Below are 55,712 nucleotides of genomic sequence, written 5' to 3'. Positions count from 1 at the left end.
TCTTGCCCTGTTCCTCAGGCAGATCCTTGAAGAACAGGTCGTAGAGGATGAAGCCCAGATAGGACTTGCCGGCGCCATGGTCCACCAGCGAGACGGCGCCGCGCGCGTCCGCCACCTCGCGCAGCAGCGGCTCGATGAACTGGAACAGGTGGTAGACCTGCTTGAGCTTGCGGCGGCTGTCCTGGTTCATCTTGCCGTCGCGCGTCAGGATGTGGAGTGCCTTGAGCAGCTCGATGGACTGGCCGGGACGGACTTCGTAACTATTGGACATGGAGGGCAAAACCTGCGGCGGGGGACATCGGAGGGCGACAGTTTACCGAAATCCCGCCGCCCGGCCCGTCATCGCCCGATTTCCGGGGGGCTCAGCAGGAGTGATACCCCACTTTTGTGGGCTAAAGTTCACTCCGCCCGCTGCCGTTGATCAAAGATCGACGACAAGCAGAGTTGGCGGCAGCAAACGGCGATCCTTGCGGAAGGATCGGGGCCACGGCCCGGCCGGACTGCCATCGCCTGCCACACAGAAGCGGGGACACATGACAGCCGACGCCGGACTACGCCTGGAACTGAGCCAGCCAGGGGACCACGTACGCGCGTGCTTTGCACCGGAGCCGGGACGCCTGCCGCCCGACCGCGCCACCCTCGAAGCCAGCCTCGAGGAACATGGCTGGCGCGGCGCGCGGCTCGACCAGGGCGCGGTGAACGCCTTCCTGACCCAGTGCCAACTGGCTGACGGCGAGGTCGACGGCGTGATCGGCAGCCTGCTCGACGGGGCCTTCGAACTCGAAATCACTGCTGACAAGCTGTCCCTGCTGCTGACGCTGATGCCGCCCGAGGGCGGCCGGGCGATCAATATCGAGGACATTGCCGCCGCGGCGACCTCGATGAACGTGGTGGCGCTGCTCGACAAGGCGGCCATCGAAGTGGCGCTGGAGGCCGGCAGCTGCGAAGGGCGCGAAATCGCGCGCGGTGTGGCGCCGGTGCAGGGCCAGGCAGCGCGCTTCGACAGCCTGGTGCAGCCGCGCAAGCCCGCGCAGACCGAGAACGAGGACGACCGCTTCGACCTGCGCGACCTGGGCAGCCTGCTGCTGGTGAACCCCGGCACGGCGCTGATGCGGCGCACCCCGGCCCGCCCGGGCCAGGACGGCATGGACATCCTGGGCAAGCCGATCCCGGCCGACCCGATGATCGATACGCCGTTCGCCGCGGACCTGACCGGCGTGGCCATCGACCCCAACGACCCGCTGCTGCTGCTGGCCGTGATCGCCGGATCGCCGCGCGTCCTGCCGAGTGGCGTGATCGTGAGCCCCGTAGTGGACGTGGAGGCGGTGGACCTGCACTCCGGCAACGTCACGTTCGACGGCTCGCTGCGCGTGTCGGGCGACATTCGCACCGGCATGTCGGTCCGCGTGACCGGCGACGTGGTGGTCAGCGGCACGATCGAGGCGGCGCACGTGGAAGCCGGCGGCGACGTCATCGTCAAGGGCGGCATCATCGGCAAGGCCGAGACCGCGCACGGCGCCGATTCCGGCGAGATTGCGAGTGTGCGCAGCAAGGGCGCGGTGCATGCGCGCTATATCCAGAATGCGATTGTCGAGGCGGCCACCGAGGTCGTGGTGGAAAGCGGCATCCGCCAGAGCGACGTCTCCGCGGGCGAGCGCGTGACCGTGGGCAGCCCGACCGGCCAGGGCAGCATCAGCGGCGGCCGCACACGCGCGCTGGCCAGCGTCAGCACCGCCATGCTAGGCGCGCCAGCCGGCACGGCCACGACGGTGCAGGTGGGCCTCAACCCGTTTGCCGACCAGCAGAAGGCGGAGTTGGAGGAGCAACGGCGCAAGATCCTGGAGGAGCAGGCCAAGCTCCAGCAACTGGCCGCGTTTTTCGCGAAACATCCAGAGCGCGCCGTCGGCGACATCCGCGAAAAAGCGCGCGCGACGATGTACAAGATCAATCGCGACCTGTTCGAACTGGACGCCGAGATCGCCAAGCTGACCGAGCAGATGAAGCCATCCGACGAGGCGGTGATCGCCGTGGGACGGCGCATTCATGGCGGCGTGACGATGCAGGTGGGCCACAAGATCCTCAAGGTGATGGAGGACAAGACCGGTGGCCAGGTGCGCGTGGTGGACGACCGGATCTCGGTGACCTGACCGGCGTGGTGTTACGGCGGATTGGGCGGACGTTACGGCTGTCGTAACATCTGTACGGCGCCGCCGGCGCGCTTTCCCGGCGGCGGTCTTCCCTTGTCCGGCAAGGGTTTGCGGGCCGATCGGCTTGCCCTTCTTCCTTTGGCATGGCCCTTGCGGATGGCTCCCCGGCAAGACCAACGGGGAGACAGCCATGCGCGCGATCATCATCGACAGCCAGCCGCTGGTGCGGGTCGGCATCCTGCGGATGCTGGAGCACCTGCCGGACATCGGTCCCGTCCTCAGCATCGACCCGGAGGCCGTGGGGACGCTGGCGGTGGCCGACGAGCGGGTGCTGGTGGTGTACGGCATGTCGAGCGAGTCCACCGACAATTGGGCGCTGCTGCGCCGGCTGCATCGCAGGATGCCGCAGGCGCGCATCCTGCTGCTCTCCGACAACATCTGGCTGCACGTGCCGTCATCGCTACAGGTCTGCGGGGTGATGGCGCACGCGCCGAAATCGGCCTCGATCGAACGGCTGGAGGCAAGCATCCGGCACCTGCTGGGCGACACGGGCGCCATGCCCCAGCCGGCACCCCGCTCGGAAGCCTGGCAGCCGCTGCATCCACCCCACGCCATCGTCGTCCCGGCGGCGCGCCGAGCATGCTGAACGACGCCCGCTGAACCACGCTCACCATGGCGGGAAATCTGGACTAAGCTGGAAGCGTGTCCTGGGGTGCCGCAGGATCCGCGACAGCTAGTTCCGGGCAGCGAATGAAGACGCGGTCCAGCACACTGCGAAGGCGTTACGCGGAACCGGATCACGAGGCACTGGAATCAGAAAAGCCAACCTGCTAGCGGGTTGGCTTTTCTTTTTGGCGGGTCGCGAACGTGGCGATTGAGAGGAATCTTTGCGTTACGTAACCCTAGGGGTTACACTCTCCGCCGACGATTGCCGTCTCACCATGATTCGCTCATTTGCGCACAAGGGTCTCGAACGCTTCTTCACCACAGGCAGCACGGCGGCGATTCCCGCGATGCACGCCAAGCGGTTGCGGCTGATCCTGGCGCTGCTGGACGGGGCAGCCTCGGCGCGCGATATGGATGCGCCCGGCTTGCGACTGCACGCGCTCAAGGGCGACCGCGCGGAGCTTTGGGCCGACGGTGCAGGCGAACTGGCGGGTGACCTTCCGGTTCGAGAACGGGGACGCGCACATCGTCAACTACATTGACTATCACTAGTGAGAGGGGCGCCATGCGCATGCACAATCCACCGCATCCGGGCGAGTTGCTTGCGGAGCTTTGGCTCGAGCCGCTGCGGCTGACGATTACCGATACCGCCGCGGCGCTCGATGTTTCGCGGAAGACGGTTTCCGAGATCGTGAATGGCCGGGCTGGCATCACGCCGGAGATGGCGGTTCGGCTTGAACTGGCGTTCGGCAAGAGCGCCGAGTCTTGGCTCGCGCATCAGGCCGCGTACGACCTGTGGCAGGTGGACCAGTACCGCAGCGAGCTGCGCGTGCGCTCGCTCCAGCCCGCGACCTGAGCTTCGCCCCAAGTGCGCCGCCCATGAAAAAACCCGCAGCGCTTGCGCGGTGCGGGTTTTTGAAGGCGACGCGGAAAAACTGGCGTCGCCGGTAATGCTGTTGGTGCCGAAGAGAGGAATCGAACCCCCGACCTTCTCATTACGAATGAGCTGCTCTACCGACTGAGCTACTTCGGCAACACCGTTGAGTGTTTGCAGCGCCTTGCGTTGCTTGCGAAACAATCGAACTGAGCCCGCAATCTTAGCGGTGAGTTTTGGGTTTGGCAAGACCCCTGTGCAGATTTTTTGCGCGATTCTTGCTGTGGCAACGCCGCCGGAACAACACGGAAAGCCGGCGGCGCGCCACAGGCGTCACATCAGAACTTGTGGCGCAGGCCCGCCATCACGCCAACCCGGCTGCCGTGGCCGTAGAAGGGGGTCTGGAAGGTGGACTGGCCGCCCAGCGTGCGCCAGGCGTCGGTCAGGTTCGTGTAGTCGGCTTCGAGGTACACGTCCGTGCGCTTGCTGAACGCGTAGTCGAGCATCAGGGCGCCGGTGAAGCGGTTGCCGGAGTCGTCGCCGTGCTTCAGGTGGTCGTAGGTGCCGGTCGCGATCACGGACCACGCGTTGGTGAACGCGTATTGCAGGCCCAGGTAGCCGGCTTGGTTCTTGTAGCCGGCGTTGTCGACGTTGCTGTTGGTGTAGCCGAGGTAGACCGTGGCCGGGCCGACCTTGTAGGTGCCGCCGAGCGTCCAGACCTTCTGGTCGCTTACGGGTACGGCCACGCCGTAGTACGCCGCCGTGTCGCGCATGATCTGGTAGCCGCCGCCGACCATGAACGGGCCCGAGGCGTAGCTCACGCTGGCGCCCGTGGAGGACGAATTCGAGAAGCTGCCCGCCACCTCGCCGAAGGCGTGCTGCGCCGCGATCGAGAACCCGCCGAACCGGCCCGAGTACTTGATCATGTTGTCCTGGCGCACGCCGCCGGTGTAGTTGCCGCCCTGGAAGCCGACGATGGCGAGGTTGGCCAGCGCCATCGCGTCGTAGCTGGCGATGACTTCGTGGATCACGGTGAACTGGCGGCCCAACGTGACCGTGCCGAAGTCGCCCTGCAGGCCGACGTATGCCTTGCGGCCGAACAGGCGGTTGCCTTGCAGGCTCTGGCCGGCGTCGGGCGAGAAGCCCGATTCGAGCACGAACAGCGCCTGGTAGCCGCGGCCCAGGTCTTCCAGGCCGTACATGCCCCAGCGGCTGCCGGTAAGCACGCCGTCGGTCATCTGGACCTTGCCGTTGCCGGCGGCGGATTCGTTCGAGGTGTAGCGGATCGTGGTATCGACAATGCCGTACAGCGTGACATTGGATTGCGCGTGGGCGGGCGCCGTGGCGCCCAGTGCGGCGGCGCCGAGTGCTGCGGTAGTGAAGAAGGGCGCGAGGGCTCGCTTCATGGTTTGCGTCTCCATCCTGGCTCGTTATCGGTTGTTGTTGCGGAATGGCCGGTGCCTGTTTCTTTGTGGACTTCTGCGACGTCCTTGGCTCAGGCGTTGACCTGCACCGGCGTGGCGTGAAGGCAGCCCCGGACTGGCTATCCGGGGCGCCGGGACCGCTGATTTCCGGGGTTGGGAAAGGCAACCCAAGTCGTCAGATGTCCTATGACATCGTACCTTACAGAAAAATAACATCGCAAGACATAGGACGAGACATTAGTCAGCGCGCAACACTAGAGCCGCCTGTCAGTTTTGCGGGAGGATGGTCGGATGGCAGACATTTCGGCATCTCCGTCGAGATGCCGTCGTCGATGCAGGGACGATGCACGAAAGCCTGGACGCTGCCGATGGATTTGAGCCAACCCATATGGATGGCCGATCTCCGGTCGATGGGTCTCGCCGGCCCCTGTCAAAAGACACCGTTTTCAAAGCACCAAAATCATCCTAAACCCCAATACGCGCCAATCCGTTTCAGTTGTCTGCAAACTAAAACTTCTAGGGAATTCACTGACGTTGCACCGCCTTGACCGCAGGTTGACGGACGATTAGATTCCAGTCACGTTGTATGACGACAGATCAATCAACCTATCCACATATCCCGCGAGGCCCTTGGCGGGGCCACGCCAGCGCATCCCGAACCTATGTCCCTCGCCCCCAAAGATCCGCTCGACGGTGTCGTCACCCGTTGCCATCGCATCCTGCTGACCGGCGCGGCCGGCAACCTCGGCAAGGTCCTGCGTGACCGCCTGAAGCGCTATGCCGATGTGGTGCGTATCTCCGATATCGCCGACCTCGGCCCGGCAGGCGCGCAGGAAGAAGTCGTGCCCTGCGATTTGTCTGATCCCAAGGCCGTCCACGCGCTGGTGGCGGGCGTCGATGCCATCGTCCATCTGGGTGGCGTGTCGGTGGAGCGTCCGTTCGAGGAGATCCTGCCGGCCAATATCCAGGGCACCTACCACCTCTACGAGGCGGCGCGGCGCCATGGCGTGCGGCGCATCGTGTTCGCCAGCTCCAATCACGTGATTGGCTTCTACAAGCAGGGCGAGGTGCTCGACGCCGATTCGCCGCCGCGCCCGGACGGCTATTACGGCGTGAGCAAGGCGTTCGGCGAGCAGCTGGGCAGCTTCTATTTCGACCGCTACGGCATCGAGACCGTGGCGCTGCGCATCGGCTCGTCGTTCCCGGAGGCGAAGGACCGCCGCATGCTGGTCACCTGGCTCGGCTACGACGATCTGGAGCAGCTGATCAAGCGCGCGGTCTTCGTGCCGGAAGTGGGCTTCACGATCGTCTACGGCGCCTCGGCCAACCGCGATAGCTGGTGGGACAACAGCAAGGCGGCGCGGCTCGGTTTCCGGCCGGTGGAGTCGTCGGAGCAGTTCCGGGCCAAGGTGGAATCGGTGCCGCCGCTGCCGGCGGATGATTCGGCGGGCTGGTACCAGGGCGGCGCCTTCGTCAAGGCCGGCCCGTTCGGGGACTGACGCCGTGAGCGACCAAGTTTCGCAAGTCACCCCGATCGAACGCATCGGCAACATGCGCTGCGGCGTGGGCGAAAGCCCCGTCTGGCACGCCGCCGAGGCCGCGCTGTACTGGACCGATATTCCCGGCCGCACGCTGTGGCGATACGACCCGGCCAGCGGGCAGACCGACCACTGGAGCCTGCCCGAGATGGCCGGCTGCATGGCGATGACGCCGGACGGCGGCTGGCTGCTGGCGATGGAGACCGGGCTGTTCCGTGTGGCCCGGCTGGTGCCGGGGCAGGCCACACCGTCGCTGCAACGCGTGGCCACGGTCGACCATGCGCGCGCCGGCATGCGTTTCAACGATGGCCGCTGTGACCGCCAAGGCCGCTTCTGGGCCGGCACGATGGTCATGGACATGTCGCTGGCCGCGCCCGACGGCAAGCTCTATCGCCATGACCCCGCCACCGGCGCACTGGACGTCATGCGTGACGAATTGATCACCCCCAACGGGCTCGCCTTCAGCCCCGATGGCCGCACCATGTATCTGTCCGATTCGCACCCCGCGCGGCAGGCCGTGTGGGCGTACGACTACGACACCGACACCGGCACGCCGACCAACCCGCGCCTGTTCATCGACATGAACCGCTACCCGGGCCGCCCCGACGGCGCCGCCGTGGATGCCGAGGGCGGCTACTGGATCTGCGGCAACGACGCCGGGCAGGTCCACCGTTTCACGCCCGATGGCCGGCTGGACCAGTCGCTGGCGGTGCCCGTGGCCAAGCCGGCGATGTGCGCGTTCGGCGGCGCCGGGCTGGACACCCTCTATGTCACGTCGATCCGCACCGATGACACCGATCCGCTCTCGGGCGCGGTGTTCGCGCTGCAACCGGGCGTGCGCGGCCTCGAGGAGCCCACGCTGCGCGCCTGACACCCGTATTGCCGTATCACCGCATTGCTTGCCCGCAAGCCCCAAGTCTTGAAGTCTTGATCGAAAAACTACAAATCCGGAGGCACTTCATGTTTTCTACCCAACTCCCGCGCGCCCGCCTGGGCGCCCTGATGGCCGCCATGGCCGCCGCTGCTGCCACCTTGGCCACCGTGGCGATGCCGATGGCCGCGCAGGCCGCGGACATGCGCTCGGCTGACATCCACCCCGAGGACTACCCGACCGTGCAGGCCGTGCGCCACATGGGCGAGTTGCTCAAGCAGCGTTCCAATGGCCGGCTGACGGTCAAGGTGTTCGCGCAGGGTTCGCTTGGCAGCGAGAAGGATGCGATCGAGCAGACCAAGATCGGCGCGCTCTCGATGGTCCGCGTGAACTCGGCGGCCATGAACAACATCTGCGAGGCGACCATCGTCCCGACGATGCCGTTCCTGTTCCGCTCTACCGACCACATGCGCCACGTGCTGGACGGCCCGATCGGCGACGACATCCTGAAGTCGTGCGAGAAGAACGGCTTTATCGGCCTGGCCTGGTATGACAGCGGCTCGCGCTCGATGTACACCACCAAGCGCCCGATCCGCACGCTGGCCGATGCCAAGGGCATGAAGATCCGCGTGCAGCAGTCGGACCTCTGGGTCTCGCTGTTGGAGGCGATGCACGCCAACGCCACGCCGATGCCGTGGGGCGAGGTCTACACCGCGCTGAAGACCGGCCTGGTCGATGGCGCCGAGAACAACTGGCCCAGCTACGAAAGCTCGCGCCAGTTCGAGGTGGCCAAGTACTACTCGCTGACCGAGCACTCGATGGCGCCCGAAATGCTGCTGTTCTCGAAGGTGATGTGGGACCGCATGTCCAAGGATGACCAGGCGATGGTCCGCCAGGCCGCCAAGGACTCGGTGCCGTACATGCGCAAGCTGTGGGACGAGCGCGAGCTGAAGTCGCGCAAGATGGTGGAGGCCGCCGGCGTGCAGATCATCAGCGTCGACAAGACCTCGTTCCAGACCGCGATGAAGCCCGTCTATGACCGCTTCATCACCAGCGCCCAGATGAAGGACCTCGTGCGCCGCGCGCAGGATACGAAGTAAGGGCCCCATCATGCTTTCGTCTTCCCCTACCCCGGCCACGCCGGTGGACGGCACGCCGGGGCCCGCTCCGGCGCCTGTCACCAGCCCCGCTGGCCCCGCCGGCGTCAACTTCTACACCCGCTTCTGCGCCACGCTGGCCCGCGCCTGCATGGCGCTGGGCGTGACCGGGCTCGTGCTGCTGGTCCTTGCCGTGCTTACGCAGGTGTTCGGCCGCTACGTGCTGAACGACACGCCCACCTGGGCCGAAACCATCGCCATGCTGCTCGTGCTCTACGTGACGATGCTCGGTACGGCCGTGGGCGTGCGCGACGCCGGCCACATCGGCCTGGAGTCCCTGCTGGTGCTGCTGCCCGAACGCATCCGTACCAAGATCGAGCTGCTGATCCACGTGCTGGTCGGCACCTTCGGCGCGGTCATGGCCTACAACTGCGCGCTGCTGGCGCTGTCCGTGGCGGACTACAAGCTGCCCACCCTCGGCATCTCCGAGGGCTGGCGCTATCTGCCGCCGGTGATCGCCGGCGCGCTGATCGTGCTGTTTTCGATCGAACACATCATTGCGGTGCTGAAAGGCACGGAAGTGGAGCCGGCATGGCACTGATCATTCTCTCCATCAGCTTCTTCGGCCTGCTGGTCCTTGGCGTGCCGGTGGCGTTCTCGATCGGCCTGTCGGCGGTCATCACCATCCTGTACGAGGGCCTGCCGCTGGCCGTGGTGTTCCAGCAGATGACCTCGGGCATGAACGCGTTCTCGTTCCTGGCCATCCCGTTCTTCATCTTCGCCGGCGAGCTGATGCTGTACGGCGGCATCGCGGACCGCATCGTCAACTTCGCCAAGTCGATGGCCGGCCATGTGCGCGGCGGGCTGGGCATGTCGAACGTGCTGGCGTGCACGCTGTTCGGGGGCGTCTCCGGCTCGCCGGTGGCCGATGTGTCGGCCATGGGCGCGGTGATGATCCCGATGATGAAGCGCGAGGGCTACCACGCCGACTACGCGGTCAACGTGACCACGCACGCGGCGCTGGTCGGCGCGCTGATGCCGACCAGCCACAACATGATCATCTACACGCTGGCGGCGGGCGGGAAGGTGTCGATTGCCGCGCTGATCCTGGCCGGCGTGCTGCCGGCGCTGATCCTGACGATCTGCAACCTGGCCGCCGCCTACTTCGTGGCGCGCAGCCGGGGCTATCCGGCGGGCAAGTTCCCGGGCTGGGACATCGTCGGCCACTCGCTGGCGGCGGCGCTGCCCGGGCTGTTCGTGGTGGTGCTGATCCTGGTGGGCATCCTGTCGGGCGTGTTCACGGCGACGGAGTCGGCGGCGGTGGCGGTGCTCTACGCGCTGGCGCTGACTGTGCTGGTCTACCGCTCGCTGACGCGCGAGCAGTTCGTCAAGGCCGCGGCCAAGGCGGTCAAGACCACCGGCGTGGTGCTGCTGCTCATCGGCATTTCCGGCACCTTCGGCTACCTGATCAGCCTCTATGGCGTGGCCGAGCTGACCGGGCAGTTCCTGAGTTCGCTGTCCACCAGTCCGTGGATGATCTTCCTGATGGTGAACGTGATGCTGTTCATCCTCGGCACCTTCCTGGACATGGCCGCGACCATCCTGATCTGCACGCCGATCTTCCTGCCCATCTGCCAGCACTTCGGCATGGGTCCGGTGCAGTTCGGCATGATGATGCTGATCAACTGCGCGCTGGGGCTGAACACGCCGCCGGTTGGCACGACGCAGTTCGTCGGCTGCGCCATCGGCGGGGTGTCGGTGGGGCAGGTGATGAAGACGATCTGGCCGTTCTACGGGGCGCTGCTGGCGGCCCTGCTGATGGTCACCTACGTGCCGGCGTTCTCGATGTGGCTGCCGGACCTGCTGCTGAAGTGAGCGGCTGGCTGACCCCCGGCGCACTGCACACCGTGCGCGCGGGCGCCCACGTCCTGACCGTGGCGCCCGCCGCCGGTGGCCGCATGGCCGCGCTGACCACCATGCGCGCCGATGGCACCGCCATCGACTGGCTCGCACCCATGCCGGCCGAGGCGCTGCGCGAGGGCTTCGAGGCCCGCGCCTGGCCCAAGGCCGGCAGCTATCCGCTGCTGCCGTATTCGAACCGCATCCGCGATGGCCGCTTCCGCTGGCAGGGGCGCGAGGTCCAGTTGCCGCCGCATCCGGGCCAGCCGCACGCGATGCATGGCTTCGGGCACGTCCGGCCGTGGCAGGTGGTGGAATCTCAGGAAAATGCGATCACGCTGGCGCTCCAGCATCCGCCCGGCACCGACTGGCCCTGGGCCGTGCTGGCGCGGCAGTCGCTGGTGCTGGACGAGGCGGGCCTCGCCGCCGCGCTCGACATCCGAAACGTGGGGGATACGCCGATGCCGGTGGGCGGCGGCTTCCATCCGTTCTTCGCCCGGCCGCCCGGTCTGCGTATCCAGTTCGATGCGGCCCACGTCTGGCCGGCGGACGGCGGCGGGGTGGCCACGGGCCGTGCGGCCATCGGGCGGCGCGAGGCCTTCCTGCGCGAGCGTCATCTGCCCGATGCGGATCTCTCCGTCTACTACAGCGGCTGGAAGCGCCAGGCCACACTGCGACGCGCGGACGGCGCCACGCTGACCCTGCGCGCCGCCGAGCCGCTCGAGCATCTGATCCTCCATGCGCCCGGCGGGTGCGACTTCGTCTGCCTGGAGCCGGTCTCGCACGTGGCTGACGCCGTCAACCTGTGCGCCCGGGGCTGGGAGGGCACCGGCCTGCGCGCGCTGGCGCCCGGGGAGTCGGTCACGTTCCGCATGCAGTGGCTCATCGAGGTGCCGCGCTGATATGCAAACAGGGCGCCGGAGCGCCCTGTCTTGTCCTGCATCCCCCTATATATAGAGAGGGACTGGCTTACGCCTTGCCTTCGGCTTCCCGGTGGGCGCGCGTGATGCGGTCCACCTCGTTCTTCGAGCCGAGCACCACCGACACGCGCTGGTGCAGCTGCGTCGGCTGCACGTCCAGGATGCGGTCGTGGCCGTTCGTGGCCGCGCCGCCGGCCTGTTCGACCAGGAACGCCATCGGGTTGGCCTCGTACATCAGACGCAGCTTGCCCGGCTTCTCCGGCTCGCGCTTGTCCCACGGATAGAGGAACACGCCGCCGCGGGTCAGGATGCGGTGCACATCGGCCACCATCGACGCCACCCAGCGCATATTGAAGTTCTTGCCGCGCGGGCCTTCCTCGCCGGCCAGGCATTCGTCGATGTACTCGCGCACGGGCGGGGCCCAGTGACGCATGTTCGACATATTGATCGCAAATTCCTTGGTGTCTTCGGGAATCTGCACGTCCGACTGGGTCAGCACGAAGCTGCCAGCCTCGCGGTCCAGCGTGAACATGTGCACGCCGTTGCCGACCGTCAGCACCAGCGTCGTCTGCGGGCCGTACACGGCATAGCCGGCCGCCACCTGATGCGTGCCTGGCTGCAGGAAGTCCTGCTCGGTCACGGTCTGGCCCGGCTTGGGCATGTGCAGTACCGAGAAGATCGTGCCGATCGACACGTTCACGTCGATATTCGACGAGCCGTCGAGCGGATCGAACAGCAGCAGGTACTCACCCTTCGGATAGCGGTTCGGGATCTCGTAGAACGAGTCCATTTCCTCCGAGGCCATCGCCGCCAGGTGGCCGCCCCACTCGTTGGCGTCGAGCAGCACTTCATTGGCGATGACGTCCAGCTTCTGCTGGGTCTCGCCCTGCACGTTGCCGGTGCCGGCCGAGCCGAGCACGCCCGCGAGGGCGCCCTTGCTCACGGCGTTGGAAATGGCCTTGCAGGCGCGCGCCACCACCTCGATCAGCAGCCGGAGCTCCGGCTGGATCGTGTTGTGCTTGCGCTGCTCCTCGACCAGATAGCGGGTGAGGCTGATGCGTGTCATGTGGTTCTCCTTCGATGGCCGCAATTCTACATGTCTGCCGCTACGGACATGGCAGTTTTACGAATGGTTGCCGCTCCGTCCTCACCCCCGGGGTCAGGCAGCCAGCGACTTGCCGACGATCTCCCGCACGTCGCGCGAGAGCGTCTGGCACGCCGCCACGCGCTCCAGCGCGGCGCGCATGCGGTCCCGCAGCGGCAGCGCGTATTTCTGCCAGCGATCCATCACCCGCGCCAGCCGGGCGGCCACCTGCGGGTTGATGGCGTCCAGCGCCAGCACCTGATCGGCCCAGAATTCGTAGCCGGAGCCGTCCTCGGCATGGAACTGCGCCGGGTTACCCGAGCAGAAGCTGAAGATCAGCGAGCGCGCCCGATTCGGGTTGCGCAGGTTGAAGGCGGGATGGTCCATCAGCGCGCGCACGGTGTCGATGGTGCGCTTGCCGGCGTGCGGGCCCACGTCGCCACGCTGCATGCCCTGGAGCGAGAACCATTTGTCGATGACCAGCGCATCCTGCTCGAAGCGCTGGTAGAAGTCCGCCAGCGCGTGCTCGCGGCCCGGCGCGAAGCTGTTGACCAGCGCCGAGAGCGCCGCGGCGCGGTCGGTCATGTTGTCGGCCTGCTGGTAGTGGGTGTCGGCCAGCGCCTGCATGGCGGCGTCGCCGCTGTCGGCCAGATAGCCAAGCGCGAGGTTGCGCAGCGCGCGGCGGGCCATCGCGTCCGCATCGGGGCTGTACGGCCCCGGAGTGGCGTTGGCTTCATATGCGGCCAGCCACTCGCGTTGCAGCGCGCTGGCCAGGCCTTCGCGCATGAACAGGCGGGCATGGTGGATCGCGGCCGGGTCGGCCACGCCCATCCGCTCGGCCAGATAGGCTTCGGCGGGCAGCATCAGCGCCTGCTCGCGGAACGCCGGGCTCAGCGAGCCGTCCGTCAGCACAGCGCGGAAGGCGGCCACCAGCGCCGGATCGAGCTTCAGTTCGCGGCCGGCCTGCACCTCGCCCACCAGTTTCAGCAGCGCGCGCGTGGCCAGGCGCTGGCCGGCTTCCCAGCGGTTGAAGGCGTCGCTGTCGTGGGCCAGCAGGAAGGTCAGTTCGGCATCGGAATATTCATAGTCGACGATGACCGGCGCCGAGAAGTCGCGCAGCAGCGAGGGCAGGGGCGCCTTGTCGCCGCGCGGCAGCCCGGTGAAGCGGAAGGTCTGCTCGGCCTGCGTGAAGTCGAGCACGCGGGTGGTGCCACGCGGGGTGGCTTCCCCGGCGGACTCGCCTTCGAGGTGCAGCGGCAGGTCGGCGCCATCGGCCCCGATCAGGCCCACCGCGAACGGGACGTGGAACGGCTGCTTCTCGGGCGTGCCCGCGCGGGTCTCGATGCCGACCTTGGGGCAGCGCTGGGTCAGCGTCAGCGCCAGCGTGCCGGCGGCGCCGTCCCACGCGGTCTTCACGCTGACCACCGGCGTGCCGGCCTGGCTGTACCAGAGCCCGAACTGGGTCAGGTCGCGACCGTTGGCGTCGGCCATGGCGGCGCGGAAGTCGTCGCAGGCCACGGCCTGGCCGTCATGGCGCTGGAAGTACAGGTCCATGCCCTTGCGGAAGCCGTCGCGGCCCAGCAGGGTCTGGTACATCCGCACGACTTCGGCGCCTTTCTCGTAGACCGTGACGGTGTAGAAGTTGTTGATTTCCTCGTAGCTGTCCGGGCGCACCGGGTGGGCCATCGGGCCGGCATCCTCGGGGAACTGCACCTGGCGCAGCACGCGGACGTCCTCGATCCGCTTCACCGCGCGGCCGGATTCGGAGCCCATCATGTCCGCCGAGAACTCCTGGTCGCGGAACACCGTCAACCCTTCCTTGAGCGAGAGCTGGAACCAGTCGCGGCAGGTCACGCGGTTGCCGGTCCAGTTGTGGAAGTACTCGTGCCCCACCACCGACTCGATATTGGCGAAGTCCACGTCCGTGGCCGTCTGCGCATTGGCGAGCACGTACTTCGTATTGAAGATGTTCAGGCCCTTGTTCTCCATCGCGCCCATGTTGAAGTCGCTCACGGCGACGATCATGAAGCGGTCGAGATCGAGTTCCAGGCCGAAGCGGCGCTCGTCCCAGCGGATGGCATGGATCAGGGAGTCCATGGCGTGGCGGGTCTTGTCGAGGTCCTGCGGCTCCACCCAGACCTGCAGCAGCTTTTCCTTGCCCGATGCGGAGGTGATGCGTTCCTCGATGCAGGCCAGCTTGCCGGCCACCAGCGCGAACAGGTAGGACGGCTTGCGGAACGGGTCTTCCCAGACGGCCTCGTGCCGGCCATCGGGCAAGGCGCGCTCGGACAGCAGGTTGCCGTTGGAGAGCAGCACCGGACTGGCGGCGCGGTCGGCGCGCAGCGTGACGCGGTAGGTCGCCATCACGTCGGGGCGATCGAGGAAATAGGTGATGCGGCGGAAGCCTTCGGCTTCGCACTGGGTGAAGAAGTTGCCGTTGGAGACGTAGAGGCCGGACAGCGTGGTGTTCGCCGCCGGATTGCAGGCAGTGGTAATGACGAGCGTGCCTTGCGCCGGCAGGCCGGTCAGCGTGAGCGTGCCGGCGTCTTCCTTCGTGCTGGCGAACGGCTGGCCGTCGAGGGTCACGCCGAGCAGTTCCAGCGCTTCGCCGACCATGACCAGCGGGGCGTCGCCGGCCGCGCCGGGCGCGCGCTGGAAGGTCAGCGTGCTGGCGACGACGGTGCGTTGCGGGTCCAGCTCCAGCACCAGGTCGACGTGGTCGATGGCGAAGGCGGGCGGAGTATAGTCCTTGCGATAGACGGTAACGGGCGTATCGGTGCGCAGCATGGGGAATCCTGTCTTCGGAGTGACCGGGGGCGGGCGCCACGGCGGGTGGCGGTGCGGAGGTTCCGCGGAAGTCCCCATTGTAGCCAAGGGCGGCGGGGAATTCCGGGAGAGCGCCCGTGTCTGAAGTCTGGTAGGACGAACGAACAAGAACGAGGTATCGCGATGTGGAATGCCGTGGCAGGGATGGGTCGACGGGCCGTGGTGGCGCTTGGAGCGCTGGGGGTATTGGGTTTGGCTGGCTGCGCCAGCACGGTGACCACCGAGGTCACCGCCTTCCGGCAGGCCGGGTGGCAAAACGACGCGCCGCGCACCTACGCCTTCGAGCGTGCGCCGATGCCGGCGCCGGCAGGGCAGGCCGGGCAACCCGCCGCCCAGCAGCCGCAGGCCCAGCAGTTCTCCGCGCAGGACTCCCAGCTCGAATATGAGACCTACCAGGCGTGGCTGGCCGACGCGCTGGCCGGCGTGGGCTTCGAGCAGAAGCCGCCGGCGCAGGCGCGCTACCTCGTCAGCATGGACTACGGCGCCGTGCCCGGCATGGTGCGCGTGGCCGAAACCTACTATTCCGATCCTTGGTACGGCCCGTGGGGACCGTACTGGGGGCCGTACGGCGGCTACTACCGGCCCTATGGCCCGTGGGGATGGGGGCCGGGTTATCCGGGCTACTGGCCGCCGCAGACCGTGGTGCGCGACGTGCCGGTGACGTTCTCCAGCCTGCGCATCTTCTTCAAGGACGCCGCGAGCGGCAAGCGCGTGTACCAGATCACGGCGCGCAACACCACCGAGGGCGGCAGCCTGGCGGGCGTGATGCCGTACATGATCCGCAGCGCGCTGACCGAATTCCCGTCCGAGAGCGGCCGGCCCCGGCGCGTGACGCTGGAAGTCGACAAGGACAAGAAGTAATCCCCGGCGCGGCGCATGGGACGCGCGCTGGTTCATCCATAAGACAAGGCGATTGCCTACCGTGCGGTAAAAGGAGTTTTGCGCGTGAATCGCGCAAAAACCCCCGCCAGCACGCGGCAAAGCGCAACCAGCCGCGAAATGGCTGGGCTAGAATGGCTCCTCGATTTTTTCCGGTACGAGCAAATGAGCAGCAAGACAAGCGGTGATGCACCGCAACATGCCCCCAATAGCCCTGAAGCGCAGTTGCGTCTCGCCGCGCTGGAATATCACCGCAGCCCGACCAAGGGCAAGATCCAGGTAACCGCCACCAAGGCGCTGTCCAACCAGCGCGACCTGTCGCTGGCCTACTCGCCGGGCGTGGCCTACGCCTGCGAGGAGATCGCCAAGGATCCGTCGATGGCCGCCGAGTACACCTCGCGCGCCAACCTCGTGGCCGTGATCACCAACGGTACCGCCGTGCTGGGCCTGGGCGACATCGGCCCGCTGGCCGGCAAGCCGGTGATGGAAGGCAAGGGCTGCCTGTTCAAGAAGTTCGCCGGCATCGACGTGTTCGACATCGAACTCGATGCCCGCGACCCGGACAAGATCGTCGAGATCGTCGCCGCGCTGGAGCCCACGCTCGGCGGTGTGAACCTCGAGGACATCAAGGCGCCCGAGTGCTTCTATATCGAGAAGAAGCTGCGCGAGCGCATGAACATCCCCGTCTTCCACGACGACCAGCACGGTACGGCCATCATCTCGGCCGCGGCGCTGCTGAACGGCCTGAAGGTGGTGGGCAAGGAAATCGGCAGCGTGAAGGTGGCCGTGTCGGGCGCCGGCGCCGCTGCCATCGCCTGCCTGGACACCATGGTGAGCCTGGGCCTGAAGCGCGAGAACATCTCCGTGGTGGACTCGAAGGGCGTGATCTATGTGGGCCGCGACGCCAACATGGAAGTCAACAAGGCCCGCTACGCGCAGGACACGTCCAACCGCACGCTGGCCGACATCGTCAACAACGCCGATGTGTTCCTGGGCTGCTCCACCGCCGGCGTGCTGACCGGCGAGATGGTCAAGACCATGGCCAACAAGCCCATCATCCTGGCGCTGGCGAACCCGGAACCGGAAATCCGCCCGGAAGTGGCCAAGGCCGCGCGCCCGGACTGCATTATCGCGACGGGCCGGTCGGACTATCCGAACCAGGTCAACAACGTGCTGTGCTTCCCGTACATCTTCCGTGGCGCGCTGGACTGCGGCGCGACGAAGATCACCGAGGAAATGAAGCTGGCCTGCGTAAAGGCGATTGCCGAGCTGGCCGAAGCCGAGCTGAACGACGCCGTGGCCGCCGCCTACGGTGGCCGTGAGCTGAAGTTCGGCCCGGACTACATCATCCCGACGCCGTTCGACCAGCGCCTGATCGAGAAGATCGCGCCGGCCGTGGCGAAGGCCGCCGAGGAATCGGGCGTGGCCACGCGTCCGATCCAGGACCTGGAAGCCTATCGCCAGCAACTGACGCACTACGTCTACCACACCGGCCTGATCATGAAGCCGGTGTTCTCGGCCGCCAAGGCTGCGCCGAAGCGCGTGGCCTACGCCGAGGGCGAGGAAGAGCGCGTGCTGCGCGCCGTGCAGGGCGTGGTGGACGAGGGCCTGGCCAAGCCGATCCTGATCGGCCGTCCGCACGTGATCCAGATGCGCATCGAGAAGGCCGGCCTGCGCCTGCGCCCGGGCGTGGACTTCGAGCTGATCAACCCCGAGGATGATCCGCGCTACCGCGCCTATCACGAGGCCTACCACACGCTGCGCGGCCGCGATGGCGTGACGCCGGACATGGCCAAGGTGGCGCTGCGCCGCTCGAACACGCTGATCGGCACCATGCTGATGCATATGGGCGATGCCGATGCACTGCTGTGCGGCACCGTGGGCCGCTTCGAAGCCCACCTGGAGCACGTGCGCGACGTGATCGGCCTGGCGCCGGGCGCCAAGGTGTTCGCCGCGATGAACGCGCTGATGCTCGAGAAGTACACGCTGTTCATCACCGACACGTTCGTGAACGACGACCCGAGCGCCGAGGAACTGGCCGCCATCACGCAACTGGCCGCCGAGGAAATCCAGCGTTTCGGCCTGCACCCGAAGGTGGCGATGATGTCGCACTCGATGTTCGGCTCGTCGAACCGCCCGTCGGCACGCAAGATGCGCGACGCCGCCGCGATCCTGGCCAAGGTGGCGCCGCAACTGGAAGTGGAAGGCGAGATGCAGGGTGATGCCGCCCTGGTCGAGGACGTGCGCCGTCACTTCCTGCCGAACACCAAGCTGGCCGGCAGCGCCAACCTGCTGGTCATGCCGACGCTGGATGCCGCCAACATCGCCTTCAACCTGCTCAAGATCACGGGCGGACAGGGCGTGACGGTGGGCCCGATCCTGCTGGGCGCGGCCAAGCCGGTGCACATCCTGAACCCGCAGGCCACCACGCGGCGTATCATCAACATGACGGCCGTGGCCGTCGCGGAGTCGAGCGCGGTGCGCTAAGCCGCGCTACCTGCCGAAACCGCCGGTACCAAAGAAAAACCGGGCCTGAGGAAACTCAGGCCCGGTTTTTTCATGTCGGTGCGCTGGCAGCGTCTGCCGGGGTTGCCAGCGCGTCGGCGGGGCGATTGCACTATTGCAGCACGTTGTACTGCTCCCGCATTACCACGATGATCGAGCGTGCCGCTGCCATGCGATGGGACAGGTCGTCGAAGGTATCCTCGCGAAAATCAACCTCAGCGCTCCAGTTGCAACCCGTATGGTCCGGCTGGTGCACGCGCATCGCGTGAAGTTCCGCCTCGCCGCATTCAGGGTTGTTGTCCAGGCACTGGCTCAGGATAGCCATCAATTCCGACCGGGTCTTCGCATAGCGCCTCATGAGTCACCTCTTTGGTTCGCCGCGGGATTCGCGCTGGTTCGTGGTCCGGCCCACAGTCCGGACAATTAATCTATGCAGCGGGCGGGGCAGTCGCCAATTGAATCCGCCTATGGAGCGCCGGCTTCCGATCCTGGCATCTATCCCGCAGCGCAGCAATCGCCGCCGTCCTGGCCATCCGCTGCGCTAGAACGCGATCCCCATCGACACCACCACCACCTGCGCCGACGAAGCAGGATTGAACCAGTACACGCCCGCGGTGACCCGCTTGAACGTCACCTGCGCAAACGGACCGCGTTGAATGTCGCGATCCGACTGATAGGCGCGCGTCCGCTGCACCGCCAGGCCGAGCCGGAGCCAGTCCGCCGGCCGATAGGCGAGTTCGCTCCACGCGTAGACGTAGCTCGATTCGCGCTCGCGCTGGTCATGCACGTATTCGATCTCGATGTAGTAATCGAACTTCCGCCAGGCAAGACTGGCCTCCAGGCCGCCGATCGGGCCTCGGACGTCGCCGCCGACCCAGCCCACGATCGGCGTAGCGGAGTAGGTGAGGGCTTCGCCGCCGGCGAACGTCCACCCGACGAAGGCCGACATTGCGCGTCGCGCCTCGTAGTTGACCCGCGTCTCCAGACGCAGCGCGCCAACATTCGCGCCGACGATGCCGGTCACATACTGCTCGCCATGACGCGGTATGTTCCAGTAGGCCGTGGCGGCGAGGCTTTTCTCCGGGCCGCCGGCTTCCTTCTCGTTTTCCCCCGCTTCGGCATGCGCGTCCTGGCAGGCCATGGCGATTGCCATTGCCATGCCGACGCCGCCGACGCCGCCGACTATCGCCCGGCATCGGGGGCCCATGTCAGCCACCCAGTGCGATGACCGCCATGGTCAGCGCCAGACCCAACGCCAGCATGCCGATGCCAGCGCGTATGGCGCCAAAGCCTGCATAGTGCCCGAGCGCCATGCCACCCACGAACAGCATGATCATCGAGAGCGCGCGTGAGATCAGCAGCGCAAGCGGCACGTGGTCGATCAGAACGAATGGCAGTGCCACCGGGAACGTCGACAGCACGACGATGAAGAAAATGCGCACCGCGCCAAGCCAGTCGGCGGCGTCGAGGGCGGGGCGCGACGGCAGGGTGGTCGCGCCGGCCAGCCGGGTGCGGATGGCTTCGAGTTCGGCGTCGTCGACCAGCGTCCTCATCACCGGCGGCAGCGTGTCGCGGATGATCCGCACGGCTTCCGCGGGATCGGCGGCGTGCTGCACCGCCAGCGCCAGCTTGATCCGCTGGCCGCGGTTGGCCAGCGTCCGCACGAGGAACATGACCGCGTCGACGAGCCCCCAGGCAAGGTTGCAGCCCAAGGCCGCGCGTAGCATCAGGTGCCCTGCGTCTGGACCGACCGAAGTGGAGACGGCGCCCACAAACGTCAGGGCCATGAACAGTCCAAACAACATCTCTGACACGCGATCGACGACATCGAGCACGGGCTCGCGTGTTTCCGCTGCGTTCTCGATGGCGATCTGATTCGGATTCATGAGGCGTCGTTCCTCGCAAAGTGCCGCCAGCCTGACCTATTTATAGGCGGATTTTTGCAAGGATTCGCTTGGCCGAAAGGCCCGATCGCGCCAATCGCCGCTGGTAGCCGGAATGAGGACGCGATGGGGCGTGCATCATGATGCACCGTCCGTGTGCGGCCCAAAAAAAATGCCGTCCAGCACCTGGCTGGACGGCATCGCCGCCGAAACGGCCTCTTACTGACCGGTGACCCGGATCAGAACTTGTGGCGCATGCCCACGCCAAAGGTATCGCCGTGCTCGAGGCCGGTGATCTTGTCGTAGAAATACGCTGCGTACACGTCGGTGCGCTTCGACAGGTTGTAGTCGTAGGCCACCGCGAACGTGTTGCGCTTGAAGCTGGCCACTTCGTTCAGCGTCTTCACGTAGCCGTACGACGCCAGCACGTTACCCGCGCCCACCGGCACCGAGACGCCGGCCTGGCCGTCCATGTGCTTGATGTCGCCGTTGACGTTGGCGTTGACGTCGCTCTTGATGTACTGGCCCTGCGCGAACACCTTCACGACCTTGAAGTCGTACGACAGGCCGACCTGCACGGCGTTCTGCTTGTCGAAGCCCTGGATGTACGGGCTGTTGGGGCTGCCGGTGGAGCCGGTCAGGTCGCCCGGCGTGCTGTCGAACTTGACCTGCTGGTAGGCCACCGTCGCGGCGAAGTTGCCGGCGAAGTACGTCAGGTTGGCGCCGAACTTGTTCTTGCTGTTGTTGCCGGCCGACTCACCCAGGCTGTAGATGAAGTTGGCGGTCAGGCCGCCGAACGTCGGCGTGGAGTAGACGATCGAGTTGTTCCAGCCCGAATCGCCGATGATGCCCGGATCGTACAGCCGGCCGTTGTTGACCGTGAAGTACGTGTGGAAGATCTGCGGCGAGAACACATACGAGTCGACGAGCGGGTTGAACAGGATCGTCGAGACGAAGTACGGCGTGGTGTTGCGGCCGAGCTTGACCGAGCCGTAGGTGTTGTTCTGCAGGCCGACGTAGGCATTGCGGCTGAACATCGAGTCGCCGTTGAAGCGGCCCATCGAACCGGTGTCGGTGCGGAAGAAGCCGTTCAGGTCGAAGATGGCCTTGGTACCCATGCCCAGGTCCTCGACACCCTTGATCCCCCAGTACGACGTCTGCATGCCGCCCGAATTGGCCACAAAGGCCCGGTCGCCGTTGCCCGGGCTCTTGACGCCACCGACGAACATGTCGGCCTGGCCGTACAGCGTGACGCTGGACTGGGCCATGGCCGCGCCGGAAAAGAGCATGGCGGCGACGGCCGCCAGCTTGATCGCCGGCTTGGACGCCGGCTTGTAGTTGTACTGCTTCTGCATGGTAAAGACCTCCGTGGTTGTGATGCCTGCTCAGAACGTTTCTTGTGTGTGCCGGAACCCTTCTGGGTCTCTCTGGTGTGCCGAACGTTGCTGCCTATCTTTCTCTCTCTCTTCTCCAGTTGCCGCGCGATGGGTGACGCGGCGACTAAGTCGCGGATACTAAGTCGTTCAGCCGGAACTGCGCAATGCGATGAATCTGATTGATGCAACTTTGCAACTCCACCTCGGGCGGGTTTTCGAGGCGGCTTGCAAAAGCGTCGATGATGCCGTGGCGGTCATAGCCGCGAACGGCCAGGATGAACGGGAAGCCGAATTTCTGGTTGTAGGCGGCGTTGAGCGCCTGCAGTCGTTCGAACTCCTCGGCCGTGCATTGGTCGAGTCCCGCGCCGGCCTGCTCGCGCGTGGATTCCGCAGTCAGCTCGCCGCGCACCGCGGCCTTGCCGGCCAGCTCCGGGTGGGCGCGCACCAGCTTGAGTTGGGCGGCCTCGCCCGCGGCATCGACGGCACCGCGCAGCGCAGCGGCCAGCGCGGCGGCATCGGCGAACGGGCGCTGCCGTGCGGCCGTCTCGGCGAACCAGGGCGAATGCTCGTAGATGCCGCCTAGTACTTCGACGAATTCGACCTCGGGCATCGTGTTGAGTTGGGCGAGGGTGTAGGTCGTGCTCATGCCTGGCTCCCGTGCGGATGGGTCTCGATCCAGTGTCGGGCGATGTCCACGCGCCGGCAGATCCATACCTTGTCGTGCGCTTGCACGTAGTCGAGGAAGCGCTGCAGCGCGCGGAAGCGCCCCGGGCGGCCGAGCAGCCGGCAGTGCATGCCGATCGACAGCATCTTGGGACGGTCCTGGCCCTGGGGGTCGCCCTCGGTATAGAGCACGTCGAACGCGTCCTTCAGGTACTGGAAGAACTGGTCGCCCGTGTTGAAGCCCTGCGGCGTGGCGAAGCGCATGTCGTTCGAGTCGAGCGTGTACGGCACCACCAGATGCGGCTTCTTCTTGCCGCCGGTGACTTCCACCTCGGTCCAGAAGGGCAGGTCGTCGCCGTAGTAGTCGGCGTCGTACAGCAGGCCGCCGTGCTCGACCACCAGCCGGCGCGTGTTGGGGCTGTCCCGGCCTGTGTACCAGCCGAGCGGCATTTCGCCAGTCAATTCCTTGATGATTTCCATCCCGATGCGCATGTGCTCGCGCTCGGTGGCTTCGTCGATGTTCTGGTAGTGAATCCAGCGCCAGCCGTGGCAGGCGATCTCGTGGCCCAGCTCGACGAACGCGCGCGTCAGCTCAGGATGGCGCTGGAGCGCCATCGACACGCCGAAGATCGTCAGCGGCAGCTTGCGCTGCTCGAACTCGCGCAGGATGCGCCAGACCCCGGCGCGCGAGCCGTACTCATACACGCCTTCCATGCTCATGTGCCGCTCGGGATAGGCCGCGGCACCGATGATCTCGGACAGGAACTGCTCGGAGCCGGCGTCGCCGTGCAGCACGTTGTTCTCGCCGCCTTCCTCGTAATTGAGCACGAACTGCAGCGCGATGCGCGCGCCGCCCGGCCAGCGGGCGTGCGGCGGGTGGGCGCCGTAGCCGATGAGATCGCGTGGATAGTTATCGTGTGTCATCTCTTATATGTCTGCTTCAGGAGAAATCTGCTGCTCGCATGAGCGAAGGTTTCGATTGTTGTCATCGCCCCTGGCTGAAGCGACTTCACTTACGCAAAGCGCGTGCCAGAGGCGTCTCATGCGAGTCCGGCGTTGTTGACATGTTTTAGCGATGGTTGCGTGCCAAATACCGTCAAGAACTGTCGGACAAAAATGTTGAATACGATTGTTGGATCAGGATTGTCGGGCTCACTCCGTGCCGTGGGAGTTGGCCGCCGCGTTGCGCATGGCCTCGTCGGCGGACTGCATGCCGTTGAAGAACAGGTTCAGCACGACCGCGACGATGGTGCCCAGCACGATGCCGCTGTGCGTGAACGGATCGGTCCACTTGGGCAGGTACTGGAACAGCGTGGGCGAGAGCGTCGGGATCATGCCGAAGCCGATGGAGATCGCCACGATGAACAGGTTGTGCCGGTTGCGCGTGAAGTCGCAGCTACCCAGGATGCGGATGCCCGATGCGGCCACCATGCCGAACATCACGATGCCGGCGCCGCCGAGCACGAACTGGGGCACCGACGCCACGATGTGCGCCATCTTCGGGAACAGGCCGAACGCGATCAGGATCACGCCGCCGGCCGCCGCCACGTAGCGCGAGCGCACGCCGGTCACGGTGACCAGGCCTACGTTCTGCGAGAACGAGGTGTACGGGAAGGTGTTGAAGATGCCGCCGATCACGGTGCCCAGGCCGTCGGCGCGCAGGCCGGCGGTCAGGTCGTTGCGGCTCAGCTTGCGGCCGGTGATGTCGGAGAGGGCCAGGAACATGCCGGTGGACTCCACCAGCGTGATCAGCATCACGATGCACATCGACAGGATGGCCGTGATCTCGAACGTCGGCATGCCAAAGTGGAACGGCGTGATGACGGCCACGAAGCTGGCGTCGCCCAGGCCCTCGAACGAGACCTTGCCGAACGCGGCCGCCACCACCGTGCCGATCACGATGCCGAGCAGCACCGCGCAGTTGGCGATCAGCCCCCGGCCATAGCGCGAGAGCAGCAGGATCACCAGCAGCACCAGGCCGGCGATGGCCAGGTTGCCGAGGTCGCCGTAGGCGAGGTTGGGCACGTCCTTGACCACGCCGTCGATCACGCTGCGCGTGGTCGGCTGCCCGCCGCCGGCCCAGTTGATGCCCACCCGCATCAGCGACACCCCGATCAGCGTGATCACCGTGCCGGTCACCACGGGCGGAAACAGCCCGAGCATGCGCCCCATCATCGGCGCAATCAGCACGCCGAACACCCCGGAGGCGATCACCGCGCCGTAGATGCCGAGCAGGCCCACGTTGGGGTCGTTGCCGATGGCGATCATCGGCGCCACCGAGGCAAACGTCACGCCCATCATCACGGGCATGCGGATACCGAACTTCCAGAAGCCGATGGCCTGGATCAGCGTGGCGAGCCCGGCCGCGAACAGGTCGGCATTGATCAGGAACGCCAGCTGGTCCTTGGGCAGCTTGAGCGCCCCGCCGACGATGAGGGGCACGGCAACGGTGCCGGCGTACATCACCAGCACGTGTTGCAGGCCCAGCGCCAGCAGGCGCCCGGAGGGCAGCCGCTCGTTGGTGAGGTCCGTGGGGACCGTGGTGCTTGCGGAAGTCATGGGTGTGTCTCCTCTCCTTTGGTTTTGATGGGAACGCGCGCCGGGGTCCATGGCCTCTTGTTGTTATGAGGGTCTCGCGCCGTGCCTCTGGCGGGCGTTGGGGGCGTCGAGATTTGTGGGCCTGGCATCGGCAACAGGGGTGTGCTGTTGTCCGGCGGCGGGAACATCGCGCTAGGTGGAGCGGCCCAGCACGCTGCGAAGATCGAAATTGCCGGGTTCGTCCGGCTGCACGCGGTCCGCGCAGGCGCCAAGGTGGTGCGCCATGCGTGACTGGGCGAGGGCGGCGTCGCCCTGTTCCAGTGCGTCGAGAATGTCGTCGTGTTCGTCGAACGAGCACGCGTTGTGGCCGGGGGCCTCCACGCTGGCGATCATCAGCGTGGTGCGCGAGACCAGCCGGCGCATCATCGTCACCAGCAGGGCATTGCCGGACAGCTCGGCCAGCGCGGTGTGGAATTCAGCCGAGAGCCGGATCCAGCGCGGGCGCTCATGCGTCAGGAAGGCCTGCCGTTCGGACTCCACCATCTTGCGCAGCGGGGCGATCACGGTGCGGACGTTGGGCAGGCTGGCGAGCTTCTCCAGCACGGCGCGCTCGAGCATCTGGCGCAGCTCGAACATGTCGTGCGCCTCGTCGGTGGACGGGCTGGCGATGAACGCGCCCCGGTTCGGTTCGAGGTCGACCATGCCGTCCGCGGCCAGCCGGGAGAGCACCTTGCGCACGGTGTGGCGCGCGGTGGCATAGATCTCGCAAAGCGAATGCTCGGTCAGCTTGGTGCGGGGCGGCAGCCGGTGCTCCATGATCGCGTCGTAGATCTCGTGGTACATGCGCTCCTCCACGGAGCCCTTGCGGGCTGGCTTGTTGTCGGAGGGGGTGGACTGGGCTTCGGCCACGGCGGCAATCAGTTTGAGATTCTTGGACATCCAGGGCACTCGCAAGGGAGACAGAGGGGATGATCGGGAGGCGCAACGATCCTGGCGAGTGGGTATCAAGCCGACATCAGGCGTCTTGATACTGGTCATGTCATCGCGTGGATCTAAAAATTGTTGACAATTATTTGGATATGCAAGCACTATTGTCAACAAAACCTGAGAAGGTTTTCGACAAGTACGGGAAATCCCCGAGTTGTCATCCGGGTTGGGCGGGCGCATTGTCGCCACGCACCAATCCAGCGCCGGGATGCGTTAAATGACGTACCGAGCGGGCATCATTCCCACAAATGGTGCTAGTGAAGGCAGCGGCGCCCCTCACAACCCACACCCGCAAAGGAAGAACAGGATGGGACGCTTGACCACTCACGTTCTCGACACGGCCGCCGGCACGCCCGGCAAGGCGATGTCGGTCACCCTTCATAAAATTGTCGACAATCGCCGCGAGACGCTCAAGCGCCTCGTGACCAACCACGATGGCCGTTGCGACCAGCCGCTGCTGGAAGGCGATGCGCTCGTGGCAGGCGTGTACGAACTCGAGTTCGGCGCCGGCGACTATTTCCGTGCCCAGGGCGTGCAGTTGCCCGAACCGGCATTCCTCGACGTGGTGACGCTGCGCTTTGGCATTGCCGACACCGCTGCGCACTACCACGTGCCCCTGCTGGTGTCGCCGTGGTCGTACTCGACCTACCGCGGCAGCTGAGTACCAGGCGGACGGGAAAAGGAGACAAGTCATGGAAGGTTACATTCTCGACTGGGCCAACATGCTGTTGCGCTGGGTGCACGTCATCACGGCCATCGCGTGGATCGGTTCCTCGTTCTATTTCGTCTGGCTCGACAACAGCCTGACGCCCCCCGGCGATCCGGCCCTGAAGGAGAAGGGCGTCGGCGGCGAACTTTGGGCCGTGCATGGCGGCGGGTTCTACAACCCGCAGAAGTACATGACCGCGCCCAAGTCGCTGCCCGAGAACCTGCATTGGTTCTATTGGGAGTCCTACTCCACGTGGATGACCGGCTTCGGCCTGCTGGTGGTGCTGTACCTGTTCAACGCCAGCACCTACCTGATCGACAAGAACGTGTTCGACATGTCGCCCGGCGCGGCGGTCGGCTTCGCGGTCTCGTACCTGATCATCGGCTGGGTGGTCTACGACTCGATCTGCCGGCTGTTCGGCAAGAGCGACCGCCTGGTGGGCATCCTGGTGGCGGTGTTCGTGGGCGTGGCGGCGTATGCGGCCTGCCACATCTTTTCGGGCCGCGCGGCGTTCCTGCTGACCGGCGCGATGATCGCCACGATCATGAGCGGCAACGTGCTGATCTGGATCATCCCGGGCCAGCGCAAGGTCGTGGCGGCGCTGAAGGCCGGCCAGCCGGTGGACCCGATCCACGGCAAGCGCGGCAAGCAGCGTAGCGTGCACAACACCTACTTCACGCTGCCGGTGCTGTTCGCGATGCTGTCGAACCACTACAGCATGACGTACGCGCACAAGCAGAACTGGCTGGTGCTGATCCTGATCATGCTGGCCGGCGTGCTGATCCGCCAGTTCTTCATCCTGAAGCACAAGGGCAAGATCAACGTGGCGTGGCCGGCTGCCGGCGTGGCGCTGCTGGGTGTGGTGGCGGTGATGATTGCGCCGCAGCCGCGTCCGCAAGTGGCCAGCAACGCCGCGGGCGACGCCGCCAACGCGGTGAGCTTCGCCAAGGTGCAGGAAATCGTGAACGCCCGCTGCGTGCAGTGCCACGCGGAGGCGCCCAAGATGATGCCGACTGCCGCCAAGGGCATCAAGCTCGATACCGTCGACGAAATCAAGGCGCATGCGCAGCTGATCTACCAGCAGGCGGTGCAGCAGAAGGCCATGCCGCTGGGCAACGTCACGCAGATCACGGAAGACGAGCGCGCGCTGCTGGGCCAGTGGTTCGAGGGCGGCGCGAAGACCACCAACTGAATTTGACCGGGCATCGGTGATCGACGGTCCGGGGCTGTGCAGTCCCGGCGGCCGGCAGTACCGGACCGGCGAGGGTTTGAACGGGGCGCAAGCCCCGTTTTTTTATAGCGCGACGACTCTGGCTTGTCTCAGTGGCCGCCGACGTTGAACAGCGCCAGCAAGCCGAGCACAAGGAAGATCACCGCGGCGATCTTGTGCACGAGGGCGATCGGCATCCGGTTGGCGAAACGGTCGCCGAGCAGCACGGCGGGCGCGTTGGCCAGCATCATGCCGAACGTGGTGCCTGCCACGACGGCCAGCACTTCGCCATGGAAGCGTGCTGCCAGGGCCACAGTGGCGATCTGCGTCTTGTCGCCCATTTCGGCGAAGAAGAAGGCGACGATCGTGGTGCCGAGGATGCTCAGGGCACCGTTGGCCGGCTTGGCTTCCTCTGCCTCGTCGAGCTTGTCCGGAATCAGCATCCAGCCGGCCATGGCGATAAAGCCGAGGCCGAGGATCCAGCGCAGCAGGTTGGCGCCGAGCACCTGCGTGATCCAGCCGCCGAGCGCGCCGGCGAAGCCATGGTTGACGAGGGTGGCGATCAGGATGCCGGCGATGATCGGCAGGGGTTTGCGATAGCGTGCGGCCAGCACGAGCGACAGCAATTGCGTCTTGTCGCCCACTTCTGCGAGCGCGACGATACCTGTGGAGACGAGGAACGATTCCATTCTTATAGGATTGATACCGGGCCGCACACGCATCGCGAGATGCCAATGACGCACACCTTTCCCGGCCCGGCCAGAAAGGTATGGTCATCGGTCTCGCCAGGCGTTGGACATAGGAGTCAGGCACGAAGCCCGCTCGGGTCCTGCGCTGCGTACGCCATAACCGTTGATGCTGGACACCACGGTCAAGTCTGTTGACGTACGCCCCTGTCTGCCGTGTGCCGCATTGCGCGGCGCGGTGAGACGAGGGCGGCTACTCCCCAATGGAAGTCGTAATTGTACTAAAAGGCGGCGGACACTGTCCACCGCCTTTGGCATGGCTGTTGGGAAATGCGGGTCAGGTCAGACCGGCACGGGCGAGTTGTCGCTGGTCTGGCGGCCGCGGAAGTCGGTCCAGCACAGGGCCTTGAAGTCGTACAGCTTGCAGCGGCGCGCCGTGCGGAAGTACCAGCGCCACGAGAAGTTCTCGATGATGATGCGGCCCGGCAGCGCATGCTCCAGCAGGGCCTGGGCGCGCTTGAGCCGGTACAGCGGCACGCTCATGTCCACGTGGTGCGCGGTGTGCTCCATGATGTGGTGGAGCGCGGCGCCGATGCCGAAGCGGAAGCGCAGGTGCACGGTGGTCGAGACGAACGGCTGGGCCTTGGCCCACATCGGCTTGGTGTCGTACCACGCCACGCTCGTGTGCGTGTGGTGGACATACAGCACGAAGCCCACGGTCAGGTTCCAGATCAGGAAGGGCAGCACGAAGCCGGCGCCGACCAGCCCCAGGACCGACTGGTCCGTGGCCACGGCCAGCCAGGCCAGCGCACCGATCCAGATGGCGCCGAAGGTGGCCACCAGCGTGCAGTCCCACATGAAGATCGCGCGGCGCGTGGCCATCTGGCGCTTGCTCGGGAAGAACAGCTTGAACCACCAGATCTCGATCAGGTAATAGAGTCCGGCGCCGAAGCCATTGCGGTAGACCCGCTCCATCACCCGGCGCCAGCGCGGCAGCGCGCGGAATTCCTCGAGCGAGTAGGGCGCCCAGACGAAGTCGAAGCCCTTGAGGTTGGTGTACCCATGGTGGACCACGTTGTGGCCGACTTCCCACAGGCTGTAGGGCGTGAGCGACGGCAGGAACGTCAGCCGGCCGAGCCATTTGTTCAGGCCACGGCGGTCCGTCAGGCTCTGGTGGCAGGCATCGTGGCCGATGATGAACAGCCGGGCGATCACCAGACCCAGCAGCACGCCGAGGCCGAGCTTGGCCCACCACTGCGGCGCCAGGACCACGCCGGCCAGCACCGCGGCGAAGATCGCGTAGTCGAGCGCGAACAGCGTCAGCGCGCGTGCCACGCTGCGCTCGCCGAGCGGAATCAGCCAGCCACGGATGGTCTTGCGGTTAGGGAAGGGGGCCTCGAAGGCGATGGGTTCCGGCAGGGGAACGCCGGCGAGCTTGCGGGGCGGGTGGGCAGGGTGGGAAGCCGGCTCAGCAGTCTGGGCCGGCGATACATCCAGAGATCGGGCAGTCATGTCAGTCTTTTTGGGTCTGTCTTGGCGCACCCGATAGCCGGGGGCGGGCAATCCGACAGCCTAGAAGGCTTTGATGACGGTTGTGTTGATGCTGGTCAAGGCGGACGGGCGACAACACGTATTTGCCTGCCGTCCGTCGCCCAAAAGCGATCAACCCGCCAGTTCCCGCGTGGCTTCGCCCATGATGTAGACGTTGTCCACTACGCGGTCGTCGCCGAGCATGGCGAAGGCGAACAACTGCTCTTCGAGCGTCTCGGAGCGGCTGCTGCGGCGGGCGATCAGCGGCGTGGCCTCGGGGTCCAGCACCAGGAAATCGGCCTCGCAGCCCACGGAGAAGCTGCCGATGCGGTCCGCCCAGCCCAGCGCCTCGGCCGCGCCGCGCGTGGCCAGGTAGAACATGCGCAGGGCGGTCAGGTGGTAGCCGCCCATGCGCGCCACCTTGTGTGCCGCGTTCATGGTGCGGAACATCGAGAACGAGGTGCCGCCACCCACGTCGGTGGCCAGTGTCACGTTCAGGCGGTGGGCATCGGACTGGTGGAAGTCATAGAAGCCGCTGCCCAGGAACAGGTTCGAGGTGGGGCAGTGCGCCACGGCGGCGCCGCTGTCGGCCAGCCGGCGGCGGTCGTCCTGGTCGAGGTAGATCGCGTGGCCGTAGAACGCGCCGGGGCGCAACAGGCTGTAGCGGTCGTACACGTCCAGGTAGCTGCGGGCGTCGGGGAACAGCTCGGCCACCCATTTCACCTCGTCGCGGTTCTCGGCCACGTGGGTCTGGATGAAGGCGTCCGGATGCGCGCGCGCCAGTTCGCCGCAGGCGGCCAGTTGCGCCTCGGTGGAGGTCGGCGCGAAGCGCGGCGTGATCGCGTAGGCGAGCCGGCCCTTGTTGTGCCACTTCGAGATCAGGTCGGCGGAGTCCCGCGCGCCGCTCTCGGCCGTGTCGCGCAGGAATTCGGGGCAGTTGCGGTCCATCATCACCTTGCCCGTGATCATGCGCAGGTTGCGGTCCTGGCTCGCGGCGAACAGGGCGTCGGCGGAGGTGGCGTGCACCGTGCTCCAGACCATCGCCGTGGTGGTGCCGTTGCGCAGCAGTTCGTCGGCGAAGAACTCGGCCACGGCCCGCGCGTAGGCGGGCTCGCTGAAGCGGCGTTCCTCGGGGAAGGTGTAGGTGTCGAGCCAGTGCAGCAGGCCCGGCGACGGCGACGCGATGATGTCGGTCTGCGGATAGTGCACGTGCGTGTCGATGAACCCCGGCACGAGCAGCTTGCCGCGATGGTCGACCACCTCGGCACCGGCCGGGATGTCGCGCGCCAGGTCCTCGTACAGCCCCACGGCGGCGATGCGGCCGTCCGTGACGAGCATCAGGCCATCTTCCCAATATTGATACGCCTCCTCATGGAACTGCGGATCGCGCAGGAAGTGGAGGATGCGGCCGCGAATGGCGCGGGTCGTGGCGGGATTGGGGGAAGTGGTGGTCATCTTCTCGTCTCAGGGGCGGCCGGACCTGGGGGTCCGGCGTCTTGTTTATGCGCCCGGTCAGGTCGTGGGAGCCGTCGCGGGCGGGTTCTCGGGCGTGGCGGACCAGAAATGGTCCACCTCGGCCAGGTAGTCGGCCTTCTGCTTGGCGGGCAGGAAGGCCGCTTCGAAGCTGTTGCGGGCCAGCTTGTAGGCGTCGGCGGCGTCCAGCGGCAGCGCGGCGAACGAGGCTTCCCAGTTGGCGTTCATGTAGCCGCCGAAATAGGCTGGATCGTCCGAATGCAGCGTCACGGCCACGCCGGCATCGAGCAGGCGCTTCATCGGATGGTCGCGCAGGTCGGGGTAGACCATCAGCTTCTGGTTCGACAGCGGGCATACCGTCAGCGCGATGCGCTCGCGCGCCAGCCGCTGCACCAGGGCCTCGTCCTCGACGGCGCGCACGCCATGGTCGATCCGCTCCACACCGAGGATGTCGAGCGCATTGATCACGTACTGCGGCGGGCCCTCCTCGCCGGCATGGGCCACGCGATGCAGGCCGAGCGCCTTGGCGCGGGCGAACACGCGCGCGAATTTCTCGGGCGGATGGCCCTTTTCGGACGAATCCAGCCCCACGCCGACAAAGCGGTCGCGGTAGGGCAGGGCCGCCTCGAGCGTCTCCAGCGCGGCGTCTTCGGACAGGTGGCGCAGGAAGCAGAGGATCAGGCTGCTGGAGAAGTCGTACTCGGTGCGGGCCTGCGCCAGTGCGTCGGCAATGCCGTCGATGATCACGCCCATCGGCACGCCGCGTTCGGTATGGGTCTGCGGATCGAAGAAGATCTCGGCATGGCGGACGTTGTCGGCGGCGGCGCGCTTGACGTAGTCCATCGTCATGTCGAAGAAGTCTTCCTCGGTCAGCAGCACGCTGGCGCCGGCGTAGTAGATGTCGAGGAAGGACTGGAGATCGGTGAACGCGTAGGCTGCGCGCAGCGCCTCCACGTCAGGGTAGGCCAGCTTGACCCGGTTGCGCTGGGCCAGCCGGAAGATCAGCTCGGGTTCGAGCGTGCCTTCGATATGCACGTGCAGTTCGGCCTTGGGAGTACGGCGGATGCTGTCCGCGAGCGCGGCATCGATGGTCATGGGGCCTCTTTTATGTCTTGGGCGGCTGCCGGATCGCGGCGGCCGAAGTTACGGATGCATCGCTTCCGCCTGGCTGGCGGCCAGCGCCGCAGCGCGCTGGTCGCGCACCTGAAGCAGCTGGGCGACGATGGCTACCGCAATCATAGCCGGTGCCTTGTCCGTAATGCCGGAGACTCCCATGGGACACGTCATTTCCGGGAAGCGGGCCGGGTCGATCCCGTGCTCCGCCATCCGGTGTTCGAACTTCGCGCGCTTGGTTTTCGAGCCGATCAGGCCGAAGTAGGCGTAGTCCGTGCGGCGGAAGATGCGCTCGCAGAGCGCCTGGTCCAGCGCGTGGCTGTGGGTCATGACCAGGAAATACGCGCCGGGCGGGGCCTGGTCGACCACGGCCTCGGGGGTATCGGAAGCCTCGGCCTCGACGTTCTCGGGCAGCCCGCCCGGGAACAGCGTGTCGCGCTCGTCCACCCAATGCACGCGGCAGGGCAGCGTGGCGAGCACCTTGACCAGCGCATGGCCGACGTGGCCGGCGCCGAACAGCACCACGTGCATGTCGTCGGGCACCAGCGTGTCGATCCATCCCCCGTCGGGGCGCAGGGTCACGGACGGCAGCAGCGCGCGGCTCGGCGCCACGGTGACGGGGCCGGCGGCCGGCACGGTCCGCTCCAGCGCCTTGCCACTGGCGAAGGCGGCCTCCACGGCCTCGAGCCAGCCCAAGTCCTCGGCGCCGAGCACCTCGAACGCCAACTGCACCACGCCGCCGCAGCACTGGCCCAGCGACGGGCCGAGCGGAATCCGCTCGATGCGGCGGGCGGCGGTGCCGGCGCCATGGGCACCCTCGGCGGCCATCATCGACCGGGCGATGTCCATCCCGCGCCATTCAAGGTGCCCGCCGCCGATCGTGCCGACCAGATCGCCGGCCGTGACCAGCATGCGGATGCCGGGCTCGCGCGGCGCGGAGCCCTTGACCTCGACGATGGTGACCATCGTCACAGGCACGCCGGCGCGCACCCAGCGGGCGGCGTCGGCGAAGCGGAAGGGTTTGAGCGGGGCGTCCTGCATGATGATGGCCGCCTCAGGCGCGCGCCGCCTGCACCGCTTCCACGGCATCGAGGATGGCCTCGCTCGTGGCCGGGGCGCGCAGCGGCGGGTTGATGCGATAGTCGCCTACCGCCGCGATGGCGTCGCGGATCGCGAAGAACACCGAGAACGGCAGCAGCAGCGGCGGCTCGCCGACGGCCTTCGAGCGGTGGATGCTGTCCTCCACGTTGCTGTTCTGGAACAGCCGCACGTTGAAGTCCTCCGGGCAGTCGTTGATGGTCGGGATCTTGTAGGTGGACGGCGCGTGCGTCATCAGCTTGCCGTTCGGGTTCCACCACAGCTCCTCGGTGGTCAGCCAGCCCATGCCCTGGATGAATGCGCCCTCCACCTGGCCGATGTCGATGGCCGGGTTCAGGGACTTGCCGGCGTCGTGCAGCGCATCGGCGCGCAGCAGCTTCCATTCGCCAGTCAGCGTATCGACGAGCACTTCCGAGCATGCCGCGCCGTAGGCGTAGTAATAGAACGGCCGGCCCTGCAGGGCCTTCTGGTCCCAGTGCAGCTTGGGCGTCGTGTAGAAGCCATCCGACCAGAGCTGCACGCGGGCCACGTAGGCTTCGCGGGCCAGGTCGCCGAAGGACAGGCGCAGCTCGCCGGCCACCACGAGGTCATCGCCGAAGCGCACCGTGTCGGCGTCCACGCCGGCATTGCGCGCCGCGAAGGCGGCCAGCCGCTCGCGGATCTGGCGCGCGGCGTCCTGCGCGGCCTTGCCGTTCAGGTCGGCCCCGGTGGAGGCGGCCGTCGCCGAGGTGTTGGCCACCTTGCTGGTATCGGTGGCGGTCACGCGCACGCGTTCCAGGCGGATGCCCAGCTCGTGCGCCACCACCATCGCCACCTTGGTGTTCAGGCCCTGGCCCATTTCTGTGCCGCCGTGGTTCACCAGTACCGAGCCATCGTTGTACACGTGCACCAGCGCGCCGGCCTGGTTGAAGTGCGCCACGTTGAACGAGATGCCGAACTTCACCGGCGTGATGGCAATGCCCTTCTTGAGCACCGGGCTCGTCGCGTTGAACGTGCGCGTGGCGGCGCGCCGGGCCTGGTACTCGCTTGATGCCACCAGCTCGTCGATCAGCTCGTGGATCACGTTGTCTTCCACGGTCTGGCCGTACGGCGTGACGTTGCGCTCGCCCTTGCCGTAGAAGTTGGCGCGGCGCACGTCCAGCGAGTCCTTGCCGACGTTGCGGGCGATGTTGTCGAGGATGTATTCCACCGCGAACGCGCCCTGCGGGCCGCCGAAGCCACGGAAGGCGGTGTTGCTCTGCGTGTTGGTCTTGCCGCAGTAGCCGTCGATCTGCACGTTCGGCAGCCAGTAGGCATTGTCGAAGTGGCAGATCGCGCGGGTCATCACGGGGCCGGACAGGTCCGCCGAGAAGCCGGCGCGCGACACCATCTCCACCTGCACGCCCTCGATGCGGCCCGCGTCGTCGTGGCCGACCTCGAAGTCGAACACGAAGTCATGGCGCTTGCCGGTGATCATCATGTCGTCGTCGCGGTCCGGACGCAGCTTCACCGGGCACAGCAGCTTCCAGGCCGCCAGCGCGGCGCAGCAGGCGAACATGGCCGACTGCGATTCCTTGCCGCCGAAACCGCCGCCCATGCGCCGGCACTCCACCAGCACCTGGTGCGCGTGCCAGTTGAGCATATGCGCCACGGCGTGCTGCATTTCGGTGGGGTGTTGCGTCGAGCACCAGACGTGCATGCCGTCGTTCTCGCGCGGCGCGGCGTAGGCGATCTGGCCTTCGAGGTAGAACTGCTCCTGCCCGCCGAGCTGGATCTTGCCGGCATCGCGGTGGGTGGCCCCGTCGATGTGCGCGCGCGGCGCGCCACGGGTCAGGTGCATCGGCGGCAGCACATAGCTGCCGGCGGCGTGGGCGGCCTCGGGCGAGAGCAACGGCGGCAGGTCTTCGTAGTCGATCTCGGCCAGGCGGGCGGCGCGGCGCGCGGCGTCGTGCGACGACGCCACCACCACGAAGATCGGCTGGCCGATGAACTGCACCACGTCGCGCGCCAGGATCGGGTCGTCGTGGATGATCGGGCCGCAGTCGTTCACGCCGGGGATGTCGTCCACGGTCAGCACGGCCACCACGCCGGGCGCGGCGCGCACCTTGTCGAGCGACATGGCGCGCAGCCTGGCATGGGCGCGGGCGCTCATGCCCAGCGCGGCGTGCAGCGTGCCGGCCAGCTCGGGGATGTCGTCGGTATAGGTGGCGGTGCCGGCCACGTGCAGGTGGGCGGATTCGTGCGGGCGCGAGATGCCGACTTGCGGCGAGGCTTCGGCGGCCACGCTGGCGTCGAGCAGGAAGGGTTCGGTCTGCTTGTTCATGGTGCGGGCTCTCCTCAGGCGCTCACGGGTTCGCCGGCGCCGAGGGCGCGGACGTTGACCACGGCGGCGGGCAGCGCGTCGGCGCGCGTTTCCAGCCAGAAGCGATAGAGCAGGTTGGCGGCGCCGCGCGCGCGGTAGGCGGCGGTGGCGCGCATATCGGTCAGCGGCTGGTAGTCCTGGCCGAGTGCGGCCATGCCGGCGCGGGCGGTGGCTTCGTTCCACGGCTGGCCGACCAGGGCGGCTTCGGTGAGGGCGCCGCGCTTGGGCGTGGCGGCCATGCCGCCGAAGGCGACGCACGCCGCCGTGACGATGCCGCCCTCCACGGTGATGGCAAACGCGGCGCAGACGGCCGAGATGTCCTCGTCGAACCGCTTCGACAGCTTGTACGTCCGGAAATGCTGCGGGCCCCGGGAGCCCTTCGTCGGCACGCGCAGCCCGGCGACGAACTCGCCCTCGGCCATCGCCGTCTTCTGGTAGGCGAGGTAGAGGTCCTCGAGCGGCATGGTGCGGCGCGTCTCGCCGCGCTGGAGCACCACCTCCGTGCCGAGCGCGATCAGCGCCGGCATCGAGTCGCCGATCGGCGAGCCGTTGGCGATATTCCCGCCCAGCGTGCCGGCATTGCGGATCGGCAGCGAGGCAAAGCGCTTCCACATCTCGTCGAGTTCCGGGTGGGCGGCGGTCAGCGCCGCGTAGGCGCGCTCCAGCGTCACGGCGGCACCGATCTCGAGGAAGCCGTCGCGCTCGGCCACGGTGTTCAGGTCTTCCACCTGCCCCACGTAGAGCAGGTTGCCGAGTTCACGGAACTGCTTGGTTACCCAGAGACCCACGTCGGTGCTGCCGGCCAGGATGCGGATGCCGGGCTCGGCGGCCTTGATCGCCCCGAATTCGGCGGCGGTGCGCGGGGCGTAGAAATGCTGGCCGCGCACGCTGTAGTGGAAGGTCTCGCCGCGCTTGAGGTTGCGCAGCGTGTCGGCGATCTGCTTCGGATTGAGCTTGCTGGCGGCGGGCGCGGGCAGCGCCATCATGCGCTGGCCGGCGTCGATGATCGGCCGGTAGCCGGTGCAGCGGCACAGGTTGCCGGTCAGGGCGTCGCAGATCTCCTGGCGCGCCGGGGGCTCGCCGCCGGGCGTGTGCTGCTGGTACAGCGCCCACAGTGACATCACGAAGCCGGGCGTGCAGAACCCGCACTGGGAGCCGTGGCACTCCACCATGGCCTCCTGCACCGGGTGGAGCGTGCCGTCCGCCTGGCGCAGGTCTTCCACGGTGATCAGGGCCTTGCCGTCGAGCGTGGGCAGGAACTGGATGCAGGCGTTCACGGCCTTGAAGGCCACGTCGCCGCCATCCTGCAACTCGCCGATCACGACGGTGCAGGCACCGCAGTCACCTTCGGCGCAGCCTTCCTTGGTGCCGGTGCAGCGCACGTCCTCGCGCAGGTACTGCAGGACCGTGCGGGTCACCGAGGCGTCGGACACTTCCTGGACCTGGCCGCGGTGGAAAAAGCGGATGGTTTGCGTCTCCATGGTCTTCTCTCTTTCGGGGATGGCGGAAACATAGCACCGGCCACTTTCATGCAATATTCGGCCCAGGTGATATGCCCCATCAATGCGCGACCGCTGGCGCGGTCCGGCGCCGTCTTCCCCGCCTGGAACCCAGCGCGGGCGCGGCTTGCCGGCGGACTCCGGGTCTTCCCGTAGTGCGCCGGCATTTGACCGCCCGTGGGGTGCCTGACATACACTATGCGCCGTTCCCATCCCCCACGCCAGCCACGCCCGCCCCCGGGTGCCGCCGGTTCTCGCCATGCACGGACGCGACCATCTCGATACCTATTTGCTGCGGGTGCTGCACACCCTGCTCACCGAGCAGAGCGTGACCCGCACCGCCGTGCGCCTGGGCCAGTCGCAGCCAGCCATCAGCAACACGCTGAAGCGGCTGCGCGAGATCACCGGCGACGCCATTCTGGTGCGCGGCAAGAGCGGCATGGTGCCGACCGAGCGCGGCCGCGAGCTGCTGGCGCTGGCCGAGCAGAGCCTGGCGGCAATGGACCGCATCGCCCGGCCGCCGCAGCAATTCGACCCCGCCACCACCACGCGCACCTTCCACCTGGGCGCGCCCGATTATCTGGATGCCTTCTTCCTGCCGAATATCGTCGAGCGGGTGCGGCGGCTGGCGCCGGGGGCCAAGCTGTTCGTGCATCCGATGACGCAGGCGAGCGATTTCCTCGATGCGCTGGAGCAGGGCCATCTGGACATCGTGGTCGGCAACTGGCTGTCGCCGCCCGAGCACCTCCATATCTCGCCGCTGTTCGACGACGAAGTGGTCTGCATGCTCGGCGCCCAGCACCCGCTGGCCCGCAACGGGCTGACGCTGCGCCACTACCTGGAGATGCCGCACCTGGCCCCGGCGCCGTACGCGTCGATGCAGCGCAGCATGATCGACCAGGCGCTGGCCGAGCAGGGCTACAAGCGCAACATCCAGGTCACGCTGCCGTACTTCGGCCTGGTGCCCTACGTGCTGATGAAGACGGATATGGTGTTCACCACGGGCCGCCAGTTCGCCGCGCATTACGCGCAGTACCTGCCGATCCGGATGGTGGCGTCGCCGGTGCCGTTCCCGCGCATGCGGTTCTACCAGCTATGGCACGAGCGCTGCCACGCAGCGCCCGATGTGATGTGGATGCGGCGGATGATCGCCGAGGTGGCCGCCGACCTGCCGCAGCTGCCGCGGCTGGAGGCCACGGCAGTCTGAGCAATGGGTGGGTTTACTTCCCTTCGTAGCTCGGGAAGAACAACTGTTCGCCGTCCACCTTGTAGCTGGCGATGGTCTGCTGGCCTTCCTTCGATGTGACCCACTCCACGAACTTCATCGCGTCCGTGTAGTTCGTGCCCGGGTGCTTGGCCGGGTTCACGGCGATCACGCCGTACGGGTTGAACATCTTCGGATCGCCCTCGATGGCAATCGCCAGCCCGGTCTTGGCGCGATAGGCGCCATAGGTGGCGCGGTCGCTCAGGGTGTAGCCGGGCATCTGCGCCGCCATGGTCAGCACCTCGCCCATGCCCAGGCCGGCATTCACGTACCACGGCTGGCCCTTCGGCTCGATGCCGGCACGCTTCCAGTAGTCCTTTTCCATCACATCGGTGCCCGAGTTGTCACCGCGCGAGATGAACTTGCTGCCGCTGGCGGCCAGCTTCTTGAACCCGGCGATGACGTCCTTGCCGCCCTTGACGTGTGCCGGGTCGCCGGCCGGGCCGACGACGATGAAGTCGTTGTACATCACGTCGCGCCGGTTCACGCCGTAGCCGGCGGCCACGAATTCATCCTCCATCTTGCGGGCGTGCACCAGCAGCACGTCCACGTCGCCCATCTCGCCCATCTTCATCGCCTTGCCGGAGCCCACCGCGATGACCTTTACGTTGACGCCGGACTTCTGCTCGAACTTCGGCAGCAGGTATTTCAGCAGGCCGGAATTCTCGGTACTGGTGGTGGTGGCCATCTTGAGTTCGCCGGCCTGCGCAGCGGAAAGTGTCGACGCCAGCACAAGCACGGCGGCGACGTGGGTCGCGCGGGGGAGGGGGAAGCCAGTGCGGGACATCGATCGTTCCTTTATTATGTTTTCGAAAACACAATTGCCACGACGCTGATGCTTCGTGGAGAATGGGTGGACAAACATCGTGAAACACAGGGCACACGATTGTTATCCGGCCACATTGTTCCTGTAAATATGCAAGGTATTTCATATGACGTTCAGGTTTGACCTGTTCCCGGTCATTGCCGCCGATGACAATCCGCGTGCCAACGGCAAGGTGTTCCAGCTGCTGAAGGCGGTGCGCGAGACGGGGTCGCTGCACCGCGCCGCGCAGGAGATCGGCCTGTCGTACCGCCATGCCTGGGGCGTGATGCGCAACTGGGAAGATATGCTGGGCCGCAGCATGCTCGACATGGAGCGCGGGCGGGGCGCCTCGCTGACGCGCTTCGGGGAGCGGCTGCTGCGCGCCGAATCGCGGCTGCGGGAGACCATCGATCCCGCCGTGCAGAAGGCCATGGCCGATTTCCTGCTCGAACTCGACGACGCCGTGCAGCCGCAAACCGTGGTGCATTTCTCCGGCAGCCACGATCCGGCCATGGAAGTGCTGTCGACGGCACTAAGGGACGCGCCGAGCGCGCTCCAGCTCGACACCGTGTTCTGCGGCAGCGTGGAAGGGCTGATCTGCCTCCAGGAGCGCCAGTCGGAATTGGCCGGCTTCTATGTCTCGCCGATCCAGACCGCCGGGTCGGTCGCCCATGTGACGCTGCGCAAATGGCTGCGGCCCGCCACGGTGCGGCTGGTACGGCTGGCGTGGCGCGAGCAGGGGCTGATCGTGGCGCCCGAGGTGGCGCGCGAGATCCGCGACCTGCGCGACCTCGTTCGCACCGGTGCACGCTTTATCAACCGCCAGCGCAGTTCGGGCACGCGCATGCTGTTCGACCAGCTGCTGGCCGCGCAGGGGCTCTATCCGGACCAGATCACCGGCTACGAAGACCTCGAATTCAGCAATGACAAGGTGGCCGAGGCCGTGCAGGCCGGCCGCGCGCAGGTGGGTTTCGGTCTGCGGATGAACGCCGAGCAGCACGGGCTGGGCTTCGTGCCGCTCACGCGCGAGGCGTACTACCTGGCCCTGCGCAAGAACGATGCGACCGCGCCGTGGATGGGCGCGCTGCTGGCGCTGCTGGCCGATCCGGCCTTCGCGCGCCGCATCGAGGCGCTGCCCGGCTACACGGCTGCCGAGCCGGCCGGCATCCTCACCCCGCAGGAAGCGCTGCCCTGGTTCGGCGCGGACGGCAAGGAGGGCGCCTGAGCGGGGCCATCGCCCCAATCCGCCAACCCGCGTCGGCTCCCATCCTCCACCCGTATTACACTCCTCCCCAATTACCCACGAGGAGTCCCGCCCCATGCTGGAAACCGCCGCGCTGGCTGCAGGCATGTCCTGGGCCAGCGGCCTGCGTCTCTACCTGGCCGTGCTGGCGGCCGGGGTACTGGCGCGCCTGGGCTGGCTGGACCTGCCCACGGGGCTCCAGGTGCTGTCGTCGTGGTGGGTCATCGGCGTGGCCGGCGTGCTGGCCCTGGCCGAGTTCATCGCCGACAAGGTACCCGGCTTCGATACCGCCTGGGACGGCATCCAGACCTTCATCCGCATTCCCGCCGGCGCGATCCTGGCCGCCGCGGCGTTCGGCGAACTCGATCCCCAGTGGATGGTGGCCGCCGGGCTCGTGGGCGGCACGCTGGCCGGGGCGGCGCATGCCACCAAGGCTGGCACGCGGGCGCTGATCAATGTCTCGCCGGAGCCGTTCTCGAACTGGGCGGCCTCGTTCACCGAGGACGTCGGCACCATAAGCGGCCTGCTGCTGGCATTTTTCCTGCCCGTGGTGTTCCTGATCCTGCTGGGCGTGTTCCTGATCCTGGCGATCTGGCTGATCCCGAAACTCTGGCGCGGCGTGCGACGCCTGCACGCCAGCCTGCGCGGCCCGCGCTGACTCCCTCTCTGCCTCCTTAGCGATTTTCCGATGCCGACCGACTCCCCCGCCGTGCCCGCCGCTCACCGTTTCTCCGCCTGGCACCATGCGCTGCGCATGGCCCGGCGCGACTGGCTGGCCGGCGAGCTGACGCTGCTGCTGTTCGCGCTGGTGCTGGCCGTGGCCGCGCTGACCAGCGTCGGCTTCCTCGCGGATCGCATGCGGCTGGGCTTGGAGCGCGACGCGCGCCAGATGATCGGCGCCGATGTGCTGCTGGTATCCGACCAGCCCTTCGACCCCGCATTTGCCGAGCGGGCCCGGCGCGACGGCCTGCGCGTGGCGCAGACGGTAACGTTCCCCAGCATGGCCACCGCCCGCATCAACGGTGCACCCACGAACGGGGAGGCACCGAGCCAGCTTGGCGCCCTGAAGGCGGTGACCGATGGCTATCCGCTGCGCGGACGGCTCAAGGTGCTGCCGCCCGATGGCGGTCCGGAGCAGGAGGCCGAAGGCATCCCCGCGCCGGGCACGGTCTGGGCGGATCAGGCGCTGCTGGACGGCCTCGGCTTGCGCCTGGGCGATAGCGTCCAACTCGGCAGCAAGACCTTCCGCATCGAGCGCGTGATCACGCAGGAGCTGGACCGTGGCGCGGGCTTCATGAACTTCGCGCCGCGCGTGATGCTGCCGCTGTCCGATCTCGACGCCACCAAGCTGATCGGCTGGGGCAGCCGCGTGACCTACCGGCTGCTCGTGGCCGGCCCGGACGCCGGCGCCGCCGCCTACCAGCGCTGGGCGACCGACGAGATCGAGCGGCGCCACCTGCGCAACACGCGCGTGGAATCGCTTGATTCCGGCCAGCCGCAGATGCGCGCCACGCTGGATCGTGCCGAGCGCTTCCTGTCGCTGGTGGCGGTGCTGTCTTCGATGATCGCGGCGGTGGCCATCGCCATGTCTGCGCGCCGATACATGCAGCGTCATACCGATGCGTGTGCTGTATACAAATGCCTGGGTCTGTCGCGCGGGCAGCTGCTGGCCGCGTTCGGCATCGAATTCCTCCTGCTTGGCGCCGGAGGCGCGCTCGTTGGCGTGGCGCTCGGCTACCTCGCGCATTACGGGCTGCTGCTGTCGCTGGGTGGATTGCTGCGCGTGTCTCTGCCGCAGCCCTCGGTCATCCCGGCGCTGACCGGCGTGGCGGCGGGGCTGGTGCTGCTGGTGGGCTTCGCGCTGCCGCCGCTGCTGGCGCTGACGCGCGTGGCGCCGCTGCGCGTGCTTCGGCGCGACATCGGCCTGCCGCCGATCTCGGCCTGGGTGGCCTACGCGCTGGGGCTGGGCGCCTTCGTGGCGTTGTTGATGGTGGCCGCGCGCGACCTGAAGCTCGGCCTGACCACGGCAGGCGGGTTTGTCGGCGCGGGGGTGGCCTTCGCGGTGCTGGCCCTTGGGCTGCTGCTGGCGCTCTCGCGCGGCATGCGCGGCCGGGCGCGCGGCAGTGTGGGGTGGCGCTTCGCGCTGGCCGTGCTCGAACGCCGGCGCGGCGTGACCGTGCTCCAGACCGTGGCACTGGCCGTGGGGCTGATGGCGCTGCTGCTGCTCGGCATGACGCGCAACGATCTGGTCGATTCCTGGCGCAACGCCACGCCGGCCGACGCGCCCAATCGCTTCATCATCAATATCCAGCCCGACCAGCGCGACCCGCTGCGCGCGATGCTGGCCACCAATGGCATCCGCGACCTGCTCTACCCGATGGTGCGCGGCCGGCTGACGCATATCGACGATCGCCCGATCCAGGCCAGCACCTACCCGGACGGCCGGGCGCGCAATCTGGTCGAACGCGAATTCAACCTCTCGTATACAGACAAGCTGCCCGAGGGCAACGAGGTGATTGCCGGGCGCTGGACCGGCGACGCGGGCGGGGCATCGGTGGAGGAGGGCATCGCCAAGACGCTCCATATCAAGCTGGGCGATACGCTGCGCTTCGACGTGGCCGGCCAGAGCGTGGAGGCGCCGGTCACCTCGCTGCGCAAGCTCGACTGGGGCTCGATGCGCGTGAACTTCTTCGTGATCCTGCCCACGGACAAGATGCAGGGCCTGCCCGAGACCTACATCACCGCCTTCCACCTGCCGCCGGCCAAGGCGGCGCTCGGCAACCGGCTCACGGCCAGCTTCCCGAACATCACCGTGGTCAACACGGATTTGATCCTGCGGCAGATCCAGGCCGTGCTCGATCAGGTGATCGCCGCCGTGGAGTTCCTGTTCGTCTTCACGCTGCTGGCTGGGGTGACGGTGCTGTATGCGGCGCTTTCCGGTGCGCGCGACGAGCGCAAGCGCGATGCCGGCCTGCTCAAGGCCCTCGGCGCGACGGCCGCCACGGTGCGCCAGACGCAATACGCCGAATTCCTGGTCGTGGGCGGGCTGGCGGGGCTGCTGGCCAGCTTCGGCGCCATCGTGGTGGGCTGGGCGCTATCCCAGTTCGTGTTCGACTTCCCCTACCGCTTCAACCTGTGGATCGTACCGGTGGGGGTGGTTTCTGGCATGCTGTGCGCTTTTGCTGGCGGCTACCTGGGCCTGCGCGAGGTGCTGCGGCAGCCTGCGCTGGCCACGCTGCGCGATGTGCAGTGACCGCCGAGCCGCGAATTCTCTCGAATTGACATGATTACCGAACCTTCCGAACCCACCGACGCCACGACCCAGGAGGTGACCGCCTACGAACTGGTCGGCGGCGAGGCCCGCGTGCGCGAGCTGGTGGACCGCTTCTATGACCTGATGGACCTGGAGCCCGAGTTCAAGCAGCTCCGCTCCATCCATCCGCCGTCACTCGATGGCTCCCGCGACAAGCTGTTCTGGTTCCTGTGTGGCTGGCTGGGCGGCCCGAACCACTTTATCGAGCGCTTTGGCCACCCGCGCCTGCGCGCGCGCCACATGCCGTTCGAGATCGGCACGACGGAGCGCGACCAGTGGATGCGTGCCATGGCGCTGGCGATGCAGGACATCGGCCTGCCCGAAGACCTGCAGATGCGGCTGATGCAGGCGTTCTTCCAGACCGCCGACTGGATGCGTAATGTGCAGCGATAGGCGCATTTTGGGCGCGCGGGATGTACTGGACTTCTGGTTCGGCACGCCCGACGCGGCCATCTGGAATACGTCGCGGCGCGAATGGTTCACCAAGCGCGACGCCTTCGACGCCACCGTCCGCGACACCTTCCTGCCGACCTGGCAGGCCGCACATGAGGGCGCGCCGGACGACTGGTCCGCCACGCCCGAAGGCACCTGCGCCCGCCTGATCCTGCTCGACCAGTTCCCGCGCAACATGTTCCGGGGCGATCCGCGCAGCTTCGCCACGGACGCGCAGGCCCAGGCGCTGGCCCGCCGGATGCTCGCCCAGGGCTGGGACCGCGAACTGCCCACGCCGTGGCATCGCATGTTCTGCTACCTGCCGTTCGAGCACGCCGAGTCGCCCGAGGCGCAGGACATCGCCGTGCGCGAATACACCGCGCTGCGCGAAGACACCGCCGGCGAGGTCGATGGCGTGGAATGGGCCATCAAGCATCAGGAAATCATCGCGCGCTTCGGCCGATTTCCGCATCGCAATGCCGTACTGGGCCGCGCCAGCACGGACGACGAACTGGCGTTCCTGAAGCAGCCCGGTTCCTCGTTTTGAGGGGTGCCGGCCCGCCAGTGGCGTTTTCGCCGCTTGGCGGGTCGGCCGCCCGACCCGATTGCTTATAATCCCAATCCTGCCGATTCGAGAGTCCGCCCGACCCCATGGAAGCCAAACCGCAAGCCGGCCCGCGCCGAACCCGAGACCGCATCCTCGACGTCTCGCTGCGCCTGTTCAATGAGCTTGGCGAGCCCAACGTCACCACCACGACGATCGCGGAAGCCATGGAGATCAGCCCCGGCAATCTCTACTACCACTTCCGCAACAAGGACGACATCATCAACTCCATCTTCGTGCGCTTCGAGCAGGAGATGGAGCGCCGCCTGAAGATGCCGGAGGACCACAAGGCCACGCTGGGCGAAAGCTGGGGCTACCTCCAGTACATGTCCGAGTTCCTGTGGAACTACCGCTTCCTGTACCGCGACATCAACGACCTGCTGGCGCGCAACCGGATGCTGGAAACCAACTTCAAGCGCATCGTGGAGCAGAAGAAGCGCTTCGCGCTGGAGATCTGCCGCCAGTTCCAGGAAGACGGCGACATGGAAGCCACGCCGGAGCAGGTGGACGCGATTTGTACCAATATTGTTGTGATTGCCACGTACTGGCTGTCGTTCCAGTTCGTGCAGCATCCGCGCCAGTACAACGATCCCGATCAGATCCGGGGCTACCTGCACGGCTCGAGCTATCACATCTTCTCGATCCTGGCCCCGTACCTGCGCGGCAAGGCGCGCGAGGCATTCGATCAACTGGCGCGCGAATATGCCGTCACCAAGGCGGAGGCCGAGGCCGCCGCTGCCGCGAAGAAGGAAAGACAGTGAAATCGGTTTGTGTCTATTGCGGGTCCAGCCCCGGCTTCCGTCCGGAATACGCCGAGGCGGCCCGTGCGCTGGGCGCCACCATGGTTGAACAGGGGCTGGCGCTGGTCTACGGCGGCGGCAAGGTCGGGCTGATGGGGATCGTGGCGGACAGCGTGCTGGCGCACGGCGGCACGGCCATCGGCGTGATTCCCGATGCGTTGATGCAGAAGGAAGTCGGCCATCGCGGCCTGACCGAACTGCACGTGGTGCGTAACATGCACGAGCGCAAGCAGATGATGGCGGACCGCTCGGACGCGTTCATCGCCATGCCGGGCGGCGTCGGCACGTTCGAAGAGCTGTTTGAAACGTTCACCTGGGCCCAGCTCGGCTACCACGACAAGCCCGTGGGCCTGCTGAACGTGGCCGGCTTCTACGACGGCATGCTGGCTTTCCTGAACCACGCCGTGGGCGAAGGGTTCCTGAAGCAGGTGCACGCCGACATGCTGCACGTGTCCGATACGCCCAACACGCTGCTCGGCAAGCTGGTCGCCGCCCCGCGCGTACGCGTGGACAAGTGGATCGAGAAGCGCGAAGAGACCTGACCCGTCGGGACTGGCGCCCGCCAGTCCCGACTCGCCCTGATTAGCGGCTAACTAACCCAGCCAGCCGCCGATCCACCGCACCACGTGCGGCCCGCCGATGGCGATCCAGGTGCCGCCGCACAGCACGAGCGCCAGCATGACCGCCGCGCTGCCAAAGTCCTTGGCGCGCTTCGACAGGCTGTGCCGCTCGAGCGAAATCCGGTCCACGGCGGCCTCCACGCTGGAATTCAGCAATTCCACGATCAGCACCAGCAGCAGCGTCCCCAGCAGCAATATCCGTTCGACCGCCGAGATCGGCAGCAGGAACGCGCATGGCGTGAAAATCACCACCAGCGTCAGTTCCTGCCGGAACGCGCTCTCTTCGAGCACCGCGTAGCGCAGGCCGGACAGCGAGTTGATCGCCGCGTGCCAGGCGCGGCGGATACCGCGATTGCCTTTGTGGGGGTTGTTCTCGACCGAGTACTCAGTCTCCGGAGCGGACGGCAGCGGGGGATGCGGTTTTGGCATGATCGTGCGCAGCGGTGGGAGCCGTGGTGTCTTGGGGGGCTGCCGACGCTGGCAACGGCCGCAGGTGAGCGAGGAACTGCTCGGACGCCGCGCGCCACGAGAACTTCTCGGCGTGGGCGCGAGCGGTGACGCGGTCGATGCGCAGCGCCTCGAGGCAGGCTTCGCGCAAATCCTCGTGCATCACGCCGGCCGGGCTGTCGCCCAGCACATCGATCGGCCCGGTAACCGGGTACGCCGCCACGGGCAGGCCGCTCGCCAGCGCTTCCAGCAGCACCAACCCGAAGGTATCGGTGCGGCTCGGGAACACGAAGACATCGGCAGAAGCATACACCTTGGCCAGATCGGGCTGCTCGAGCACGCCGAGATAGCTGGCGGACGGATAGCGCGCCTTCAGGCCGGCCAGCGCCGGGCCATCGCCCACCACCCATTTCGAGCCGGGCAAGTCGAGTTGGAGGAAGGCCTCGACGTTCTTCTCCACGGCCACGCGGCCCACGTAGAGGAAGATCGGGTGGGCGGTGTTGAGCACGTTGGCGCGCTCGGCGGTGAAGACGTCGAGGTCCACGCCGCGCGTCCACAGCACGCCGTGGGTGATGCCGTACTGGTGCAGGTCGTGCAGCACCACCGGCGTGGGCGCCATCACAGCACGCGCTGGACCATGGAACCAGCGCAGGAAGCGGTAGGTCCAGGCCAGCGGAACGCCGAAGCGGGCCTGCACGTACTCCGGGAAGCGCGTGTGGTAGGCCGTGGTGAACGGCAGGCCGTGGCGCATGGCGTAGCGGCGCGCGGCCAGGCCGAGCGGGCCTTCGGTGGCGATGTGCAGGGCCTCCGGGCGGAAGGCGTCGATGCGGGCGCGTACCTTGGCCGTCGGCAGCAGCGACAGGCGGATTTCCGGGTACGTCGGGCATGGCACGGTGCGGAATTCCAGCGGCGTCAGCAGGTCCACCGTGTGGCCCATCGCCTCCAGTTCGCGGCGCGTGGACTTGAGCGTGCGCACCACGCCGTTGACCTGGGGCTCCCAGGCATCCGTGACAATCATGACTCGCATCGAATCTCCTTGCGGCAGTGTGGCCGGGTGAGGTGTCGTGGGGGCGGGGCGTGTCAAAGCGCCATCTCGGTGGCGCGGCGGCGCCGGCGTCCCACTGGCTCGGGCGGATCGAGCAGCGTGGTCCAGTAGACGATCTTGAGCTCGCCTTCCATGGTCTCGACCAGCGCCGAGAGGCTTTCCACCCAGTCGCCGTCGTTGCAGTAGAGCTGGCCGTCCACCTCGCGGATCTCCGCCTTGTGGATGTGGCCGCAGACCACGCCGTCGCAGCCGCGCCGGCGCGCCTCGTCCACCATCGCGTGCTCGAACGAGTTGATGTAGCTGACCGCGTTCTTGACCTGATGCTTCAGGAATTGCGAGATCGACCAGTACTCGAAGCCGAGCCGGGTGCGGATGCGGTTGAAATGGCGATTCAGCGCCAGGATCATCGTGTACAGCGAGTCGCCCAGGTACGCCAGCCAGCGCGCGTGCTGCACCACGCCGTCGAACAAATCGCCATGCACCACCCAGAGCCGGCGGCCGGTGGCGGTCACGTGGATGGCGTCCTCGCGCACGGTGATGTCGCCGAAAGCCATGCCGTCGAACTGGCGCGCCACTTCGTCGTGGTTGCCGGGCACGTAGATCACTTCCGTGCCCTTGCGCGCCTTGCGCAGCAGCTTCTGCACCACGTCGTTGTGGCTCTGCGGCCAGTACCAGCCACGGCGCAGCTGCCAGCCGTCGATGATGTCGCCTACCAGATAGAGCACGTCGGACTCGTTGTGCTTCAGGAAGTCGAGCAGGTACGTGGCCTGGCAACCGGGCGTGCCGAGATGGATATCGGACAGCCAGATGGCGCGGTAGCGATGTGTGGGAGGTTCCGAAGCGGAGGCGGGGCGGTTGCCCGATTCGGCGTGGAAGGCTGGGGCGGCGGGAGCGGCCGGTGACAGTTCCGTCGGCGGCGGCATGAAGGCCGCCAGTGCGGCGGACAGCGAGAGCGTGGTGTCAGGCTTGCCGCGCAGGCGTTGCGCGGCCCTCGACAGACGCCCCCGAGCAAACTGGAGAGCTTGAACCATGGCGGCCCCGGTATCGGCGATGGGTGCATTGAGCCCTTGCCGCGTGACGGTGCCGTGACGGAAACATGAATGTCACATGAAGATCGAGGTGCGCTGCGGGGTTTGTTGTGGGGTTTGTTGTGGCGCCGGGGTGCGTAGCGAGGCGAGGGCGGCCAGCGTGGCGTCCACGGCGCGCGGGTGGCGCAGCAGGGAAACATGGCCGATGCCGGCCAGCGGCACGTTGCGCGCGCCGTCGAGCCAGGAGGTGCCCGGGGGCCCGGCGATGGAGTCGTGCCAACTGAACACCGAGACGATGCGCGCGCGCAAGGCCGGCGTCTCAGCCAGCGCCAACGCCTTCAGCCACGGGCTGTGCCAGCGCATCTGCCGCGCATTGCGGCCGCCGCCGAAGCGGGCGAGGGCGCAGCCGTGATGGGGCGAGCCAAGGGTGACGATGCCTGAGCAGGGCGGATCATCGCTCTCCCGCAACGCTAGCACCTGCGCGGCCCGTGCGGCGAGTCCGCCCATGCTGTGGCAGACCACGAGCGGCGCCTGGCCCGTGCGCGCGGCGATCCCGCGCATGCGGGCGAGCAGGGTCGGCGCGTAGTCGTCGATATCGCCCAGCACGGGTTCGAGGTCGATCCCTTCGCAGCGATAGCCGGCGGCGGCCAGCGTGGGCGCCATGTCAAGCCAGATCGCGTGATTGCAGCCGTAGCCGTGTACGAGCAGCACCGTCGGCGCGTCGGCATTGGCGGGCGAGTCAAAGGTGATGCGCGAGCGGAATGGCTGGAGCCAGTTGAACATGCGGAAGACCGTGCGGCATTCCGAAAGATAGCAGGCGAGCGCGCCGGAGAGGCCGAGCGGCTGGCGCGGGGGCGTGTCGGAGGGATGGGGAAGGCGTGCATCCAGCGCGATGCCGGCGCCGCCCAGCGTGGCGACAAAAGCAATCCCGACGCCGATACCGAAGCCCACAAGCACGGCCAGCAGCGCCGCGCCGATGGCGAGCGGCCACGGCCAGCCCGCCCATCCGGCCAAACCTGCTGCGAGGCCGCCGGCCGCCAGCGTCTGCGCGGCCACAGCCACGCGGCGCAGGGCGGCCGCCGTCAGGCTCATGACTTCGCGGCCGGGCGCGGGTCGCGCAGATCACGCAGGTCAATCAGGCGCGTGCCGGCCAGCCGGTCATGCAGGAACTGGCGGCGCGGGTCGAGCCACGCCAGCGCAATCCACACCAGCAGACCGGCCACCAGCGCGCCGACGAACGGCCCGCGCGTGAGCCCGAGCGCATGGCCGACCGCCGCCGCGGGCGGCAGCCACAGCCAGGCCAGCACATAGCGCAGCAGCGCGCGGGTCCAGTGCGGCGGCTGGCCGGCAGCCGTCTCGAGGCGGATGCGCCACGTCTGCATCGCCAGCGTCTGGCCGTTGCGCTGCCAGAACCACGTGAAATAGCAGGCCAGTACGACGAACATCCAGGCCTGATCGACATAGGGCTGGTCGATACCGAGGCGCTGGAGCACCGGGCGCGCCAGCAGATAGACCGCGCTGGCGGCCATCAGCACGCCGAACAGCAGCACGCCCTCATAGAGCATGCAGGTCAGGCGGCGGCGCAGCGTGGGCGTGCGCGGGGCGCGCGACGGCATGGAAGCGGGAGAAGCGGGGGAGGCAGGGCTGGCGGCAGGCATGGCGCGGGTTCCGGGTGAGCGGCAATTATGCCAAATCCGGGGCGGCGCGCCGCGCGGCCGGGAAGGTGGCCGGGAAAGGTGTTACTGGCGGGGGGAGTCGGGCGGACTGATCGGGATGTCGGTCGCCGCCTCGCCGGTGACCGGCGGCGAAAGCGACTCGGTGGCCGGTTGTGCTGCGGGTGCCGAAGCCGCAACTTCCGGCGGCGTTGCGGGCGTGACCGGCACGGGTGCGGCGGCGACCGGTGCCGAGGCCGGCGACGCCGGTGTCGATGCTGTCAGCGCTGGGGGCAGCGCGGCGGCACCGCTGGCGGGTTTATTGACGCGGATCTGGTGGCCGGAATCGGTCGGCAGACGCTTGCCGGAAGGCAGGCCGCTCACTGCGCCGGGGCGGCGCGGCACCTTCTCGGCTGCCGCCAGTTCCTTCTTCTGCGCCTCGGGAAGCTGTTGATAGCGATCCCACGCATCGGCCTTCTTCTCGGCCGGCACCGTACGGGTGATCTGGTAGTTCTCGCGCGCCACGCGGCGTTCCTGCGGCGTCATCTTGACCCATTCGGCCATCCGTTCCTGCAGCCGGGCCTGTTCCTCGGGCTTCAGCGACGGGTAGCGATCGGCAATACGCTGCCACTTGCGGCGGTTGAGTTCGGGGATGGTGTCCCAGAGCGGGCGCAGCGGGGCGAGGATCTGCTGGTGCGTCGGGGTCAGTTCGACCCAGGTCGGATGCACATGGACCACGGCCGGCGCCGAGGCGCCCGCACGGACCTCGTGGGCTTCGGCGGCCTGCGTCAACTCGCCCGAGGCCAGCGCAACCACGGCGCCAAGGCTGGCGCACAGCGCGGTGAATCGGGCCAGCCGGCGCGGGGCGGCGTCGGAGCGGAAGTGAGCGCGCGCCATCCTATTGATCGCGGTCGTGCTTGAGGAACACGTGGAAGCCCTGGTCGGCGTAGGCCGTGGGCGGCAGGTCGTCCAGCAGCATGGCGGCGTCCACGTCGGCCAGCTCCTCCACGCGCTTCTGCTGCTGCCACTGGTAGATGCCGGTCACGCCGACCACCAGCGCCACCAGCGTCCAAAGCAGGGCGAGCCGGCGCAACCATGCGCCAGCGCGGTGCAGCGGCGAGTCGTCTTCATCGTCGAAGATGGCGCCATGGCCGCCGGGCAGGGCGAATTGTGGCACCGTGGCCGGTGCGGCGGCTTTCTTCGCGGCCAGCGCCATGCGCCGCGCGGCGGCGAGCCGTTCGGCAATGTCCGCCGGCACGGCATCCGCCGAGGCATCGAGTGCCGAGCGGATCTCGCGGGCGAAGCGGCGTTCCTGTATATCTCGTTCGTTTCGGCTCATAGTCGGACCCCCCGTGCGCGCAAGGCCTGCGCCAGTGTGTGCGTTGCACGGGAACAGTGCGTCTTGACGCTGCCTTCCGAGCAGCCCATCGCGGCTGCCGTCTCGGCCACGTCCATATCCTCCCAGTAACGCATCAGGAAAGCTTCGCGTTGACGCGTGGGCAGACGCTGGATTTCCTGCTCGATGATGTGCATGACCTGTGCCCGCTCGACCTTGTCGGCGCTGCTTTCCGCGGATTCTGACCCAGCCTGGGCCTCGAGAGTTTCTAGCAGGTCGTTGTCATCGCCTTCGCGGTCGTCGCGCAGGTTCGAGAACAGGGTTACCCACGTGTTGCGTACTTTCTGGCGGCGGAAATAGTCGTGGATCGTGTTCTGCAGGATGCGCTGGAACAGCGGCGCCAGCTCGGCGGCATGCTTGTCGCCGTACTTTTCGGCCAGCTTGATCATGGCGTCCTGCACGATGTCCAGCGCGGCTTCGTCATCCCGCACGGCGAATACGGCCTGCTTGAAGGCACGTCGTTCCACGCTGGAGAGAAAGTCTGAGAGTTCCTGGTCAGTGGCCATGCAGGCAGGAATGTGCCGCGAAAGTCGCGCGGCGGGTCGCAAATGTCTGCGATGCTAGCAAAAAACAGCCGGCTTGGGCGATGCTGTATTAGTTTGCAGACAATATGACGGAGGGGTCGCTTGCGGCCGTTGCGCCATCGTGGTGCGTCTGCAAAAAAGTCTCCAGGGGGCCATAGACCACGCTGGTGCATTGCAGTATCATCATCGGTTCACACGACATCAGTGGTTGTCTCATCAGACCGCTTATAAGGCGGTCTCTTCATGCAGACGCGCACCGCTTGAACCCGAGCCACAAGCCCGGCAGAGAGCATCCAAACAATTTTTTGCCGAAAATTGCAAAGGACTGAAATGAACATGCCCAGCGCGGAATTCTCCCACGCAGACAGCAATTCATCTGCCGCACCCGAAATGATCGGTGCGGAAATTCTCTGTCACGCACTCGCCGAAGAAGGCGTCGAATACGTCTGGGGCTACCCCGGCGGCGCGGTGCTGTACATCTACGACGAACTCCACAAGCAAAAGAAGTTCGAGCACATCCTGGTGCGCCACGAGCAGGCTGCGGTCCATGCCGCGGATGGTTACGCGCGCGCCACGGGCAAGGTCGGCGTCGCCCTGGTGACTTCCGGCCCGGGCGTGACCAATGCCGTGACCGGCATCGCCACCGCCTACCTGGACTCGATCCCGATGGTGGTGATCACCGGCAACGTGCCGACCCATGCCATCGGCCAGGATGCCTTCCAGGAATGCGACACCGTCGGCATCACGCGCCCGATCGTCAAGCACAACTTCCTCGTGAAGGATGTGCGCGACCTCGCCGCGACGATCAAGAAGGCGTTCTTCATCGCCGCCACCGGCCGTCCCGGCCCCGTGGTGGTCGACATTCCGAAGGACGTGTCGCGGAACTCGTGTAAGTACGAGTACCCGAAGACGATCGACATGCGCTCGTACAACCCCGTGAACAAGGGGCACTCGGGCCAGATCCGCAAGGCTGTCGCGCTGCTGCAGGGCGCCGAGCGTCCGTATATCTATACGGGCGGCGGCGTGGTGCTGGCCAATGCCAGCGACGAGCTGCGCCAGTTGGCCGCCATCACGGGCCATCCGGTCACCAACACGCTGATGGGCCTGGGCGCGTTCCCGGGCACGCACAAGCAGTTCCTCGGCATGCTCGGCATGCACGGGACGTATGAAGCCAATATGGCCATGCAGAACTGCGACGTGCTGATCGCCATCGGCGCCCGCTTCGACGACCGCGTGATCGGCAACCCGGCGCACTTCACCGCGCAGGCGCGCAAGATCATCCATATCGATATCGACCCCTCGTCGATCTCGAAGCGCGTGAAGGTCGACATTCCCATCGTCGGCAACGTCAAGGACGTGCTCCAGGAACTGATCGCCCAGCTGCAGGCCAGCGACGTCAAGCCCAAGCGCGAGGCCCTGGCCAAGTGGTGGGACCAGATCGAGCAATGGCGTTCGGTGGACTGCCTCAAGTACGACCGCAAGAGCGAGATCATCAAGCCGCAGTACGTGGTGGAAAAGATCTGGGAACTGACCAAGGGCGACGCCTTCATCTGCTCCGACGTGGGCCAGCATCAGATGTGGGCCGCGCAGTTCTACAAGTTCAACGAGCCGCGCCGGTGGATCAACTCCGGCGGCCTGGGCACGATGGGCGTGGGCCTGCCGTACGCCATGGGCATCAAGAAGGCGTTCCCGGACAAGGAAGTGGTGACCATCACGGGCGAAGGCTCTATCCAGATGTGCATCCAGGAACTGTCCACCTGCCTCCAGTACGACACCCCGGTCAAGATCTGCTCGCTGAACAACGGCTATCTGGGCATGGTGCGCCAGTGGCAGGAGATCGAGTACGACAACCGCTACTCGCACTCCTACATGACCGCGCTGCCTGACTTCGTCAAGCTGGCCGAGGCCTTCGGCCACGTGGGTATCCGCGTGGAAAAGACGGCCGATGTGGAGCCGGCGCTGCGCGAGGCGTTCCGCCTCAAGGACCGCACCGTGTTCCTGGACTTCCAGACCGACCCCACGGAGAACGTGTGGCCGATGGTCCAGGCGGGCAAGGGCATCTCCGAAATGCTGCTCGGCGCGGAGGACCTGTAATGCGACACATTATTTCGGTCCTGCTGGAAAACGAACCCGGCGCGCTGTCGCGCGTGGTGGGGCTGTTTTCGGCGCGCGGCTACAACATCGAGACGCTCACGGTGGCCCCCACCGAGGATGCGTCGCTGTCGCGGATGACCATTGTCACCACCGGTTCGGACGACGTGATCGAACAGATCACCAAGCACCTGAACCGCCTGGTGGAAGTGGTCAAGGTGGTGGACCTGACGGAAGGCGCGCACATCGAGCGCGAGCTGATGCTCGTGAAGGTGCGCGCGGTGGGCAAGGAGCGCGAGGAAATGAAGCGCACCGCCGACATCTTTCGGGGCCGCATCATCGACGTGACCGAGAAGACGTACACCATCGAGCTGACCGGCAACGGCGGCAAGCTGGATGCGTTCCTCGATGCCATCGACCGCACCGCGATCCTGGAAACCGTCCGTACGGGCGGTTCCGGCATCGGCCGCGGCGAACGCATCCTGAAGGTCTGACCGGCGCACCCGGCAGCGGCCACAAGCCAATCGCAGTATCCCCGGCGGCGCGACGCGTGAATCGGAACCAACGCCCGCGCCACGCCGCCACCCCTTATACGCAGACTTAGAAAATCGA

Annotated in this window: 52 protein-coding genes, 1 tRNA gene and 1 riboswitch (1 of these 54 cut by a window edge); of the genes, 24 read left to right on the top strand and 29 right to left on the bottom strand. The window is 66.9% G+C overall.

Annotated elements, in window-relative coordinates; genetic code table 11:
- On the bottom strand, positions 1-271 hold the start of the coding sequence (locus tag AB4Z27_RS02625; protein ID WP_092292273.1) for a class I SAM-dependent methyltransferase. The gene continues 572 nt to the left of window position 1, outside the view; the window shows 271 of its 843 coding nt (coding positions 1-271); its start codon is at positions 269-271; its stop codon lies off the left edge, out of view.
- A 262-nt stretch (positions 272-533) separates the two neighbouring features.
- On the opposite strand from AB4Z27_RS02625, the gene AB4Z27_RS02620 reads away from it, so the two are divergent.
- The 4 genes from AB4Z27_RS02620 to AB4Z27_RS02605 all read left to right on the top strand — a co-directional run bounded on the left by AB4Z27_RS02620 (position 534) and on the right by AB4Z27_RS02605 (position 3,669).
- Positions 534-2,147: a DUF342 domain-containing protein gene (locus tag AB4Z27_RS02620; protein WP_092292275.1), complete on the top strand. Its 1,614-nt coding sequence runs from the start codon at positions 534-536 to the stop codon at positions 2,145-2,147.
- A gap of 190 nt (positions 2,148-2,337) precedes the next feature.
- The gene (locus AB4Z27_RS02615; RefSeq protein ID WP_441643858.1) at positions 2,338-2,793 is read left to right on the top strand and encodes a DNA-binding response regulator; all 456 of its coding nucleotides are present in this window, start codon (positions 2,338-2,340) and stop codon (positions 2,791-2,793) included.
- A gap of 295 nt (positions 2,794-3,088) precedes the next feature.
- Positions 3,089-3,355, top strand: coding sequence for a type II toxin-antitoxin system RelE/ParE family toxin (locus tag AB4Z27_RS02610; RefSeq protein ID WP_441643857.1), 267 nt, complete (start codon positions 3,089-3,091; stop codon positions 3,353-3,355).
- Positions 3,356-3,378: 23 nt separating this feature from the next.
- On the top strand, positions 3,379-3,669 hold the full coding sequence (locus tag AB4Z27_RS02605) for a HigA family addiction module antitoxin (RefSeq protein WP_092292279.1): 291 nt from the start codon (positions 3,379-3,381) through the stop codon (positions 3,667-3,669).
- Between the two features lie 101 nt (positions 3,670-3,770).
- Here the strand turns inward: AB4Z27_RS02605 and AB4Z27_RS02600 are convergent.
- Positions 3,771-3,846: transfer RNA gene (locus tag AB4Z27_RS02600), tRNA-Thr, on the bottom strand.
- A 179-nt stretch (positions 3,847-4,025) separates the two neighbouring features.
- Positions 4,026-5,093: a porin gene (locus AB4Z27_RS02595; RefSeq protein WP_092292281.1), complete on the bottom strand. Its 1,068-nt coding sequence runs from the start codon at positions 5,091-5,093 to the stop codon at positions 4,026-4,028.
- 680 nt (positions 5,094-5,773) lie between these two features.
- Here AB4Z27_RS02595 and AB4Z27_RS02590 point away from each other — a divergent pair.
- The 6 genes from AB4Z27_RS02590 (at position 5,774) to AB4Z27_RS02565 (ending at position 11,418) form a co-directional block, all read left to right on the top strand.
- A complete protein-coding gene (locus AB4Z27_RS02590; RefSeq protein ID WP_092292283.1) occupies positions 5,774-6,610 on the top strand; it encodes an NAD-dependent epimerase/dehydratase family protein in 837 nt (278 codons plus the stop codon).
- A gap of 52 nt (positions 6,611-6,662) precedes the next feature.
- Positions 6,663-7,520: an SMP-30/gluconolactonase/LRE family protein gene (locus tag AB4Z27_RS02585; RefSeq protein WP_441643865.1), complete on the top strand. Its 858-nt coding sequence runs from the start codon at positions 6,663-6,665 to the stop codon at positions 7,518-7,520.
- Between the two features lie 131 nt (positions 7,521-7,651).
- Entirely contained in the window at positions 7,652-8,620 is a 969-nt protein-coding gene (locus AB4Z27_RS02580; protein ID WP_441643864.1) for a TRAP transporter substrate-binding protein, read from the top strand.
- A 148-nt stretch (positions 8,621-8,768) separates the two neighbouring features.
- Complete coding sequence (locus tag AB4Z27_RS02575) at positions 8,769-9,218, top strand: TRAP transporter small permease (RefSeq protein WP_092293275.1); 450 nt, start codon at positions 8,769-8,771, stop codon at positions 9,216-9,218.
- Complete coding sequence (locus tag AB4Z27_RS02570) at positions 9,209-10,492, top strand: TRAP transporter large permease (RefSeq protein WP_092292289.1); 1,284 nt, start codon at positions 9,209-9,211, stop codon at positions 10,490-10,492. The genes AB4Z27_RS02575 and AB4Z27_RS02570 overlap by 10 nt, the downstream gene beginning before the upstream one ends.
- Positions 10,465-11,418 carry an aldose 1-epimerase gene (locus tag AB4Z27_RS02565; RefSeq protein ID WP_441643856.1) on the top strand — a complete coding sequence of 318 codons (954 nt, stop codon included), beginning with the start codon at positions 10,465-10,467 and terminating at the stop codon, positions 11,416-11,418. The genes AB4Z27_RS02570 and AB4Z27_RS02565 overlap by 28 nt, the downstream gene beginning before the upstream one ends.
- Positions 11,419-11,485: 67 nt before the next feature.
- Here the strand turns inward: AB4Z27_RS02565 and AB4Z27_RS02560 are convergent, their stop codons facing one another.
- A complete protein-coding gene (locus AB4Z27_RS02560) occupies positions 11,486-12,502 on the bottom strand; it encodes a class 1 fructose-bisphosphatase (RefSeq protein ID WP_092292291.1) in 1,017 nt (338 codons plus the stop codon).
- A gap of 93 nt (positions 12,503-12,595) precedes the next feature.
- A complete protein-coding gene (pepN, locus tag AB4Z27_RS02555) occupies positions 12,596-15,307 on the bottom strand; it encodes an aminopeptidase N (RefSeq protein WP_441591932.1) in 2,712 nt (903 codons plus the stop codon).
- A gap of 183 nt (positions 15,308-15,490) precedes the next feature.
- Between pepN and AB4Z27_RS02550 the strand changes: the two genes are divergently transcribed.
- Entirely contained in the window at positions 15,491-16,207 is a 717-nt protein-coding gene (locus AB4Z27_RS02550; protein ID WP_441643855.1) for a DUF4136 domain-containing protein, read from the top strand.
- 183 nt (positions 16,208-16,390) lie between these two features.
- Complete coding sequence (locus AB4Z27_RS02545; protein WP_092292297.1) at positions 16,391-18,712, top strand: NADP-dependent malic enzyme; 2,322 nt, start codon at positions 16,391-16,393, stop codon at positions 18,710-18,712.
- A 130-nt stretch (positions 18,713-18,842) separates the two neighbouring features.
- Here the strand turns inward: AB4Z27_RS02545 and AB4Z27_RS02540 are convergent, their stop codons facing one another.
- From AB4Z27_RS02540 to AB4Z27_RS02505, 8 genes are all read right to left on the bottom strand, one after another.
- Positions 18,843-19,088, bottom strand: coding sequence for a hypothetical protein (locus AB4Z27_RS02540; RefSeq protein ID WP_092292299.1), 246 nt, complete (start codon positions 19,086-19,088; stop codon positions 18,843-18,845).
- Between the two features lie 183 nt (positions 19,089-19,271).
- A complete protein-coding gene (locus AB4Z27_RS02535) occupies positions 19,272-19,889 on the bottom strand; it encodes a hypothetical protein (protein WP_255370738.1) in 618 nt (205 codons plus the stop codon).
- A gap of 49 nt (positions 19,890-19,938) precedes the next feature.
- Positions 19,939-20,616 (bottom strand): hypothetical protein, encoded by a 678-nt coding sequence (locus AB4Z27_RS02530; protein WP_092292303.1) that lies wholly within the window; start codon positions 20,614-20,616, stop codon positions 19,939-19,941.
- 236 nt (positions 20,617-20,852) lie between these two features.
- A complete protein-coding gene (locus AB4Z27_RS02525) occupies positions 20,853-21,968 on the bottom strand; it encodes a porin (protein WP_092292305.1) in 1,116 nt (371 codons plus the stop codon).
- Positions 21,969-22,113: 145 nt separating this feature from the next.
- Positions 22,114-22,635, bottom strand: a complete 522-nt coding sequence (gene uraD, locus AB4Z27_RS02520; RefSeq protein WP_441591936.1) for a 2-oxo-4-hydroxy-4-carboxy-5-ureidoimidazoline decarboxylase — start codon at positions 22,633-22,635, stop codon at positions 22,114-22,116.
- A complete protein-coding gene (puuE, locus tag AB4Z27_RS02515) occupies positions 22,632-23,576 on the bottom strand; it encodes an allantoinase PuuE (protein ID WP_092292309.1) in 945 nt (314 codons plus the stop codon). Before puuE ends, uraD begins: the two co-directional genes overlap by 4 nt.
- A gap of 228 nt (positions 23,577-23,804) precedes the next feature.
- A complete protein-coding gene (locus AB4Z27_RS02510; protein WP_092292311.1) occupies positions 23,805-25,211 on the bottom strand; it encodes a nucleobase:cation symporter-2 family protein in 1,407 nt (468 codons plus the stop codon).
- Between the two features lie 171 nt (positions 25,212-25,382).
- Entirely contained in the window at positions 25,383-26,129 is a 747-nt protein-coding gene (locus AB4Z27_RS02505) for a GntR family transcriptional regulator (protein WP_441591938.1), read from the bottom strand.
- Positions 26,130-26,484: 355 nt separating this feature from the next.
- Between AB4Z27_RS02505 and uraH the strand changes: the two genes are divergently transcribed.
- Both uraH and AB4Z27_RS02495 read left to right on the top strand, forming a co-directional pair.
- Positions 26,485-26,838, top strand: a complete 354-nt coding sequence (uraH, locus tag AB4Z27_RS02500) for a hydroxyisourate hydrolase (protein ID WP_092292315.1) — start codon at positions 26,485-26,487, stop codon at positions 26,836-26,838.
- 31 nt (positions 26,839-26,869) lie between these two features.
- Entirely contained in the window at positions 26,870-28,078 is a 1,209-nt protein-coding gene (locus tag AB4Z27_RS02495; protein WP_092292317.1) for a urate hydroxylase PuuD, read from the top strand.
- A 128-nt stretch (positions 28,079-28,206) separates the two neighbouring features.
- Here the strand turns inward: AB4Z27_RS02495 and AB4Z27_RS02490 are convergent, their stop codons facing one another.
- The 7 genes from AB4Z27_RS02490 to xdhA all read right to left on the bottom strand — a co-directional run bounded on the left by AB4Z27_RS02490 (position 28,207) and on the right by xdhA (position 37,818).
- Positions 28,207-28,785 carry a TMEM165/GDT1 family protein gene (locus tag AB4Z27_RS02490; RefSeq protein ID WP_441643854.1) on the bottom strand — a complete coding sequence of 193 codons (579 nt, stop codon included), beginning with the start codon at positions 28,783-28,785 and terminating at the stop codon, positions 28,207-28,209.
- Positions 28,786-28,848: 63 nt separating this feature from the next.
- Positions 28,849-29,056: riboswitch (yybP-ykoY riboswitch) on the bottom strand.
- A 68-nt stretch (positions 29,057-29,124) separates the two neighbouring features.
- Positions 29,125-30,294: a fatty acid desaturase gene (locus tag AB4Z27_RS02485; RefSeq protein WP_092292321.1), complete on the bottom strand. Its 1,170-nt coding sequence runs from the start codon at positions 30,292-30,294 to the stop codon at positions 29,125-29,127.
- Positions 30,295-30,444: 150 nt separating this feature from the next.
- Positions 30,445-31,767 (bottom strand): guanine deaminase, encoded by a 1,323-nt coding sequence (gene guaD / locus AB4Z27_RS02480; RefSeq protein WP_092292323.1) that lies wholly within the window; start codon positions 31,765-31,767, stop codon positions 30,445-30,447.
- Positions 31,768-31,824: 57 nt separating this feature from the next.
- A complete protein-coding gene (locus AB4Z27_RS02475; protein ID WP_441643853.1) occupies positions 31,825-32,880 on the bottom strand; it encodes an adenosine deaminase in 1,056 nt (351 codons plus the stop codon).
- A 48-nt stretch (positions 32,881-32,928) separates the two neighbouring features.
- Positions 32,929-33,939, bottom strand: coding sequence for a xanthine dehydrogenase accessory protein XdhC (gene xdhC, locus AB4Z27_RS02470; RefSeq protein ID WP_441643852.1), 1,011 nt, complete (start codon positions 33,937-33,939; stop codon positions 32,929-32,931).
- 13 nt (positions 33,940-33,952) lie between these two features.
- Positions 33,953-36,298 carry a xanthine dehydrogenase molybdopterin binding subunit gene (gene xdhB, locus AB4Z27_RS02465; protein ID WP_441643851.1) on the bottom strand — a complete coding sequence of 782 codons (2,346 nt, stop codon included), beginning with the start codon at positions 36,296-36,298 and terminating at the stop codon, positions 33,953-33,955.
- Positions 36,299-36,312: 14 nt separating this feature from the next.
- A complete protein-coding gene (gene xdhA, locus AB4Z27_RS02460) occupies positions 36,313-37,818 on the bottom strand; it encodes a xanthine dehydrogenase small subunit (RefSeq protein WP_441643850.1) in 1,506 nt (501 codons plus the stop codon).
- Positions 37,819-38,095: 277 nt separating this feature from the next.
- On the opposite strand from xdhA, the gene AB4Z27_RS02455 reads away from it, so the two are divergent.
- The gene (locus AB4Z27_RS02455; RefSeq protein WP_092292331.1) at positions 38,096-39,043 is read left to right on the top strand and encodes a LysR substrate-binding domain-containing protein; all 948 of its coding nucleotides are present in this window, start codon (positions 38,096-38,098) and stop codon (positions 39,041-39,043) included.
- Positions 39,044-39,056: 13 nt separating this feature from the next.
- Here AB4Z27_RS02455 and AB4Z27_RS02450 read toward each other — a convergent pair whose 3' ends face one another.
- A complete protein-coding gene (locus AB4Z27_RS02450) occupies positions 39,057-39,887 on the bottom strand; it encodes an extracellular solute-binding protein (protein WP_441591953.1) in 831 nt (276 codons plus the stop codon).
- Between the two features lie 145 nt (positions 39,888-40,032).
- Between AB4Z27_RS02450 and AB4Z27_RS02445 the strand changes: the two genes are divergently transcribed.
- The 7 genes from AB4Z27_RS02445 to AB4Z27_RS02415 all read left to right on the top strand — a co-directional run bounded on the left by AB4Z27_RS02445 (position 40,033) and on the right by AB4Z27_RS02415 (position 46,839).
- Positions 40,033-41,130, top strand: coding sequence for a substrate-binding domain-containing protein (locus AB4Z27_RS02445; RefSeq protein ID WP_441643849.1), 1,098 nt, complete (start codon positions 40,033-40,035; stop codon positions 41,128-41,130).
- Positions 41,131-41,224: 94 nt separating this feature from the next.
- Positions 41,225-41,806, top strand: coding sequence for a DUF4126 domain-containing protein (locus tag AB4Z27_RS02440; RefSeq protein WP_092292335.1), 582 nt, complete (start codon positions 41,225-41,227; stop codon positions 41,804-41,806).
- A 30-nt stretch (positions 41,807-41,836) separates the two neighbouring features.
- Entirely contained in the window at positions 41,837-44,401 is a 2,565-nt protein-coding gene (locus AB4Z27_RS02435; RefSeq protein WP_092292337.1) for an ABC transporter permease, read from the top strand.
- Positions 44,402-44,431: 30 nt separating this feature from the next.
- The gene (locus AB4Z27_RS02430; protein WP_092292339.1) at positions 44,432-44,854 is read left to right on the top strand and encodes a group II truncated hemoglobin; all 423 of its coding nucleotides are present in this window, start codon (positions 44,432-44,434) and stop codon (positions 44,852-44,854) included.
- Entirely contained in the window at positions 44,841-45,440 is a 600-nt protein-coding gene (locus AB4Z27_RS02425) for a DUF924 family protein (protein WP_092292341.1), read from the top strand. The genes AB4Z27_RS02430 and AB4Z27_RS02425 overlap by 14 nt, the downstream gene beginning before the upstream one ends.
- Positions 45,441-45,544: 104 nt before the next feature.
- Complete coding sequence (locus tag AB4Z27_RS02420; RefSeq protein ID WP_092292343.1) at positions 45,545-46,258, top strand: TetR/AcrR family transcriptional regulator; 714 nt, start codon at positions 45,545-45,547, stop codon at positions 46,256-46,258.
- Positions 46,255-46,839, top strand: a complete 585-nt coding sequence (locus AB4Z27_RS02415; protein WP_092292345.1) for a TIGR00730 family Rossman fold protein — start codon at positions 46,255-46,257, stop codon at positions 46,837-46,839. The genes AB4Z27_RS02420 and AB4Z27_RS02415 overlap by 4 nt, the downstream gene beginning before the upstream one ends.
- A 51-nt stretch (positions 46,840-46,890) precedes the next feature.
- Here the strand turns inward: AB4Z27_RS02415 and AB4Z27_RS02410 are convergent, their stop codons facing one another.
- The 8 genes from AB4Z27_RS02410 to AB4Z27_RS02375 all read right to left on the bottom strand — a co-directional run bounded on the left by AB4Z27_RS02410 (position 46,891) and on the right by AB4Z27_RS02375 (position 52,991).
- Positions 46,891-47,346, bottom strand: coding sequence for a diacylglycerol kinase (locus AB4Z27_RS02410; RefSeq protein WP_092292347.1), 456 nt, complete (start codon positions 47,344-47,346; stop codon positions 46,891-46,893).
- Complete coding sequence (locus AB4Z27_RS02405; protein WP_092292349.1) at positions 47,303-48,391, bottom strand: glycosyltransferase family 4 protein; 1,089 nt, start codon at positions 48,389-48,391, stop codon at positions 47,303-47,305. The genes AB4Z27_RS02410 and AB4Z27_RS02405 overlap by 44 nt, the downstream gene beginning before the upstream one ends.
- Positions 48,392-48,444: 53 nt before the next feature.
- A complete protein-coding gene (locus AB4Z27_RS02400; RefSeq protein ID WP_092292351.1) occupies positions 48,445-49,440 on the bottom strand; it encodes a UDP-2,3-diacylglucosamine diphosphatase in 996 nt (331 codons plus the stop codon).
- Positions 49,441-49,512: 72 nt separating this feature from the next.
- Positions 49,513-50,529 carry a lipase family alpha/beta hydrolase gene (locus AB4Z27_RS02395; RefSeq protein WP_441591961.1) on the bottom strand — a complete coding sequence of 339 codons (1,017 nt, stop codon included), beginning with the start codon at positions 50,527-50,529 and terminating at the stop codon, positions 49,513-49,515.
- Positions 50,526-51,095, bottom strand: coding sequence for an RDD family protein (locus tag AB4Z27_RS02390; RefSeq protein ID WP_092292355.1), 570 nt, complete (start codon positions 51,093-51,095; stop codon positions 50,526-50,528). The genes AB4Z27_RS02395 and AB4Z27_RS02390 overlap by 4 nt, the downstream gene beginning before the upstream one ends.
- Before the next feature lie 81 nt (positions 51,096-51,176).
- Positions 51,177-51,986 carry a DUF3106 domain-containing protein gene (locus AB4Z27_RS02385; protein ID WP_441591965.1) on the bottom strand — a complete coding sequence of 270 codons (810 nt, stop codon included), beginning with the start codon at positions 51,984-51,986 and terminating at the stop codon, positions 51,177-51,179.
- Position 51,987: 1 nt separating this feature from the next.
- Positions 51,988-52,428, bottom strand: coding sequence for a DUF3619 family protein (locus AB4Z27_RS02380; protein WP_092292359.1), 441 nt, complete (start codon positions 52,426-52,428; stop codon positions 51,988-51,990).
- Complete coding sequence (locus tag AB4Z27_RS02375; protein ID WP_092292361.1) at positions 52,425-52,991, bottom strand: RNA polymerase sigma factor; 567 nt, start codon at positions 52,989-52,991, stop codon at positions 52,425-52,427. Before AB4Z27_RS02375 ends, AB4Z27_RS02380 begins: the two co-directional genes overlap by 4 nt.
- Before the next feature lie 348 nt (positions 52,992-53,339).
- On the opposite strand from AB4Z27_RS02375, the gene AB4Z27_RS02370 reads away from it, so the two are divergent.
- Together AB4Z27_RS02370 and ilvN are read left to right on the top strand one after the other, a co-directional pair.
- A complete protein-coding gene (locus AB4Z27_RS02370; protein WP_092292363.1) occupies positions 53,340-55,103 on the top strand; it encodes an acetolactate synthase 3 catalytic subunit in 1,764 nt (587 codons plus the stop codon).
- Positions 55,103-55,594, top strand: a complete 492-nt coding sequence (gene ilvN, locus AB4Z27_RS02365; RefSeq protein WP_008643328.1) for an acetolactate synthase small subunit — start codon at positions 55,103-55,105, stop codon at positions 55,592-55,594. Before AB4Z27_RS02370 ends, ilvN begins: the two co-directional genes overlap by 1 nt.
- Positions 55,595-55,712: the final 118 nt, after the last annotated feature.

Source organism: Cupriavidus sp. KB_39 (assembly GCF_052114485.1).
Classification (GTDB): domain Bacteria; phylum Pseudomonadota; class Gammaproteobacteria; order Burkholderiales; family Burkholderiaceae; genus Cupriavidus.
The sequence above is the reverse complement of the archived record's forward strand: the minus strand, read 5'-3'. Positions and strand labels throughout refer to the sequence as shown.

Excerpts from the sequence above, each read along its gene's own strand:
- AB4Z27_RS02620 (WP_092292275.1), top strand. The coding sequence starts at position 534 with ATGACAGCCGACGCCGGACTACGCCTGGAACTGAGCCAGCCAGGGGAC.
- AB4Z27_RS02615 (WP_441643858.1), top strand. The coding sequence starts at position 2,338 with ATGCGCGCGATCATCATCGACAGCCAGCCGCTGGTGCGGGTCGGCATC.
- AB4Z27_RS02610 (WP_441643857.1), top strand. The coding sequence starts at position 3,089 with ATGATTCGCTCATTTGCGCACAAGGGTCTCGAACGCTTCTTCACCACA.
- AB4Z27_RS02605 (WP_092292279.1), top strand. The coding sequence starts at position 3,379 with ATGCGCATGCACAATCCACCGCATCCGGGCGAGTTGCTTGCGGAGCTT.
- AB4Z27_RS02595 (WP_092292281.1), bottom strand. The coding sequence starts at position 5,093 with ATGAAGCGAGCCCTCGCGCCCTTCTTCACTACCGCAGCACTCGGCGCC.
- AB4Z27_RS02590 (WP_092292283.1), top strand. The coding sequence starts at position 5,774 with ATGTCCCTCGCCCCCAAAGATCCGCTCGACGGTGTCGTCACCCGTTGC.
- AB4Z27_RS02585 (WP_441643865.1), top strand. The coding sequence starts at position 6,663 with ATGCGCTGCGGCGTGGGCGAAAGCCCCGTCTGGCACGCCGCCGAGGCC.
- AB4Z27_RS02580 (WP_441643864.1), top strand. The coding sequence starts at position 7,652 with ATGGCCGCCATGGCCGCCGCTGCTGCCACCTTGGCCACCGTGGCGATG.
- AB4Z27_RS02575 (WP_092293275.1), top strand. The coding sequence starts at position 8,769 with ATGGCGCTGGGCGTGACCGGGCTCGTGCTGCTGGTCCTTGCCGTGCTT.
- AB4Z27_RS02570 (WP_092292289.1), top strand. The coding sequence starts at position 9,209 with ATGGCACTGATCATTCTCTCCATCAGCTTCTTCGGCCTGCTGGTCCTT.
- AB4Z27_RS02560 (WP_092292291.1), bottom strand. The coding sequence starts at position 12,502 with ATGACACGCATCAGCCTCACCCGCTATCTGGTCGAGGAGCAGCGCAAG.
- pepN (WP_441591932.1), bottom strand. The coding sequence starts at position 15,307 with ATGCTGCGCACCGATACGCCCGTTACCGTCTATCGCAAGGACTATACT.
- AB4Z27_RS02550 (WP_441643855.1), top strand. The coding sequence starts at position 15,491 with ATGGGTCGACGGGCCGTGGTGGCGCTTGGAGCGCTGGGGGTATTGGGT.
- AB4Z27_RS02545 (WP_092292297.1), top strand. The coding sequence starts at position 16,391 with ATGAGCAGCAAGACAAGCGGTGATGCACCGCAACATGCCCCCAATAGC.
- AB4Z27_RS02540 (WP_092292299.1), bottom strand. The coding sequence starts at position 19,088 with ATGAGGCGCTATGCGAAGACCCGGTCGGAATTGATGGCTATCCTGAGC.
- AB4Z27_RS02535 (WP_255370738.1), bottom strand. The coding sequence starts at position 19,889 with ATGGCAATGGCAATCGCCATGGCCTGCCAGGACGCGCATGCCGAAGCG.
- AB4Z27_RS02530 (WP_092292303.1), bottom strand. The coding sequence starts at position 20,616 with ATGAATCCGAATCAGATCGCCATCGAGAACGCAGCGGAAACACGCGAG.
- AB4Z27_RS02525 (WP_092292305.1), bottom strand. The coding sequence starts at position 21,968 with ATGCAGAAGCAGTACAACTACAAGCCGGCGTCCAAGCCGGCGATCAAG.
- uraD (WP_441591936.1), bottom strand. The coding sequence starts at position 22,635 with ATGAGCACGACCTACACCCTCGCCCAACTCAACACGATGCCCGAGGTC.
- puuE (WP_092292309.1), bottom strand. The coding sequence starts at position 23,576 with ATGACACACGATAACTATCCACGCGATCTCATCGGCTACGGCGCCCAC.
- AB4Z27_RS02510 (WP_092292311.1), bottom strand. The coding sequence starts at position 25,211 with ATGACTTCCGCAAGCACCACGGTCCCCACGGACCTCACCAACGAGCGG.
- AB4Z27_RS02505 (WP_441591938.1), bottom strand. The coding sequence starts at position 26,129 with ATGTCCAAGAATCTCAAACTGATTGCCGCCGTGGCCGAAGCCCAGTCC.
- uraH (WP_092292315.1), top strand. The coding sequence starts at position 26,485 with ATGGGACGCTTGACCACTCACGTTCTCGACACGGCCGCCGGCACGCCC.
- AB4Z27_RS02495 (WP_092292317.1), top strand. The coding sequence starts at position 26,870 with ATGGAAGGTTACATTCTCGACTGGGCCAACATGCTGTTGCGCTGGGTG.
- AB4Z27_RS02490 (WP_441643854.1), bottom strand. The coding sequence starts at position 28,785 with ATGGAATCGTTCCTCGTCTCCACAGGTATCGTCGCGCTCGCAGAAGTG.
- AB4Z27_RS02485 (WP_092292321.1), bottom strand. The coding sequence starts at position 30,294 with ATGACTGCCCGATCTCTGGATGTATCGCCGGCCCAGACTGCTGAGCCG.
- guaD (WP_092292323.1), bottom strand. The coding sequence starts at position 31,767 with ATGACCACCACTTCCCCCAATCCCGCCACGACCCGCGCCATTCGCGGC.
- AB4Z27_RS02475 (WP_441643853.1), bottom strand. The coding sequence starts at position 32,880 with ATGACCATCGATGCCGCGCTCGCGGACAGCATCCGCCGTACTCCCAAG.
- xdhC (WP_441643852.1), bottom strand. The coding sequence starts at position 33,939 with ATGCAGGACGCCCCGCTCAAACCCTTCCGCTTCGCCGACGCCGCCCGC.
- xdhB (WP_441643851.1), bottom strand. The coding sequence starts at position 36,298 with ATGAACAAGCAGACCGAACCCTTCCTGCTCGACGCCAGCGTGGCCGCC.
- xdhA (WP_441643850.1), bottom strand. The coding sequence starts at position 37,818 with ATGGAGACGCAAACCATCCGCTTTTTCCACCGCGGCCAGGTCCAGGAA.
- AB4Z27_RS02455 (WP_092292331.1), top strand. The coding sequence starts at position 38,096 with ATGCACGGACGCGACCATCTCGATACCTATTTGCTGCGGGTGCTGCAC.
- AB4Z27_RS02450 (WP_441591953.1), bottom strand. The coding sequence starts at position 39,887 with ATGTCCCGCACTGGCTTCCCCCTCCCCCGCGCGACCCACGTCGCCGCC.
- AB4Z27_RS02445 (WP_441643849.1), top strand. The coding sequence starts at position 40,033 with ATGACGTTCAGGTTTGACCTGTTCCCGGTCATTGCCGCCGATGACAAT.
- AB4Z27_RS02440 (WP_092292335.1), top strand. The coding sequence starts at position 41,225 with ATGCTGGAAACCGCCGCGCTGGCTGCAGGCATGTCCTGGGCCAGCGGC.
- AB4Z27_RS02435 (WP_092292337.1), top strand. The coding sequence starts at position 41,837 with ATGCCGACCGACTCCCCCGCCGTGCCCGCCGCTCACCGTTTCTCCGCC.
- AB4Z27_RS02430 (WP_092292339.1), top strand. The coding sequence starts at position 44,432 with ATGATTACCGAACCTTCCGAACCCACCGACGCCACGACCCAGGAGGTG.
- AB4Z27_RS02425 (WP_092292341.1), top strand. The coding sequence starts at position 44,841 with ATGTGCAGCGATAGGCGCATTTTGGGCGCGCGGGATGTACTGGACTTC.
- AB4Z27_RS02420 (WP_092292343.1), top strand. The coding sequence starts at position 45,545 with ATGGAAGCCAAACCGCAAGCCGGCCCGCGCCGAACCCGAGACCGCATC.
- AB4Z27_RS02410 (WP_092292347.1), bottom strand. The coding sequence starts at position 47,346 with ATGCCAAAACCGCATCCCCCGCTGCCGTCCGCTCCGGAGACTGAGTAC.
- AB4Z27_RS02405 (WP_092292349.1), bottom strand. The coding sequence starts at position 48,391 with ATGCGAGTCATGATTGTCACGGATGCCTGGGAGCCCCAGGTCAACGGC.
- AB4Z27_RS02400 (WP_092292351.1), bottom strand. The coding sequence starts at position 49,440 with ATGGTTCAAGCTCTCCAGTTTGCTCGGGGGCGTCTGTCGAGGGCCGCG.
- AB4Z27_RS02395 (WP_441591961.1), bottom strand. The coding sequence starts at position 50,529 with ATGAGCCTGACGGCGGCCGCCCTGCGCCGCGTGGCTGTGGCCGCGCAG.
- AB4Z27_RS02390 (WP_092292355.1), bottom strand. The coding sequence starts at position 51,095 with ATGCCTGCCGCCAGCCCTGCCTCCCCCGCTTCTCCCGCTTCCATGCCG.
- AB4Z27_RS02385 (WP_441591965.1), bottom strand. The coding sequence starts at position 51,986 with ATGGCGCGCGCTCACTTCCGCTCCGACGCCGCCCCGCGCCGGCTGGCC.
- AB4Z27_RS02380 (WP_092292359.1), bottom strand. The coding sequence starts at position 52,428 with ATGAGCCGAAACGAACGAGATATACAGGAACGCCGCTTCGCCCGCGAG.
- AB4Z27_RS02375 (WP_092292361.1), bottom strand. The coding sequence starts at position 52,991 with ATGGCCACTGACCAGGAACTCTCAGACTTTCTCTCCAGCGTGGAACGA.
- AB4Z27_RS02370 (WP_092292363.1), top strand. The coding sequence starts at position 53,340 with ATGAACATGCCCAGCGCGGAATTCTCCCACGCAGACAGCAATTCATCT.
- ilvN (WP_008643328.1), top strand. The coding sequence starts at position 55,103 with ATGCGACACATTATTTCGGTCCTGCTGGAAAACGAACCCGGCGCGCTG.